Source organism: Actinomadura miaoliensis (assembly GCF_039536785.1).
GTDB classification, from domain to species: Bacteria; Actinomycetota; Actinomycetes; order Streptosporangiales; family Streptosporangiaceae; genus Spirillospora; species Spirillospora miaoliensis.
The window spans coordinates 682,368-738,242 of sequence record NZ_BAAAZG010000001.1 but is presented as its reverse complement, the minus strand read 5'-3'; the positions used below and the strand labels follow the sequence as shown (position 1 = coordinate 738,242).

Genomic DNA, 55,875 nt, shown 5'->3' with positions numbered 1-55,875 from the left:
CGCGCGGCGATCGCCTCGTAGATCCGCAGGTGCGCCCGGTGCACGGCGCGGCGCCGCACCTCCGGGTAGTCGATGCCGATGGCCGAGCCGTCCAGGATGCCGAGCAGCGCGTCCACCACGAGACCGAACAGCTCGTTGCCCGAGCCGTGCGCGATGACGTCGTGGAAGCGCTTGTTCTGCTCCAGGAACACCGCCTGGTCGTGCAGGTGGTCGCCCATGACCTCGACGCTGGAGCGCAGGTCGGCCAGGTGCCCGGCGCTCATCCGCTCGGCGGCCAGCCGCGCCATCATCGGCTCCAGCCCGCCGCGCGCCTCGGCGACCGTGCGGAACGGCGCGTTGCCGAACTGCAGCAGCAGCGTCAGCGTGGTGGCCAGCGTCCCCGCGTCCGGCCGCTGCACGACCGGGCCGCCGCCCGGCCCCGGCTTCAGCGCGATCACGCCCTGCAGCTCCAGGAACCGCAGCGACTCGCGCAGCGTGCCGCGGCCGACGCTGTAGTGCTCCAGCATCTCCCGCTCGGGCGGCAGCCGGTCGCCGACGGTGTTGCCGCGCCGGTTGATGTCGGCGACGATCCGCTGCGCCAGCAGCTCGGCGGTCTTCTTCGGCCGCGGCGTGCCCCGGGCCGCCGGGCCGGGCGCCACCGGTGCCGTCATCGTCAGGACCCTCCCGGGGCGCTGATCACGCCCGCCGCGGCCAGCTCGGCCAGCCGGTCCGCGGGCATCCCCAGCTCCCCGCCCAGCACCTCGCCGGTGTGCTCGCCGACGCCGGGCACGCCCTCGTACGCCGGCCCCGCGTAGTCCTTGACGTGCAGGACCGGGCCGGGCATCACGGCGGCCGGGCCGAGCACGGTGCCCGCCAGCTCCACGAGCGTGCGCTCGGCGAAGTGCGGGTCGCGGGTGATGTCGCGCGCGTCGTTGACCGGCGCCGCCACCACCTCGTGCTCGTCCAGCACGGCCAGCACGTCGGCGCGCGGCCGCGACCGCACCCAGTCCGCCACGATCTTCTGCAGCGCCTCGTTGTTGGCCATGCGCGCCGCGTTGGTGGCGTACCGTTCGTCGGTGCGCAGGTCGGGCCGGTCCATCGCGTCGAACAGCCGCATCGCGATGCTCTGGTTGGACGCCGCGATCGACAGCCACGCCCCGTCGGCGGCCTGGTAGATGCCGCGCGGCGAGGCCGCGCCCGACGCGTTGCCGCAGCGCTGCATGATCTCGCCGGAGGCGGTGTAGCGCAGCACCGCGTCACCGAGGATGAACATCAGCGGCTCGTACAGCGCCACGTCCACCTCGCCGCCGGCGCCGTCGCCCGCCTCCCGCCGGTACAGCGCCATGGTCGTGCCGAACGCCGCCGCGATCCCGGCGATCGAGTCGGCGAACCCGAACGGCGGCGCGGTCGGGGGAGAGTCCGGCCAGCCGTTGAGGAAGGCGTACCCGCTGGCGGTCTCGGCGACGGTGCCGAACCCGGGACGCTCCCGGTACGGGCCGGTCTGCCCGAAGCCGCTCACCCGCGTCAGCACCAGGCCGGGGTTGTCCTGCGACAGCTCCTTGTAGCCCAGGCCCCACGCCTCCATCCGGCCGGGCCGGAAGTTCTCGATGAGCACGTCGGCGTCCCGGGCCAGCCGCCGGACGATGTCGCGCCCTGCGGGCCGCCGCAGGTCGACGCCCACCGACCGCTTGCCCGCGTTCAGCCTCGAGAACCCGATCGCCAGGCCGTTGTGCGCGGGCTGCCACTGGCGGGCGAAGTCTCCGCTCGCCGGGTCCTCGACCTTGACCACGTCCGCGCCGAAGTCGCGCAGCATCCGGCCGGCGGTCGGCGCCGCGTACATCGAGCCGAGCTCGATGACGCGCACGCCCGCGAGCGGGCCGTCGGCGGGGGGCGGACTGTCGTCGCGCATGTCAGCAGGGCTCACGCGCCGGACCTCCAGGTGTGTTCACGTGCGGGACCCTCCCGCTCGCGATCGGTTCGTGGGACGGCTCGGGGGTCAGCTCAGGTCGAAGCCGTCGTAGTCACGTGCGGCCACGTCGGCGCAGATCTGCCGGTAACGTCCGACCCCGCCGACGTAGGGCATGAACACGCGCGGCTTGCCCGGCACGTTCGCGCCCAGGTACCAGGAGTTGCCGCGCGGGTACAGCGTCTGCGCGGCGACGTCGTTGACGTGCTCGACCCAGGCGTCCTCCTTCTCCAGGACGGCCTCGGAGCGGGTCAGCCCGTTCTTGCGCAGGTACTCCAGGTGGTCGGTGACCCACTCGACGTGCTGCTCGATCGACACCAGCACGTTGCTGATGACCGAGGGGCTGCCGGGCCCGGCCATGAAGAACAGGTTGGGGAACCCGTGGGTGGCCAGCCCCAGGTACGTCCGGGGGCCCGCCGACCACTTGTCCCGCAGCGACCGCCCGCCCCGGCCGCGGATGTCGACCTTCAGCACGGCGCCGGTCAGCGCGTCGAACCCGGTGGCGAACACCAGCACGTCCAGCCGGTGCAGCTCCGGCCGCGCGCCGCCGGTGCGCACGCCCTCGGGCTCGACGCGCTCGATGGGGGTCTCGCGCAGGTCGACCAGGCGGACGTCGTCGCGGTTGAACGTCTCGTAGTAGCCGATCTCCAGGACCAGGCGCTTGCTGCCGAACGGGTAGCCGCGCGGGGTGAGCCGCTCGGCCACCTCCGGGTCCCGGACGATCTCACGGATCTTGGACCGGACGAACTCGGCGGCCCTGTCGTTGGCCGCCGGGTCGCGGGTGATGTCCCTGTAGGCGGCCTGGATGTCGGGCCCGCCGCGCCGCCAGTACTCCTCCAGCCGTGCGCGCAGCTCCTCGGGGGCGGCCTCCACCGCCAGGTCCTCGTGCAGCACGCGGTGCGTCCCGCCCGGATGGTTGCGGGCCTGCTCGCGGTACTCCTCGAAGCGCGACTTGAGGTCGGCGACGTACTCGGGGTCGAGCGGGCGGTTGACGGCCGGGACGATGTAGTGCGGGGTGCGCTGGAAGACCGTCAGGTGCGCGGCCTGCCGGGCGATCTGCGGGATGACCTGCACGCCGGACGAGCCGGTGCCGATCACGCCCACGCGCCTGCCGGTGAGGTCGACGCCGTCGTGCGGCCAGTTCCCGGTGTGGTGGCAGTCGCCGGCGAAGTCGCCGACGCCCTCGATCTCGGGCGGCTTGGCGACCGACAGCTGGCCGGTGGCCATGATGACGTGGCGGGCGGTGACGCGGTCGCCGTGCTCGGTGGCGGCCGTCCAGGTGCCCGCGGCCTCGTCGAAGGTCAGCGCCGTCACCCGGGTGCGGAAGGTGATGTCGCGGCGCAGGTCGAACCGGTCGGCGACATGGTCGATGTAGCGGAGGATCTCCGGCTGGGACGGGTAGCGCTCGGTCCAGTTCCAGTCCTGGACCAGCTCGTCGGAGAAGGAGAAGCAGTAGTCGACGCTCTCGATGTCGCAGCGCGCCCCCGGGTACCGGTTCCAGTACCAGACGCCGCCGACGTCGCCCGCCGCCTCCACGGCGTGCACCCGGTGGCCGAGCTCGCGCAGCCGGTACAGGGCGTACAGCCCGGCGAAGCCCGCGCCGACGACCAGGACGTCCAGCTCCCCGGGCGGCGGCCCGGGACGTTCGTTCGATGCGGTGGGCGTGCTCACTGCCAGGCGCTCCTACCCTTAACTCTGATAATGAAATGAAGGTATTTGGTGGATGGTCACTCCGTCAAGCGGCCGCCGGGGCGACGGCCCTCCCGGCGCTGCCGGCCAGGTCGCCCGGCGGGCCGGGCCGCTTGACCCGAGGAGAAATCCAGGCGCATGATGAACCTGGTTTCTTCGCCCTGACGTCCCCTGTCCAGCTGGTCCGTACGATGTCGCCCAGGGTGATCCGGGCGTGTGGAGGTGCCGAGGTGCTGCGGTTCGGGCTCGCCGTCATGAACGACTTTCCCCCGGACGTCGTGCCCGCGCGACGCGTCCCGCTGATCCGCGAGCAGGTGCGGGCGGCCCGCGACGCGGGAATCTCCTCGGTCTGGGTGCTGCAGCACTACCTCGGCGGCATGCCGACCCTGCAGCCGATCCCGCTGCTGGCCGCGCTCGCCGACGACACGGGCGACATGCGCCTCGGCACGAACATGTTCATCCTGCCGCTGCGGCACCCCGTCGAGGTCGCCGAGGAGTTCGCCACCCTGGACCACCTGACCGGGGGACGCGCCGTCGCCGGCTTCGGCATGGGCTACCGGGAGAACGAGTTCGCCTCGTTCGGCATCCCGATGGACCACCGGCTCGGCCGCTACGAGGAGGCCGTCGAGTTGATCCGGCGGCTGTGGACCGGCGAGCGCGTCACGTTCCAGGGCGCGCACTTCCGCGTCGACGACCAGCACATCAGCCTGCCGCCGGTCCAGCCGGGCGGGCCGCCGGTGTGGATCGGCGCGGGCCCGCACCGCACCGGAGCGCTGCGCGCCGCCCGGCTCGGGGACGCCTGGATCGTCCCGCCCCACGTCACGCCGGCGAAACTGCGCACGCTCCTGGGCCACTACCGGGGGGAACGCGAACGGCTCGGCCGCGGGCCGTCCGAGCTGGTCGTCCGCCGGGAGCTGGTGCTCGACCACGACCGCGAGCGCGCGCGGGCCGTCGGCGTCGCGGCCCGCGGCGCCCTCACCCGCAAGTACGCCGAGCACAACGCGCCGCAGCAGGGCGACGCGTACCGGCACCTGCGCGGCGACCGCGCGGCCGAGGAGGTCGCCGACGCCTCCTACCTGTTCACCGACCCGGCCGGGGCGATCGCCGCGCTCAAGGCGCTGGAGGCCGACGGGTTCACCCACGTCATCCTGCGCGCCCAGTGGTACGACCTGCCCCAGGAGCAGGTGCTGCGGACCCTGGAGCTGTTCAGGGACGAGGTGCTGCCGGCCTTCCGCTGACCAGGCGGGGCAGGGCGGCGCGCGACGGCACGACGCGGCCGAGGGGCGCCACGCCGGTGAGCAGCCGCCGCCGCGTCAGGCCGGGCGGTCACGAGCGCGCCCACCCCTGCGCCAGGTCGGTCCCCACATGAAGGTCGATGATCTTGTCGGTGAACAGCGCGGTGTCGCCGTCGACCCGCAGCCGGTCCCGGTAGGTGCCCCAGCCGATCACCGACGCGTCGTCGGCGCGCGCCGTGAACAGGAAGTACGAGGCGATCTCCACCACGCCCGGCTCCACCCATGTGGTCCTCGGGCTGACGATGAAGTGCCGCTTCTCCGCCGGGTCGGCCGCGCCGCGCTCCCGGTAGAAGGCGGCGATGGCCTCGCGTCCGGCCATCGTCCGCCCCGGCCGGCCGCCCAGCCGCGTGTGCAGCGCGCCGTCCTCGGTGAACAGGGCCGCCACCGCCTCCGGGACGGGATCGTCGAGCGCCTCGGCGTACCGGTGCAGATGGTTGCGCGCCGCCTCGGTCTCCTCCAGGCGGCGCACCCGCCGCAGCAGGGCGGCGATCTCGCTCTGGCTCGTCATGGTCGCTCCTTCGCTCGGGCCGCCCGTACCGCGCACGCGAACCGCCGCCCGTCCGGTTGATCATGGTCCGCGCAGGTCCGGGGGGTCGGGTCCTTGACCTCCCGTTGACCGATACCTTATGTTCATTATCACAGATTCGGACGGTCGGGCGGGATCGGAGCGCAGATGTCGGCGTCGCGGAGCCAACCACTGGAACTGTTCGTCGGGGGCCGGTGGGTTCCGGCGCGGGGCGGCGGTGCGGTGGAGGTGCGCAATCCGGCGACGGGCCGGTGTGCGGGGTCGGCGGCCTTGGCGTCGGCGGCCGACATCGATGAGGCGGTGGCGGCGGCCCGGGCGTCGTTCGACGCGGGCGTGTGGGCGGGCGCCGATCCGGCCGAGCGGGCACGGGTGCTGCGCACCGCCGCCGACCTGCTGGAGAAACGCGCCCCCGAGCTGGCGGCGAGCATCACGGCCGAGCTGGGGTGTCCGATCTGGTTCAGTGAGCGGGCGCATGTGCCCAACCCGATCCGGCATCTGCGTTACTACGCCGATCTGGCCGAGTCGTTCCCCTACGACGAGCGGCGGACCGACGGCGTGAACGCCAGTGTGGTGACGCAGGAGCCGGTGGGGGTGGTGGCGGCGATCACGCCGTGGAACGGTCCGCTGAGCACCCCCGCGTTGAAGGTGGCTCCGGCGTTGGCGGCGGGGTGCTCGGTGGTGCTCAAGCCGCCGCCGGAGACGCCGTTGACGGTGCGGGCGCTGGCCGAGGCGCTGGCGGCGGCGGGGTTGCCGGAGGGGGTGCTGAGCGTGGTGCCCGGCGACCGGGACGCCGGGGAGCGTCTGGTGGCGCATCCGCAGGTCGACAAGATCTCTTTCACCGGCAGCAGCGCCGCCGGCAAGAAGATCATGGCGGTGGCGGCCGGGCGGATCGCCCGCGTCACGCTGGAGCTGGGCGGCAAGTCGGCCGCGATCATCTGCGACGACGCCGACCTGGACGCCGTCGTTCCGGCGTTGCTGCCGATGGCGCTGCTGGTCAACGGCCAGGCGTGCATCGCCCAGACCCGCGTGCTGGTGCCGCGCCGCCGCCGGGACGAGATCGTCGCGGCGCTGGCCGAGGCGCTGCGCGCGCAGCGCCTCGGCGACCCCGCCGACCCCTCCACGACCATCGGGCCGCTGATCAGCGAAGGGCAGCGCGACCGCGTCACCGGCTACATCGCGACCGGTCGGGCCGAGGGCGCCCGCGTCGTCGTCGGCGGCGAGCACGCCGACCTGCCCGGCGAGCTGGCACGCGGCTGGTTCGTCCCGCCCACCCTGCTGGACGGCGTCGACAACGGCATGCGCGTCGCGCAGGAGGAGATCTTCGGGCCGGTCCTGGCGGTCATCGAGTACGAAGGCGACGACGAGGCCGTGGCCATCGCCAACGACTCCCGCTACGGCCTGTCCGGCTCGGTCTGGACGCCGGACGAGGAGCGGGCGCTGGCGATCGCCCGGCGGATCCGCACCGGCATGGTCAGCATCAACGGGCGCGCGCAGGCGTTCGGCACCCCGTTCGGCGGCTACAAGGAGTCGGGCGTGGGCCGGGAGATGGGCCCGGAGGGATTCCGGTCCTACCTGGAGACCAAGTCCATCGCCGTCGCCCCCTGACGAGGCCTGGCACGGCCACTTTTCGTACACCCCTGTCTGACGCCCCCGCGCGTGACGCCCCTGCGCGCGTCAGACCGACCGAGGAGGGTCAATGTCCGGACGGCTGGCCGGGAAGGTCGCGGTCATCACCGGCGGCGCGAGCGGGATCGGCGAGGGCACGGCCCGCCTGTTCCACGCCGAGGGCGCCCGCGTCGTCATCGCCGACGTGCAGGAAAGCCCCGGCGAGGCGCTGGCCGCCGAGCTGGGGGAGGGCGCGGCGTTCGTGCGCGCCGACGTCTCCCGCGAGGACGACGTGGCCGCCCTGGTCGACACCGCCGTCGAACGCTTCGGCCACCTGGACGTCATGTTCAACAACGCCGGGGTGATGGGCGCCCTCGGCCCGATCGACCGCACCCGCATGCCGGACGCCGACCTGACCATCGCCGTCAACCTGCGCGGCGCGCTGTGCGGGATGAAGCACGCCGCGCGGGTGATGAAGCCCCGGCGCAGCGGCGTGATCCTGTCGACGTCCAGCCCCGCCGGTGTGCTCGGCGGCGTCGGCCCGCACGTCTACAGCGCGGTCAAGGCCGGGATCATCGGGCTGTCCAACTCGGTCGCCGCCGAGCTGCGCCGGTTCGGCGTGCGGTGCAACGTCATCGTGCCCGGCGCCGTCGTGTCGGCCATGACCGCCGGACTGGTGGCCGGGGGCGCCGACGACCTGGGCGGGGCCGAGCGCGCGCTGGGCGAGACGGCGTACATGGACCGGCCGCTGCGTCCCGCCGACGTCGCCGCCGGGGCGCTCTACCTGGCCAGTGACGAGGCGTCCCACGTCACCGGAATCGTGCTGCCGGTCGACGCGGGCATGACCGGCGCCGGAGGCCCCTCGCCCTTCGCCACCGGCCGCTACGAGGAGCCGACCGGCCTGCTCGAAGCGGGACGCCGCACTGTCGCCCCGGATTGATCCGCCTTCACCGTGAGCGCGGGGCGTGGCGCACGGTCGCCGGCGCGGCGCGCACATTTCCAACCGCAGAACGGAGACCGACATGCTCACGGACAAGCGTGTGCTCGTGACCGGCGCGGGCGCCGGCATGGGACGGGAGATCGCCGTGGAGGCCGCCCGGCAGGGCGCCGCGTTCGTGGCCGTGGCCGACATCGACCTCGCCGCCGCGGAGGAGACCGCCGCCGCCGTCGGCGAGACGGGCGCGCGGGGCCTGCCGATCCACGTCGACCTGGCGGACGCGGCGCAGGTCGCGGGCATGGTCGAGACGGCCGCCGCGGCGGCGGGCGGCCTGGACACCCTGGTCAACAACGCCGGGGTGCTGGACGGCGCGGTCGCCCCCGGCGCCACGTTCGAGACGCTGCCCGACGACGCCTGGGACCGGGTGTACGCGATCAACGTCAAGGCCGTGTGGGCGGCGACCAAGGCGGCGGCCCCGCACCTGCGGGCGTCGGGGCGCGGCCCCTCGGTGGTGAACGCCGCGTCCGTCGCGGGGATGACGGGCTACCCGGCCGCGGCCTACGCCTCCAGCAAGGGCGCGGTCATCCAGCTCACCCGGGCCGCCGCGATCGCGCTGGCGCCCGAGGTGCGCTGCAACGCCTACTGCCCGGGTTCGATCGAGACGCCGATGAGCCGCGCGCACCTGGAGGCCGCGCCGGACCGGGAGGTCAGGCTGCGGGAGATGACGGGCGCGCACCTGATCCCCCGGTTCGGGCGGGCGGCGGAGGTGGCCAAGGTCGTCTGCTTCCTGGCCTCCGACGACGCCTCGTTCGTCACCGGCGGGATCTTCCCAGTGGACGGCGGCACCACCGCCTGGCGCGGCCTGCGCACCTAGCGTGCGGACGCCCCCACCAGGACGTATTTCCTTCGATTCATGCGCATAGAACTCTTGACCTGGGCGTAATACAGGCGAATCATATTCATCATCTTTTCCCGAGCGACGGAGTGGAACATGGTCGCACTCAGCGGTGGCCGGGGCGTGCGCGGGCTCGCCCTCGCCCTGGGCGCGTGCAGCGTCCTCGCACTGTCGGCCTGCGCCGACACCCAAGGCCGCGGGGCCGGTGGCGGGGGAGGTCAGGGCGTCCCCCAGGGGGCGACCATCGAGCAGTACAAGGCGGCCTTCGCCGACGTCCGGCCGATCAAGCTGACCACCCAGTCCCCGTCCCCGAAGGGCTCGGTCACCGGCAAGAACGTCGAGGACTACCTCAAGGCCGTCACCGAGTGGTCCGGCGGCAAGATCACCTTCGAGGTGACCTACTCCAACGGCGTCGCCCCGCCCGCCGAGGTGGACGACGCCCTGGTGGACGGCCGGCTGGACATCGGCCAGGTGCTGCCGATCTACGAGCCCTCCGAGTACCCGGCCAACGCCGCGCTGATCCAGGCGAGCTTCGTGTCCGACCAGACGCCGGTCGCCGGGACGCTGCAGTCCAACGCCTGGCCCAACGAGGTGGCCTTCAAGACGCCCGAGATCACCGAGGAGTTCGAGAAGAAGGGCATCAAGCTGATGGTGCCGTACTACGACTCGGGCGCCAACGTGATGTTCTGCCGCAAGCCCCGCCGCGACCTGGCCTCGCTCAAGGGCGTGCAGACCGCCTCCGGCGGCCAGGCGCAGAACGCCGAGCTGACCGCGCTCGGCGCCGCGCCCGCGTCGGTGCCCTACACCGAGCAGTTCGAGAGCCTGCAGCGCGGCGTGGTCGACTGCACCGTCTCCAGCTTCACCGTCGGCGTGCTCGGCGGATTCGTCAAGGTCGCGCCGAACGTGACCATCGACCCCGCCGCCGGGTTCGCCCTGGCCCCCGGCGGCATGGCGATCAACCAGCGCACCTGGGACGGGCTGCCGCTGGTCGCCCGCCAGCTGCTGTGGGACCGCCTGGACGTCTTCCTGGCCTCCAACATCGAGGGCAAGATCTGGCCGAACATCGCGCAGGCCGTCTCCCAGGCCAAGGCGGCGGGCGGCTCGGTCGGCCCGTTCTCCGACGACGCCCGCAAGGCCATGACCGGCGCCAACTCCCGCATGCTGGACACGATGCGGCGCGAGGCCAAGGTCAAGGACCCCGGCGCGTTCGTGACGAACATCCAGGCGGCCGCCGACAGGTGGCTCAAGGAGGCGCGGGCCGCGGGGCCCGGGGAGGACGTCGCCCACGCCGACTTCGACCAGTGGTACAAGCCCGGCAAGGTGGACGCGAACCGCTACGTCGGCAAGGTCTACGAGCAGGTCTTCCTGCCGCACCGCCCCTCCTGACCGCCCGCCGCGCCCCGCCGCGGCGACCCATCCCACCCTCGCCATGGAGCCGCCATGAGCGCACCATCCCACCCCGCCACCGACGGCCCGCCCGCCGGCGACCGCGCGCCGGACGACAGCTCCCGCACGTTCCGGCTGGACGTGGCCGTGATCGAGGTGGCGGCCGTGGCCGTGACCTTCGTGATGATGCTGCACATCACGGCCAACGCCCTGCTGCGGTCGTTCGCCGACCGGCCGATGCCGAACACGCTGGAGATCGTCCAGTACTGGTACCTGCCGATCGTCGCGTTCCTCGGCTTCGTCGCCGCCCAGCACCGGGGCCAGCACATCGCGGCCGACCTGCTGTTCGAGCGGCTGCCCGAGGCGGCGCGGCGGCCGGTGCTGGCGGTGGTGCTGGCCGCCTGCTGCGCCCTGGCCGCGGGCTTCGCCTGGTTCGGCTGGCAGGAGGCCCTGCACGCCTACGAGATCAGGAAGACCGCGGGGGTGAGCGACCTTCCCGCGTGGCCGACGTACTTCCTGGTCCCGCTCGCCTTCGCCGGGCTGACCGCGCAGTTCGCCGCGGCCGCCGTGCGGGCCGCGGTGCGCCCGGTCGCCGAGCACGCCGCCGCCGACCCCGACGAGGCGGCCGTCCTGCGTGAACTGTCGGCCGCCGAGAACAAGGAGGCCCGGTCATGACCGAACCGGCCACGCGCACCGCCGACGCCCCGGCCGGCGCCGAGGACCCGGGCGGGCGGGCCCGGGGCGGCACCTCGGACGTCCGGTCCTGGATCGTCCTCGGCCTGATCGTGGCGACCGTGGCGGGCACCACCTGCGCGCTGTTCCTGCCGCTGGTGCCCGAGGCGATCGGCGCGCTGGCCTGCGCGCTGATGCTCGTGCTGATCTTCCTGCGGATGCCGGTGGCGATCGCGATGACGATCCCGGCGCTGCTCGGCGTGTACGCGCTGCGCGGACGGCCGCTGGTGGAGAGCACCCTGACGACGCTGCCCTACCAGCAGGTGGCGAACTGGACGCTGAGCGTCGTGCCCATGTTCATCCTCATGGGGCTGCTGCTGTGGCGGGCCGGGCTCACCGAGAGCCTGTACTCGGTCGGCCGGATGTGGCTGGGCTGGCTGCCGGGCGGCCTGGCCGTCGGCACCAACCTGGCGGGCGCGGGCCTGGCGTCGGTGAGCGGCTCCTCGGTCGGGACGACCTACGCCCTGGCCCGCATCGGCATCCCCGAGATGCTCAAGGCCGGGTACGACAAGCGGCTGGCGCTCGGGTCGGTCGTGGTCGCGGGACTGCCGGGCCAGCTCATCCCGCCGAGCATCATGCTCGTCATCTACGCCGGGATCGCCGAGGTGCCCATCGGGCCGCAACTGCTGGCGGGGATCGGCCCCGGGCTGCTGGTCGCGGCCCTGTTCACCGTGATGATCGTGCTGTTCGCGCGGCGCTGGGCGGTGGCCGAAGCGGCCTCCGGCGCGGCCTCCGAGCCGGAGGCCGGTCCCGCGGTGACCTGGCGGGACAGGTTCGCCGGGCTGGTGCGGATCTGGCCCGTCCCGCTGCTGATCGTGCTGATCGTGGCGGGCATGTTCTCCGGCGTGTTCACCGCCACCGAGGCGGGGGCGGTCGCCGCGCTGGTGTCGCTGCTGGTCACGCTGGTGTGGCGGCGCGGCTCGGGCGCGTGGCGGGCGGTGGCCGAGGCCGCGACCGCCACCGTGGCCAGCGTCGGCGCGATCTTCTTCATGCTGATCGGCGTCGAGGCGCTGTCGCGGATGCTCACGCTGACCGGGATCAGCAACGGGTTCGCCGAGCTGGTGGAGGGCCTGAACCTCGACCGGGTGGGCTTCCTGCTGCTCATGACGGTGATCTACATCGTGCTCGGCACCTTCATGGAGCCGCTGCCGATGATGGTGCTGACCATCCCCATCCTGATGCCGACGCTCAAGGCGCTGGACATCTCCCTGCTCTGGTACGGGGTGTTCGCGGTCTTCATGGGGGAACTGGCCGTGGTGACGCCGCCGGTCGGCATCCTGGCGTTCATCATCTACAGCATCACCAAGGACCCGCAGGTCAACCAGGGCCGGAACATCAGCATGAACGACGTGTTCCGGGCGGTGTGGTGGTTCATGCCGATGGCGATCATCGTCACGCTGGTCCTGATCTTCTTCCCGCAGATCGCGACCTTCATCCCCGACCTGGCGTCGGGAGAGTGACGACCGGCCGCCCCGCGCGACCCCCCGAGCGACATCCGAACGACGAAGGATTCCCCCGATGAGCGAGACCAGGCAGCGGACCGGGCCGGACGGCGAGCCCGGGGCCCGGACGATGCGCGGCTGCCCCGTCAGCCACACCGAGTACGGCGAGGACTCGGAGCTGTACGGGCACTACGCCCTGCTGGACGCCGAACGCGAGGCCGCCCGGTTCCACTTCAACGACACCCGGCCGCGCGGCTTCTGGATGCTGCAGCGCTACGACGACGTGCTGGAGGGCTTCCAGAACCACGCGGTGTGGACGACGCACGCGCGCAGCGCGCTCAACCCCGAGCCGGGCATCGCGCTGCTGCCGCAGGACCTCAACGGCAAGGAGCACGCCAAGCTGCGGCGCGTCCTCAACCCGTTCTTCTCCCCGGCGGCGGTGCGGCGGATGGAGTCGCTGGCGCACCGCCGCTGCGTGGAACTGGTGGAGGAGGTCCGGCCGAAGGGCGGCTGCGACTTCGTCGCCGAGTTCGCCATCCGCTACCCCACCGACCTGTTCCTGGCCCTGCTGGGCCTTCCGGTCAGCGACGGCGAGTTCTTCCTGCCCTGGTCGGAGACGCTGTTCGCCGGGTTCTTCGGCGGCGACCCCGAGGCGGCCGCCGAGGCCAAGGGCAGGATCCTGGAGTACTTCGACGAGGCGGTGAACGAGCGCCGCGCCGACCCCCGCGACCCGTCCGAGGACATGGTGACGCGGCTGGTCCAGGCCCGGATCGACGGCAAGCCGATCTCCCAGGAGGACATCCTCACCATCTGCATGACGCTGATGCTGGCGGGGCTGGACACCACCCGCAGCGCGCTCGGCTTCATCTTCACCCACCTGGCCACGCACGAGGAGGACCGGCGGCGGATCATCGCCGAGCCGGACCTGGCGCCCGCCGCGGTCGAGGAGTTCCTGCGCATGTACCCGCTGGTGATCCAGGCGGGCCGCGAGGTGCGCGAGCCGCAGGACTTCCACGGCCTGCCGCTGGAGAAGGGCGACATCGTCTGGCTGGGCATCGGCTCGGCCAACCGCGATCCCCGCAAGTTCCCGGATCCCGACCGGTTCATCCTGGGCCGCGAGGGCGTCAACCAGAACCTGGCGTTCGGCGCCGGCCCGCACCGCTGCCTGGGCATGCACCTGGCCAGGCTGGAGCTCGCCGTGGTGCTGCGCGAGTGGCACAGCCGCATCCCCGACTACCGGATCCGGCCGGGCGTGACGCTGACCGAGCGGGGCGGCCAGCTCACCATGCCGACGCTGCCCCTGGAATGGGAGGTCTGAGAGATGTTCCTGTCGATCGACGAGGGCCGGTGCATGGGGCACGGCCGCTGCTACTCGGTGGCCGAGCGGCTGCTGTCCGACGACGAGGAGGGCTTCGTCGCCCAGCGCGGCCAGACCATCGAGGTCCCGGACGGGCTGCTGGCCGATGCGCGCGAGGCCGTCAGCGCCTGCCCCGAGCGGGCCATCTCCCTGCGCGCGGCCTCCCCTTCGCTGAGCGGCGACGCCGGTGCCGATGCTTGAGCACCTGCGCGTCCTGGACCTGACCGACGAGCGCGGCCTGATGTGCGGGCGGCTGCTCGCCGACCTGGGCGCGGACGTGGTGCAGGTCGAACCGCCGGGCGGGTCGCGCGCCCGGTCGGTCCCGCCGGTCGCCGGCGGGCCGGGCCGCCCGTCGCTCTTCTGGGAGACCTACGCGGCGGGCCGGCGCGGCGTCGTCGCCGACCTGGACACCGAGGAGGGACGCTCGCTGGTGCGCCGCCTGGCGGACGCGGCGGACGTCGTCGTCACCTCGGCCCCGGCGGCGTGGCTGCGGGAACGGGGCCTGGACCCGGCGACGCTGCGCGCCGGGCGTCCCCGGCTGGTCGTCACGGCGATCACGGCGTTCGGGCCGGCCGGCCCCAAGGCGGACTACGCCGACAGCGACCTGGTCGTCTGGGCGGCGGGCGGCCCCCTCGACCCGCACCGCGACGGCGACCGGCCGCCGCTGCGCATCAGCGCGCCGCAGGCGTTCCTGCAGGCCGGGGCGGACGCGGCGGCGGGCACGCTGCTGGCGGTCCTGGCACGGACGGTCACCGGCGAGGGCCAGGTCGTGGACGTCTCGGCGCAGGCGTGCCTGGGCGTGGCGACGCTCGCGCGCGTCCTGGCGCACGCGGTGGGCGACGACAAGCCCGAGTGGCACCGCGAGCCCGCGCCGCGCTCCGACCAGAGCGGCAGCGGCGCCGCCACGCCCAACGCCATGAAGAAGTGGCACGTCAGGGACGGCATGGTCGAGCTGCACCTGTCGATGGGCCCGGCCGCCGGAGCGTTCACCAACAACCTGTTCGCCTGGCTGCGGGACGAGGGCGCGGTGGACGAGCGCATCGCGTCCTGGGACTGGCGCACCCTGCCCGGCCTGCTCGCGGACGGCACCCTCACGCCCGCCGACCTGGACGACGCCCGCGCCGCCGTCCGCGCCTTCCTCAAGGACAGGACCAAGGCGGAGGTGCTGGACGCGGCGCTGCGCCGCCGCCTGCTCTGCGTGCCGATCTTCGACATGGCCGACGTGGCGAACGCGCCGCACCTGGCGGCGCGCGGCTTCTGGTCCGAGGTCGAGATCGAGGGCCGCCGGGTCCGCATCCCCGGACGCTTCGCGCGGGTCACGGGCGACGACGGGCCGCGCGTGCGGCGCCGCGCGCCGCGCGTCGGCGAGCACACCGACGAGGTGATCCGCGAATGGCTTCCCCGGGAACGCGCCGGCCGCGACGCCCCGCCGGCCCGTCCGCGCGGCGCGCGGGCTCTGGACGGGCTGAAGGTGCTGGACCTGTCGTGGGTGGTCGCCGGACCGCTCATCGGCCGGACGCTCGCCGACTTCGGCGCCCGCGTCGTGCGGGCCGAGTCCAGCACGCGCGTCGAGACGGCGCGGCTCATGCAGCCGTTCTACGGCGGCGTGCCCGGCCCGGAGAACTCGGCGCTGTTCGGCAACTGCAACGCGGGCAAGCTCGGCCTGACCGTCGACCTCAAGAGCGAGGACGGGCGCGCGGTCGTCCGCGACCTGGCGCGCTGGGCCGACGTGGTGGTCGAGTCGTTCTCGCCCGGCCAGATGGCCAGGTGGGGGCTCGACTACGCCGCGCTCGCGGCGGCCAACCCGTCCCTGATCATGCTGAGCACCAGCATCGCCGGGCAGAGCGGCCCGCTGGCGCGGCTGGCGGGGTACGGCAACGTCGGCTCGTCGCTGAGCGGGCTGCAGGGCCTGGTCGGCTGGGAGGACCGGCTGCCGCTCGGGCCGTTCGGCCCGTACACCGACTACATCGGCCCGCGGCTGGCGCTGGCGGCGCTGCTGGCGGCGGTGGAGGACCGCCGCCGCACCGGACGCGGCCGCCACATCGACGTGGCGCAGATCGAGGCCGGGGTGTTCTTCCTGTCGCCGCAGGTGGCGCGGTTCGGCTTCGACGGGACGATCGCGCGGCGCAGGGGCAACCGCGACGAGGCGTTCGTCCCGCACGGCGTCTACCCGTGCCGGCCCGAGGACGGCCGCGACCGGTTCGTGGCGATCGCCGTGCGCACCGACGGCGAGTGGCGCCGCCTGGCCGCCGCCATGGGCCGTCCCGACCTGGCCGGACGCGACGACCTGGCCACGGCGCGGGGCCGCCGCGAGCACGAGGAGCTGCTCGACGAGGCGATCGCGGAGTGGACGTCGCGGCACCGCGCCCAGGACGTGGAAGGGCTGCTGCAGGCCGAGGGCGTCCCGGCCCACATGTCCCAGGCGAGCGCGGACTTCGTCGCCGATCCGCAGCTGGCCGCGCGGGGGCACGTCGTGGCGCTCCCGCATCGCCTGCACGGCACGGCGTACGTGGAAGGGCCGCGCTGTCTGCTGTCGGCGACGCCGGGCGTCGTGGAACGTCCCGCCCCGACGCTGGGGCAGGACAACGAGACCGTCCTGCGGGAGATCCTCGGCTACCCCGAGGCGCGGGTGCGTGAACTGCTGGAGGGAGGGGCGCTCCGTTGAGCGCACAGGCGAGCACGAACAGGGTGGCCGCCGGGCCGGACGACTGGAAGGCCGAGTGGCGGCCGGTCGTCGACGCGGTCGGCCGCGACTTCTCCGACGGCGAGACCGTCTGGGGCGCCGACGCCGTCGAACGCGGCGCGATCCGCCGCTACCTGGAGCCGCTGGAGTTCGGCTGCGCGCTGCACACCGATCCGGTGGTGGCGCGCCGCGCCGGGTTCGAGGACGTCACGATGCCCTACACCGGCCTGATGTCGTGGACGCTGCCGCCGATGTGGCGGCCCGGCGAGACGCTGTTCGACAGCGACGACCGCGACGCCCAGCCGGTGCACAGCCCCATCAACAACCAGGACATGCCGATCGGCCCGAAGACCACCGGCTTCTTCGGCACCGACATCGAGGTCGACTTCCTGCGCCCGGTGGTGGCGGGGGAGCGCATCGGACGGCGCGGGCGGCGGCTGGTGTCGTGCGCGCCGAAGGAGACCTCGGTGGGCCGGGGCGCCTTCATGACCTGGGAGAGCGAGATCGTCACCACGTCCGGCGAGGTGGTGGCGCGCATCCGCATCGGCACCTACGCCTACGTCCCCCGGAACGAAGGCAGGGAGGGGTGAGCCAGGTGGACACGGCGGCCCTGGAAGGGCGCAGGTTCGAGGACGTGACGGTCGGTGAGGAGCTGCCCGGCGCCGACTACCCCCTGACCGTCTACCGGCTGGTGATGGCGGCGGGCGCCAACCGCGACTTCAACTCGATCCATCACAACACCGAGTACGCCCGCGGCACGGGCGCGCCCGAGATGTACGCCAACACCCAGTTCCTGCTGGGCGCGTGGGAACGCTGCGTCCGCGACTGGATGGGCCTGGCCGGGCAGATCCGCGCGATCCGCGGCTTCCGGATGCGGTCGTTCAACGTCGTCGGCGACACCATGCGGGTGCGGGCCGAGGTCAAGGACGCTCGCGTCGACGAGGACGGCCGGGGCGTCGTGGAGATCGCGATCCGCTGCGAGAACTCCGGCGGCGTGACGGTCGGGCCGGGCGTCGTCGAGGTCGTCCTGCCGCGCCGGAGCGGGGAGGACGCGTGAGCGGGGCGGGACGCACCGCGGTCATCGCGGGCCTCGGACTGACCGAGTTCGGCCGGATCTACGGGCGCACGTCCGCCGACTTCGCCGTCGAGGCGATCGCGCGGGCCGCCGAGGACGCGGGCCTGACGCTGGGCGACATCGACGGCCTGCTCGTCAACCCCGGTGTCGGCGGCGACATCGACCTGCGCCTGCAGTCGACGCTGCAGATGCGCGACACCCGCCTGCTGGCGACCGTCCAGGGGTTCGGCTCGTCGGCCGGGCAGATGGTGCAGTACGCCTCGATGGCGATCGCCTCCGGCATGGCCGACGTGGTGGCCTGCGTCTACGCGGACGCGCCGCTGAAGGAGGGCAAGGGCGCGGGCGCCTCGTACGCGGGGCAGAAGCGGCCGATGCGCGGCGTCGGCGCGCTGCCGGCCGCCGCCGGGCTCAGGGCGGCGCCCGAACGGTACGCGGTCGCGGCCCGCCGCCACATGGAGACCTACGGGACGACCAGCGAGCAGTTCGGCGCCGTCGCGGTCGCCGCCCGGCAGTGGGCGGCGATGAACCCCCGCGCGCAGATGCGCGAGCCGATCACGCTGGCCGACCACCAGGCCTCCCGCATGATCGCCGACCCGCTGCGGCTGCTGGACTGCTGCCTGGTCAGCAACGGCGGCGTCGCGGTGATCCTCACGACCGCCGAGCGGGCCGCGGGGCTGCGCAGGCCCCCGGTGCACGTGTGGGGCTGGGGGCAGGCGCACCCCGGTTACGTCAACCGGCGCGGCAGCGAGTTCGGCCTGGTCACGGGCGCGGCGCGGTCGGGCGCCGAGGCGCTGAAGATGGCCGGGGTCGGCGTCGGCGACATCGACCTCTGCCAGATCTACGACTGCTTCACCTACACCACGCTGGTCACGCTGGAGGACTACGGGTTCTGCGCCAAGGGCGAGGGCGGCGCGTTCGTGGCGAGCGGCGCGATCGCGCCCGGCGGGAGCCTGCCGGTCAACACCGGCGGCGGCGAGCTGTCGTCCTTCTACATGTGGGGGATGACGCCGCTGTCGGAGGCGATCATCCAGGCGCGGGGCGAGGGCGGCGACCGCCAGGTGCCCGAGCACGACCTGATCATGGTGAGCGGCAACGGGGGAGTGCTGGACTTCCACTCCACCCTCATCCTCAGCCCGCACGCCAGGACGTGACGCGATGCCCGAGAAGGAAGGCGCACACATGAGCCAGCCGGACGCAAGTGGGGCGGCAGGGCTGAGCCTTACCCCCGTCGTGCGGGACGAGCATTCGGCCCCGTTCTTCGACGCCGCCGCCGAGGGCACGCTGCTGCTGCGCTACTCGCCCAGCAGCGGCGAGTGGTCCGAGCCGTCCGCGGTGGTGTGCTCGGTGACGCAGACGCGGGACCTGGAGTGGCGGCCCGCCGCGGGCACCGGCGAGCTGGTGTCCTGGACGGTCAAGCCGGGCCGGCGCGGCGCGGACGGCGTCCCCGCGCCCGACCGGGTCATCGGGCTGGTGGAGCTGACCGAGGGGCCGTGGCTGACGCTGCGGCTGGTGGACGCCGAGGGCCCGGAGCTGCGCGCGGGCCTCCCGGTGCGCGTCGAGTTCGTCCGTCCCGAGGGCAGTGAGCCCCTGCCGGTCGGCCGCGTCCACGGCTAGGATTCATGATTATGAATCGTACGAATGGAGCGGCGGGCGGTGTGCACGTGGAGCGTCGCGGCCCGGTCGCCTGGATCCGGATCGACCGGCCGGAGCGGCGCAACGCCTACGACCTCGCCATGGCCCGCACCATGATCGGGGCGTTCGAGGACGCCGCCGACGCCGACGCGGTGGTGCTCACCGGCTCGGGCGGGGCGTTCTGCGCGGGCGGCGCGCTCGACCAGCTCGGCGACCCCGACCCCGGGCGGCTGCGGGCGCTGTTCGCCGCCTCGCTGCGGCTGGTCAACGCCATCCGCGCCTGCCCGCGCCCGGTGATCGCGGCGGTGGACGGACCCGCCGCCGGAGGGGGCAACGAGCTCGTCGTCGCCTGCGACTTCGCCATCGCCACCCGCCGCTCCACGTTCGGGCAGACCGGCCCCAAGGTGGGCTCGGCGGGGGTGTTGGGCGCGACGAACATGCTCACCGTCCAGATCGGCGAGAAGCGCGCCAAGGAGATGGCGATGCTGTGCCGCCGCTACACCGCCGAGCAGGCCCTGGCGCTGGGCCTGGTCAACGAGGTCGTGGACGACGACGGGCTGGAGGAGGCGGTCGGCCGCTGGATCGCCGAGATCCGCGCGCTCAGCCCCCGCTACCTGGAGATCGCCAAGATCAGCTCCAACCAGTGGTGGCACCAGTCCGCCGACAACATGAACGCGGGCCTGGGCATGCTCGTCCAGGCCATCGGCAGCGAGGACATGCGCGAGGGCGCCCGGGCCTTCCTGGACAAGCGCGCCCCCGACTTCCGTGGCGCCCGCGCCCGGGAGGACGCCGCCCGCGCCGCGACCGACGCCGCACGTGAAGGGGGCCGCTCGTGACCTTCCGCTACTACCGCGACATCCACCCCACCTTCCCGGACCGCCGGGACTGGGCGCTGCCCACCGTCCTGCGGCACCACGCCGAACGGCGCCCCGACGCCGTCTGGCTGGACGCCCCCGAGGAGAACGCGAGCTGGACCTACGCGCGGGCGCTGGCCGAGGCGGAGGCGATCGGCGCGTCGATGCTGGCGGCCGGGGCGCGGCCCGGCGACCGGGTCGTGATCTTCGCGGCGAACTCCTCCCGGTTCGTGCGCACCTGGCTCGGCACGGCCGTCGCCGGGCTGGCCGAGGTGCCGATCAACACCGCCTACGAGCACGACTTCCTCGCCCACCAGGTGCGCACCGTGCAGGCGCGGCTGGCCGTCATCGACGACGTGCACGCCGAACGGTTCGCCGCCGTCGCCGAGGCCGCCGCGGACATCCGCAGATTCTGGGTGATCGACACCGGGCGGCAGGCGGAGGCGATCGAGGTGCTGCGCGCCGCGGGCTGGCAGGCCGATCCCTGGGACGAGCTGCTCGAAGGCGGCCCCGCCGAACTGCCCGCCGTCCGCCCCCAGGATCTCGCCGCCGTCTTCTTCACCTCCGGAACGACGGGCCCGTCCAAGGGCGTGGCCATGCCGCACGCGCAGATGTACTTCTTCGCCCAGGAGTGCGTGGCGCTCACCCGCCTGACCGCGGACGACGCGTGGATGGCGGTCACCCCGCTGTTCCACGGCAACGCCCAGTTCATGGCCGCCTACCCGGCGATGGTCGCGGGCGCCCGCTTCGTGCTGCGCGGCCGGTTCAGCGCCAGCCGGTGGATCGACCAGATCCGCGACGGCCGCGTCACGGTCACCAACTTCATCGGCGTGATGATGGACTTCGTCTGGAAGCAGCCGCGCCGCCCCGACGACGCCGACAACCCGCTGCGCTGCGTGTTCGCCGCGCCCACGGCCGCCTCGATCCTGGCGCCGATGAGGGAGCGCTTCGGCATCGAGGCGTTCGTCGAGGTGTTCGGCCTGACCGAGACGTCCGCGCCGATCCTGTCGCCGTACGGGGAGGACCGCCCGGCGGGCGCGGCGGGGCTGGCGGCCGACGAGTGGTTCGACGTGACGCTGGTCGACCCGGAGACCGACGAGGAGGTCCCGGTCGGGCAGGTCGGCGAGCTGGTCGTCCGGCCGAAGGTGCCGTTCATCTCCAGCAACGGCTACTTCAACATGCCCGACCGCACCGTCGAGGCGTGGCGCAACCTGTGGTTCCACACCGGCGACGCGCTGCGCCGCGACGAGGACGGCTGGTTCTACTTCGTCGACCGGTTCAAGGACGCCCTGCGCCGGCGCGGCGAGAACATCAGCTCCTACGAGGTCGAGACCGCCGTCCTCAGCCACCCGGCCGTGGCCGAGTGCGCGGTCATCGCGGTGCCCGCCGCGTCGGAGGCGGGCGAGGACGAGGTCATGGCCTACCTGGTCACCCGCGACGAGGTCACGCCCGAGGAGGTCTGGCGGTGGTGCGAGGGCCGCGTCCCGGCCTTCGCCGTCCCCCGCTACCTGCGGTTCGTCGACGCGCTGCCCAAGACGCCGTCCCAGCGCGTCCAGAAGGCCAAGCTCCGCGCCGCCGGGATCACCCCCGACACCCACGACCGCACACCCGACGCCGCCGGCCGCGCGCCGAGCCGCTGAAAGGCACGCGATGCATCCCTACCGATCGGTCCTGTTCGTCCCCGGACACAAACCCGCGTGGGCGCGCAAGGCGCTGGCGTCCGGGGCCGACGCCATCGTGCTCGACCTGGAGGACTCGGTCCCGGACGACCTCAAGGCCGAAAGCCGCGACACCGTCCGCGCCACGCTCGCCGAACTGCGCGCCGAGGCCCCGGGCGCCGGGCTGTTCGTCCGGCCCAACGCGCTGGACACCCGGCTGGCCGGGGCCGACCTGGAACGCGTCGTCGGCCCGGAGCTGACCGGCCTGTTCACCCCCAAGATCCGTGACGCCGCCGACGTGCTGCGCTGGGAGACCCTCATCGACTGGTTCGAGGCGCGCAACGGCGCGTCCGGCCTGGAGATGATCGTCCCGGTGGAGACGGTGGAGGCCATCGACAACTGCGGTGAGATCGCGGGCGCCTCGCCCCGGGTCGGCGCGATGATCGGCCCGACCTCGCGGCACGCCGACATCGCCCGCGCGGTGGGCTTTCGCTGGTCGTCGGAGGGCAGCGAGTCGCTCTACCTGCGCAGCCGCGTCCTGCTGGCCTGCCGCCGGCACGGCCTGCACGCGCTGACCGGCCTGTGGGAGGACCTGGGCGACCTGGAGGGGCTGCGCGCGTTCGCCGACTACGGCCTGCAGCTGGGCTTCCGCGGGCAGATCGTCATCCACCCCTCGCACGTGCCCGTCGTCAACGAGGTGTTCACGCCCACCGACGACGAGGTCGCCTATCACGAGGAGCTGGTGGCGGCGGTGGAGCGGGCGGCGGCGGACGGTCACGGCGCGGTCCGCTTCCGCGGCCAGCACATCGACCTCGCCCACGCCGACAAGGCCCGCCACTGGCTGGCCCACGCCCGCATGGTCCGGGGTGCCGGCGCCTAGCCCGAGGGGGTGGCGGACGGCGGAGGGTGGCGCATAATCGTCTCCATGGGGACGACGCAAGTGGCCACTTACTGCCGGATCTGCGAGCCGCTGTGCGGGCTGACCGCCACCGTCCGCGACGGCGAGCTGCTCCGGCTCCGCCCGGATCCCGACCATCCGCTCTCCCGCGGCTTCGCCTGCCCCAAGGGCATCGCGATGGCCGAGGTGCAGAACGACCCCGACCGCGTCACCCGGCCGCTGCGGCGGCGCGCCGACGGCGGGTTCGACGAGGTGAGCTGGGACGAGGCGCTGTCGGACATCGCCGCCCGGCTCACCCGGATCCGCCGCGAGCACGGCGGCGACGCGATCGGCTGCTACTTCGGCAACCCCGCGACGTTCTCCTACAGCCATCCGCTGTGGCTCACCGGGTTCATGGGCGCGCTCGGGTCGCCGCACCTGTACTCGGCCGGGTCGCAGGACGTCAACAACCGCTTCGCCGCCAGCGCGCTGCTGTACGGGGCGCCGACGCTGGTCCCGATCCCCGACCTCAAGCGCACCGACCTGCTGCTGATGATCGGGGCGAACCCGCTGGTGTCGCACGGCAGCGTGCTCAGCGCGCCGCGCATCCGCGACGACCTGGCCGCGATCGTCCGGCGCGGCGGCCGCGTGATCGTCGCCGACCCGCGCCGCACCGAGACCGCCCGCGCCCACGAGCACCTGCCCGTCCGTCCCGACGGCGACGCCTGGCTGCTGCTGTCCCTGCTGCACGTCATCTTCGCCGAACGCCTCGAAGACGCCGCCGCCTGCGCGCACCAGGCCACCGGCCTGGCCGAACTGCGCGCCCTGGCCGCCCGCTTCGCCCCCGAGCGCACCGCCGCCCACAGCGGCGTCCCCGCCGACCGGGCGCGGTCCCTGGCGCGCGACCTGGCCGCGGCCGAACGCGCCGTCGTCTACGGCCGTACCGGCTCCTGCCTGGGCCGGTACGGCACCCTCACCGCGTTCCTCATCGACGCGGTCACCGCCGTGACGGGCAACCTGGACCGTCCCGGCGGGGCCGTCTTCGGCGAGTCGCCCATCCGCGTGGACGAGATCCTGCGGCTGTCCGGCCGCGCCACCTACGGCAGGGCCCGCTCGCGCGTCGGCGGCTACCCCGACATCCTCGGCACCTTCCCCGCCGGGGTGATGGCCGAGGAGATCACCACGCCCGGCCGGGGGCGACTGCGGGCGCTGCTGGTGGCCGCCGGGAACCCCGTGCTGACCGTGCCGGGCAGCGCCGCGCTCGACGCCGCCCTCGACCGGCTCGACCTGCTGGTCTGCGTCGACATGTACGTCTCCGACACCGCCCGCAAGGCCGACTACGTGCTGCCGGCCACCTCGTTCCTGGAACGTGAGGACCTTCCGCTGCCGTTCCTGCAGCTCCACCTCACCCCGTACGTGACCTGGACCGAGCCGGTCGTGCCGCCGCGCGGCGAGGCCCGCCAGGAATGGCAGATCTTCGACGAGCTGGCCCGCCGCATGGGGCTCGGCGTGGGCGCCCTGCGGGCGCAGCGCCTCGCGCACCGCCTCGGCGTGCGGCCCACGCCCCGCTTCCTGGCCGACGCGCTGCTGCGCACCGGCCCGTACGGCGACTGGTACGGGCTGCGGCGCGGCGGCCTCAGCCTGAAACGGCTGCGCGCCCACCCGCACGGCATCGTCCTGGCCGACCACCAGCGCACCGGCCGTCTGCGCCGCCGCGTCTGGCACAAGGACCGGCGGGTCCACCTGGCGCCGCCGCAGATCGCCGCCGAGATCGATCGGCTCGCCGCCGCCCCCGAGCCGCCGCCCGGGTACCCGCTGCGCCTGATCGGCATCCGCGAGCAGCGGTCCCACAACTCCTGGATGCACAACGCGCCCGCGCTCATGCGCGCCAAGGGCGGCACGCGCGAGCAGGTCGCGCGCGTGCACCCCGAGGACGCGGCCGGGCACGGGCTCCAGGACGGCGACCGCTGCCGCATCTCGTCGCCGCACGGCTCGGTGGAGCTGCCGGTGAAGGTCACCGACGAGATGACGCCGGGCACCGTCGCCGTCCCGCACGGCTGGGGTCATCGCGGGGGCTGGCGGGTCGCCAACGCCGCCGGGGGTGTCAACGTCAACCTGCTCGCCTCACCCGACCCCGGCGACCTGGAGCCCCTGGCGGGCATGGCGCACCTCAACGGCGTGCCCGTGCGGATCGCCCCGATCCGCTGACCCGCGCGCCGCGGTCAGCCCTTCAGGGCGGCCGCGACCGCGTCGGCGAGGGTGGTGGTGGGACGGCCGATGAGGGCGCGCAGGTGACCGGAGCCGGTGGTCAGGTCGCCGCGCGCGATGCCGGTGTCGCTGTCGGCCAGGATCCTGGCGAACGGCTCGGGCACGCCCGCCGAGACCAGCGCCTCGGCGTACTCCTCCTCCGACAGGTTCCGGTATTCGATCCGCCTCCCGGTCTGCCGGGACAGCTCGGCGGCGAGCTCGGTCATGGTGAACGGGGTGTCGCCGCCCAGCTCGTACACCTTGCCCGCGTGCCCGTCCCCGGCCAGGACGGCGGCAGCGGCGGCGGCGTAGTCGGCCCGGGTGGCGGCGGCGATCCGGCCGTCCCCGGCGGCGCCGATGAGCGCGCCGCTCTCCAGGGCGGGCGCCAGGTCGCCGGTGTAGTTCTCGACGTACCAGCCGTTGCGCAGGAACACGTACGGCAGCCCGGACTCGCGGATGAGCGCCTCGGTGGCCTTGTGCTCCTCGGCGAGGGTCATCTTCGTGGTGTCGGAGTTGAGGATGCCGGTGTAGGCGACGAGCCCCACCTTCGCGGCGACGGCTGCCTCCACCACGTTGCGGTGCTGGGGGAGGCGCCGGCCGACCTCGCTGCCGGAGACGAGCAGCAGCGCGTCGGTTCCGGCGAGGGCGGTGGCGAGGGTCGCCGGCTCGTCGTAGTCGGCCCGGCGTACCTGGACGCCGCGTTCGGCCAGGTCGGCGGCCTTGGCGGGACTCCGCACGGCGGCGACGATCCGTCCGGCGGGCACGCCGCGCTCCAGCAGCGCCGCGACGGTCAGCCGGCCGAGTCTGCCGGTGGCTCCGGTGACGGTGATCACAAGGGCTCCTCTCAACGGTGAGTGCGTACTGGCCATCATGCACTAACTAATCGACAGCACTAACCAACAGTGAGAGGTGTCACGGTGCAGGGGCCGCCCGGGCGGTTACCGTTGAGACATGACCAGCACGAGCCCGGACGTGACCGGTCCCGCCTCCGGCACCGAGGCCGACATCACCGACGAACTGGTCGCGGACGTGTTCGCCCGCGCCTGCCCGTCCCGCCGCACCCTCGAGAACGTCACCGGCAAATGGGGCACGCTCGCCCTGGCCGCGCTCGCCGACGGCAGCCACCGCTTCAACGCGCTGCGCCGCCGCGTCGACGGGGTGAGCGAGAAGATGCTGTCGCAGACCCTGCACGTGCTCGAACGCGACGGCCTTGTGGTGCGCGACGTGCGCGCCACCATCCCCCCGCACGTCGAGTACAGCCTGACGCCGCTCGGCGAACGCGTCGCCGCCAAGCTCCGCGAGCTGATCCACCTGGTGGAGGACGAGATGCCGGCGGTGCTGGCGGCCCGCGCCCGCTACGACCGGGCCCGCGCCGCGGACTGAGGCACGGCCGGAGACGCGGGCCGAGGCGCGGACTGAGGCGCGGACTGAGGCGCGGACTGAGGCGCCGGCTCAGGCGCGGTGCCCGGCCGGGAGGCTTCCAGCTGACATTCAGTTTCGCCCGGTAAGGTGAACGGCCGGGTGAGCCGGGAAGTCTGGTCGGCACGGAATCGGCGCATGTCAGAAGGGTGTGGTCCCGTGCCGGCGATCGTTCGCACCGGCTGCCGTCATGGCCCCCCACCATGCCGTTCCCGGGGCCGCCCGCGCGCCCCCGGGCGGCCCGCCGCGCGGCGGGCCGGCCGTGTTCCGCGCTCACCCGACGAACCGGTTCGGACAGGTCAGGAGTGATGCATGCGGATTCTCGTCCTCGGCGGTGACGGGTACCTCGGGTGGCCGACGGCGCTGCACCTTTCGCGGTGCGGCCACGACGTCGCGGTCGCCGACAACTTCGCGCGGCGCCAGTACGACTTCGAGCTCGGCGTCGAGAGCCTGGTGCCGATCGAGACGCTGCAGACGCGCGTCGCGGCGTGGCGGGAGGTGACCGGTGCGTCCATCGAGGTGTTCGTCGGCGACCTCACCGACGCCGACTTCACCTACGACATGCTGCGCACGTTCCGGCCGCAGGCCGTGGTGCACTTCGCCGAGCAGCGCGCCGCGCCCTACTCGATGATCGACCGCAAGCACGCGGTCTACACCCAGGTCAACAATGTCGTGGGGACGCTCAACCTGCTCTACGCCATCGCCGAGGTGGACCGTGACATCCACCTGGTCAAGCTCGGCACGATGGGCGAGTACGGCACCCCCAACATCGACATCGAGGAGGGCTGGCTCGACCTGGAGTACAAGGGGCGCAAGGACCGGGTGCTGTTCCCCAAGCGGCCCGGGTCCTTCTACCACCTGTCCAAGGTGCACGACAGCCACAACATCGAGTTCACCTGCCGGATCTGGGGCCTGCGCGCCACCGACCTGAACCAGGGCGTGGTGTACGGGCAGCAGACCCCCGAGACGGCGCTCGACGACCGGCTGGCGACCCGCTTCGACTACGACGCGGTGTTCGGCACCGTGCTCAACCGGTTCGTCATCCAGGCCGTGCTCGGGCACCCGCTGACCGTCTACGGCGGCGGCGGGCAGCGCCGCGGCATCATCGACATCCGCGACACCGTCCGCTGCGTCCAACTGGCCTGCGAGAACCCGGCCGAGCGCGGCGAGTTCCGGGTGTTCAACCAGATGACCGAGGCGATGAGCGTCCAGGAGATCGCCGACACCGTGGTCCGCTGCTTCCCCGGCGACGCGCGCGTCGAGCACCTGGACAACCCGCGGGTCGAGCACGAGGACCACTACTACAACGTCACCCACACCCGCCTGCTGGAGCTGGGCCTGACCCCGCACCTGCTCTCCGATACGCTGATCACCTCGCTGTTCGACGTGACCAAGCGGCACGCGCACCGGGTGCGGCCCGAGGCCCTGACGCCCAAGGTCGACTGGCGCCGCCACGCCAGCCCCGTGCAGGAGACATGACCGACCGGGAGCCGCCCATGACCTCATCCGAGGGCGCGTTCGCCCGCGCCACCGGCCGCACCGTGCCGGCCGAGGACGGCGGCGCCGACAAGCCCCGCTACCGGCGCTACCAGTACGACCTCATCGCCCCGCACTGCGGCCGCAGCGTGCTGGAGGTCGGCGCCGGGCTCGGCGAGTTCGCCGCGCAGTTCACCGGGCTGGACCGGCTGGTCGTCACCGACGTCGACCCGGACGCGGTCACGCTGCTGAAGAACCGCTTCGCCGACCGGACCGAGGTGGAGGCCCACCAGTTCGACCTGGCGGGGCCGCAGCGCCTGGACCGGCCGGTCGACACGGCCGTGGCGATCAACGTGCTGGAGCACTTCGAGGACGACGCGCACGTGCTCGCCGTGCTGGCGCGTTCGGTCGTCCCCGGCGGCACGATCGTGCTCTGGGTGCCCGGCTACCAGAGCCTGTTCAGCGAGTTCGACCGCCGCGTCGGGCACTTCCGCCGGTACACGCCCGCGACGCTGCGGGACGCGATCCGGCGGGCCGGGCTGGCGTGCGAGCTGTCGCGACCGGTGAACCTGCTCGGCGGCGTCGCCTGGTGGGCGGCGATGCGGCTCGGCAAGGTGCAGGGGCCCAGGACGGGGGCCGTGGGCGTGTACGACCGCGTGCTCGTCCCGGCCACCCGGGTGCTCGACCGGCTGCTGCCGATCCCGTTCGGGCAATCAGTGCTGGCCGTCGCCCGGGTGCCGGACGACGTCCCGCAGGCGGGGAAGGCGCGGTGAGGCGATGACCGCCACCGCGCCGACCCGGCCGGCCGACCCCGCGGCGCGGGGCGGCGGCCGCTCGTTCCGGCGCGTGTTCACCCGGTACACGATCGGTTCGGTGCTGGCGGCCGTGGCCAGCGAGGCGGTGCTGCTGCTCACCTACGGGCCGGGGCTGCTCGGCCCGCAGGCCGCGTCCGTCGCGGCGTGGGCGGCGGGCGCGGCGCTCAACTACGGGCTCAACCGGTGGTGGGCGTGGGGCCGCCGCGGCCGCGCCGACCTGCGCCGCGAGCTGCTGCCGTACTGGGTGATCGCGCTGACCACCATGGCCCTCAGCGCGTGGGCCACCGGCGTGGCCGACCGGCAGGTCGACCGGCTGGTGGAGTCCGACGCGCTGCGGGCCGCCCTGGTGGGCGGGGTGTTCCTCGCCGTCTACGGGGTGATGTTCGTGGTGAAGTTCGTCCTGTTCCACTACCTGGTGTTCGCGGACGGCGGGCGTTCCGGGCGCCGCCCGCGCCCGGCGCGCCGTTCGCGCCACCAGGTGCCGAACACGACGCGGGAGTAGCGGTACCCGTACACCAGGTTGCCGCCCTTCTTGGTGGTCCCGGCCGTGCGCAGCCGCATCGTCGCCGGGACCTCCTTCACCCGGTACCCCCGGGAGATCACGCCGATCAGCAGCTCGGACGCCTGGTACTGCGGCTGGCGCAGGGTGACGGCCGCGGTGACCTCGGCGCGCATGGCGCGCAGGCCGAAGGAGGTGTCGGTGACGCGCTGCCCGGTCAGCAGGCTCACCAGCCAGGCGAACACGTGCACGCCCGCGCGCCGCACCCGGTCGTAGGTCTCCTGGCGGCCCAGCCGCCGCGACCCGGTGACGAAGTCGGCCTCGCCGCGCAGCACCGGTGTCAGCACCCGCTCGATGTGCGCCGGGTCGTACTGGCCGTCGGCGTCGGTGGTGACGATGTACTCGGCGCCGCCCTCGCGCGCGATCCGGTATCCCAGGCGCAGCGCCGCGCCCTGCCCCCGGTTGACCGGGACGTCGCAGACCATCGCGCCGTTCTTGCGGGCGACCTCGGCGGTGGCGTCGGACGAGCCGTCCACCACCACGATCGTCGCGGTCTCGTGCCCGCCGACCGTCGCGGGGACGGCCCCGACGACCTCGCCGATGCCGTCCTCCTCGTTGTAGGCGGCGATGACGATCGCCACCGGCGGCAGCCGCGTCCCGTACTCGGCGCGGAACGCCGCCAGCGCCGCCTCGTCGACGTCCTCGACCCTCTCGTTCACCGCCGTCACGACGCCGCCCCCGCGGGGGCGAAGTCGGGCCACACGGTCGCCAGGCCGGAGCGCAGGTCGTGACGCGGCTCGTAGCCCAGGGCGCGGGCGGCGGAGATGTCCAGCACGACGGCGGGCATCTCCCCGGCCTTGGCCGGCACGTGCTCGACGGGGATCGGCGCGCCGGTGACCTCCCGGGCCGCCTCGATCAGGTCGTTGACGCTCGTCGACCGGCCCGACCCGACGACCAGCGGCCCGGTCAGGCCGGTGCGCCAGGCCAGCAGCACCGCCTGGACGATGTCGTCGACGTGGACGTAGTCGCGCATCTGGCGGCCGTCGCCGTACACCTGGACGCCCTTCCCGGCCGCGGCGGCGCGCATCAGGCGGGGCACGAAGCTGTCCTTGTGCAGCATCCCCGGGCCGTACACGTTGGCGAACCGCAGCGCGCACGCCCGCATGCCGTACACGCCCGAGTAGGCGCTGAGCAGCATCTCCGCGGCCGCCTTGGTCGCGCCGTAGGGGGTGAGCGGCCGCAGCGGCATCCGCTCGCTGATCGGCGCGTCGCCCACGTCGCCGGTGACGGCGTTGGTCGAGGCGAACACCACCCGGCGCACCCCGTGCTCGCGCGCCAGCTCCAGCAGCCCGGCGGTGGCGTCGACGTTCAGCCGGTACACCCCGGCCGGGTCCTCGATCGACCGCAGCACCGAGGTCGCGGCCGCCAGGTGGACGATGCCGTCCGGTCCGGTGCCCACCGCCCGCTTGCGCACGTCGGGGTCGCAGAGGTCGCCCACCACCGAGCGGACCGCGGGATCCGGATGGGGACGCTGGTCGGCGACGACCACCTCCGCCCCGGCATCGAGCAGGGCCGCCACCACGCGGCCGCCGATGAACCCCGCGCCGCCGGTGACCAGCACCCGCGCGCCCTCAAGCTTCGCCTCGTCCGGCGACTCCAACCCCTCCACCGGCGACTTCTCCCTCACCTGCGTTCACCCGTGACGCTCGCGTGCACCTCTACGAAGGTCGACCCTAATGGACCTTGGCCGCAGCTCCGGCCGCGCAGGCGCGTCGCCGCGCGCCCGGTTCGTCGGCCGGCGCCCTCGTTCGGCATGATGACCGGCGGAGGGGAGGACACCCGGTGACCCATGTGCTGGCGGCGGGCCTGCCGCTGACGATCGGACTGGTCCTGGCCGTGACCGCCGCGCGCGCGGGGTGGCGGCCGTCGCTGACCGCGGCGCTGGCGGTCGGCGCGCTGCTGCGGCTGGTGCTGCTGGTGATCGCCGCGCGGGACGGCTGGCAGCCCTACGACCTGGCCGAGGACTTCCGCTCCACCGCCGACACCGTGCTCGACGGCCGCGACCCGCTGGTGCACCTGCGGGAGGGCGGCTGGCACTTCCTGCCCTTCCTGGCCTACGTCCTGGCCGGGCAGCGGGAGCTCGGCGAGCTGCTGGGCGTGCCGTGGAGCGTCGTCGGCCGGACGGTGCCGATCCTGTGCGACCTCGCGCTGATCCCGCTCGTGGGCAGGCTGGCCGCCGACCCGGACAGGAGCGGGTTGCGCGCCTTCCAGTACGCCTGCGCCCCGGTGGGGGTGATGGTCAGCGCGATCCACGGCCAGTTCGCCCCGATCACCCTGCTGTTCGGGGTGGGGGCCCTGGTGGTGGCGCGGGGCGGCGGCCGGTGGGCGGGCCGCCCGCACGCCGCCGGGATCCTCGTCGGGTTCGCGGTGACCTCGGCGAGCTGGTCGGGGCTGATGCTGCCCGGCGTGCTGCTCGCCCTGTCCGGGGTCCGGCACCGGCTCGTCGCGCTCGTCTGGACGGGCGTCGTGCCGCTGGTGTTCCTGCTGAGCGGCTGCGTGTTCCTGGGCACGCCGGTGGGCGACCTGCCCGCGACGCTCGCCGAGTCGCTGTCGACGCGTCCCGTGGTCGGCGACTGGGGCTGGACGGCGGTGGCGACGGGCGGGCAGCAGGTCGTCGATCCGGCCTACGCCCGTCCCGGGCTGCTGATCCTCGCGGGCGGGGTGCTCGCCGCGGCGTGGTGGTGGCGCAGGGCCGACCCCGCCGTGCTCACGCTCGCGCTGCTGCTGGCCTTCCTGATCGCCACGCACCGGTTCGGCACGCAGTACCTGGCCTGGCCGATGCCGTACCTGATCGCCCTGGCCGGGCGCGCCACCTGGCCCGTCATCACCGTGTCCGGGCTCTGGGCGGGGTTCGGCTACCTCTACACCACCCGCCTGGACGAGTTCGCCTGGCGCGACGCCCACGTGTGGTGGGCGCTGTCCTCGCTGGTCGTCATCGCCTTGCTCGTCCGCGCGCTGCCGCCCCGCGACCTCGGCGTCCCCTGGACGTCGGGAAGCAGTGAACGGGGCGAGCGGGCCCGGAGGGCGGCCGCCCAGACGCCCGCGCCGTAGGCGAGATCGTCCAGACGGCGGGCCAGCACGAAGCGCACCGGATCGAGGTCGGGGGAGACGCGGAGGTACTCGGCGACGCCGTCGGCGACGGCGGCCACCGCCACGGCGCGCCGGGCGCGCCGCGAGAACAGGCAGGCGGTGAGGCTGAGCGGCCACCAGTGCCGCAGCAGCAGGGCGCTGGTCTGCCCGGCGGTGCCGACCAGCCCGAGCCGGGTCAGGTCGGCCGCCAGACGGCGCGGGTGGTCGCTGCCGGAGACGGTGCGGGACAGCCGCGTGAACACGACCGCGACCACACCCGCCGCCACCGGCACCGACCAGCGCCGTTGGGCGAGGACCGCCGCCGCGACGGCGGCGCTCCACGGAGACAGGACGGCGGGGGCCACCAACGCGCCGTGCCGCTGGGCCAGCGGGTGCGCCCCGGTGCCGTAGTACGCCTTGCGGCGCATCCACGCCGTCAGCCGGGTGCGGTGGTCGTGCCAGGCGGTGGCGGCGGGCTCGTACCGGACCTGCAGCCCCCGGGCGGCCAGGCGCCACACCAGGTCGACGTCCTCGGCGACGCGCATGCCGTCGGTGAAGCCCTCGCCGAGGGCGTCGACCCGGGCCACCAGGCACGCGCTGGGCACCCAGCTCACCGCGGAACGCGGGTGGACGAGCGCGGGCGCCGGGCCGAGGTCGAGGGACGACCGGGCGTCCTCGTAGCGGGAGATCCAGTTCGGCTTGCCCCGCTTGCGCAACCCCAGGATCTGGGGCGCGGCGGCGGCGACGCGAGGATGGTGGAAGTGACGCAGCAGCGTGGCGATCGCCTCGGGAGCGACGACCACGTCGGAGTCGACGAACGCCACGAACGGGGTGTCGACCTTCTCCAGTCCGGCGTTGCGCGCCCCGGCGGGGCCGAGGTTGCGGGGCAGGCGGACCAGTTCGGCCTCGTGCCGGGCCGCCACCCGGGCGACGGCCTGCGGGTCGTCGGAGAGGTCGTCCACGACGACGACCCGGACGCGGCCCGCCAGGCCCGTCAGCAGCCGGTCCAGCGCGACGGCACGGTCGCGGACGGGGACGACGACCGTCACCTGCGACAGGTCCACCGGGGGCAGCTCGGCGACCACCGGGTCCGCCACGCCGACGGCGAGCAGCCGCTCGGCGAGCCGTTCCGACAGCCGGTCGGTGACCTCGACGCGGCGGCCGCGCAGCAGCGAGGCCGCCCGCCGGTTCAGGTGGAGCAGCCGCATGGGCGCGCCGCCCACCAGGGTCCGGCCGCCGTCGTACACGCGGACGCGCCGGCCCAGCTCCACGACGAAGCCGCGCGGCAGGCCGGACGGGGCTGGAGTGCGGCTCATCCCCGGAACCCGCCCTCCGCGCCGATCACGGTGCCGGTCGCGACGCCGCCGGCCCGCGAGCAGCAGAACGCGATGACCTCGGCGATCTCGGCGGGCTCGATCAGCCGCTCGGTGAGCTGGGACGGGGCGAACGACTCCACGTCGTCCAGCCCGTACAGGCCCGCCGTGGCCGACAGCATCGACGTGCGGGTCGAGCCGGGCGAGACGGCCACGGCGGTCGCGCCGGTGCCCACCAGGTCGGCGGCCAGGCCCCGGACGAGCCCGACCACCGCGTGCTTGGCCATGCCGTAGCCGGACAGGTGGAACAGCCCGCGCGTCCCGGCGGCCGAGGCGACCGCCACGAAGCGGCAGCCGCCGGGGTCGGGGCCGGCCAGCATGCGCGGCACCGTGACGGCGGCGGTGTTCCACACCCCCATGACGTCCACGTCCCACAGCGCCCGCACGTGGGCTTCGGGCGTCTCCCACAGCGGCCGGCCCCCGGAGATCACGGCCGCGGCGGCCACGGCGGCGTCGATCCGGCCGAACCGTTCCACGGCCGTCGCCGCCGCGCGGTCCAGGGCGGCGCGGTCACGGACGTCCGCGACCAGCGCGACGATCTGGTCGGGGTGCTCGTCGCGCAGGGCGTCCAGCTCGTCCTTGCTCGCGAGCGCGTAGGTCACCCCGGGCAGGTCGTCGGGCACCTCCCCGGTGCAGGAGTCCACGGCGACGACCCGGTAACCGCGTCCGCACAGGGCCCGGACGGTGGCGGCGCCGATGCCCCGGGCGGCGCCCGTGACCAGCGCGACCCGCCCGGCCTCGGACCCGGGGCTCATCGCCGGGCCTCCCGGACGCGGCGCAGGCGGCCGTCGGCGCCGGGCTCACCGGCGTCGATCAGCGCGCACACGTCCTCGACCATCCGCCGCAGCACCCGTTCGCCCTCGGCGGCGGTGGCGGCGGTCGGGTCGCCGAGCACGCCCGACGGCGACACGGCGGCGACGCCCGAGGCGGCCATCGCGGGGAGCAGCTCGGCGACGGGCGCGGTGTTGCCGGGCGCGGCGCGGGTCATGTCCACCCGGTCGGGGGCCAGGTGCAGCATGAGCGAGGTCTCGGTGAACCCGGCGTGCGCGTCGGCGGCCTCCGCCTGGCACGGCGCCCACGCCACCCGGTGCCGCTCCTGCCGCATCCGCGCGACGGCGTCCGACAGGCTCGGCAGGTTGCCGCCGTGCGCGTTGACGAACACGATCCGCCCGCACCAGGTGGACAGCGAGCGCACCAGCTCGACCAGCATCGACCGCAGCGCCTCGTGGCCGATGGAGATCGTCCCGGCGAACGACTGGTGCTCGCCGCTGGCCGCGTACGTGACGGGCGGCGCGACCAGCACCGGCTCGTCCGGATGGCGGCGCGCCAGCTCGGCCGCCGCGCCCTCGGCCACCGCCACCGCGATCGCGGTGTCGGTGTCCAGCGGCAGATGCGGCCCGTGCTGCTCGAACGACCCCACCGGGACCAGGACGAGCGTCCCCTCGGGGACCTGCGGCCAGGACCGCCGCGACAGCAGCGCCCGGTCGCTCATCGCGGGTCCGGTCCGGGCGCGGCGCCGAGCGTGCGGGTGAAGCCCTCGGGCACCAGCACGTCGTCGGGCGTCAGATCGTGGATCGACGAGCGGCCCAGCCCGAGCAGGGCCGAGTCGATGCCGCCGCGCAGGATGTCCAGGACGTTCTCCACCCCGGCCTGCCCGCCGGCGGCCAGCCCCCACAGGTACGCGCGGCCGATCATGACGGCGCGGGCGCCCAGCGCCAGCGCCTTCACCACGTCGCCGCCCCGCCGCACGCCGCCGTCCATCAGCACCTCCACCTGGTCGCCGACGGCGGCCACGACGGAGGGCAGCACCCGGATCGGCGCGGGCGTGCCGTCCAGGTTGTTGCCGCCGTGGTTGGACACCGAGATGGCGGTGACCCCGGCGTCGACGGCGCGCCGGGCGTCGTCCACCCGGCAGATGCCCTTGAGCATGAACGGCCCGTCCCACCGCCGCCGCATCCAGGCGATGTCGTCCCAGGTCGGCGGGGGAGTCTGCATCCACTCACCGTACGCGCCGAAGAACGTGGGCGCGGGCTCGCCCGGCTCGGCCAGGTTCGGCACCGTCAGGTCGGGCAGGCGGCGCGAACGCGCGTACTCCGCCAGCCAGGCGGGACGCGACAGCGCCTGCGGGGCCAGGCGCGCCATGGCCCTGAGGTCGAGCCGCTCGGGGATCCAGGGGCTGCCCCAGTCCCGGCCGTGGGAGAACGACCAGTCCAGCGTGACGATCAGGCCGGCCGCGCCGGCCTCCCGGGCGCGCTCCATCCGGCGGACCATCCAGTCCTTGGACCCCATCCAATACATCTGGAAGAAGGTCCGCGAGTTGGCCGCGACGACCTCCTCGACCGGCTTGCTGGCGAACGAGCTGAGCCCCATGGCCGTACCGCGCGCGGCGGCGGCCCGCGCCACCGCGACCTCCCCGTCGGGGTGCACCGCCTGCACGCCGGTCGGGGAGATGATCACGGGCAGCGAGACGGACTGCCCCATGACGGTGGTCTCCTGGTCGCGCTTGGCCGACAGGTCCGCGACGTGCGGCGCGAAGCCCAGCTCGGCGAACGCGGCCATGTTGTCCCGGTACGACGCGCCCCGCTCGGACCCGGCCAGCAGCGCCGAGTACACCGACCGGGGAAGCCTGCGGCGGGCCCGCCGCTGCGCCTCGACGACCGTCTCGAACCACGCGTTGCCCATGCCCTACCTCTCAGTCGATGTCGTGAATCCGGCGAGCGGGCTCTCCACGCAGGGGGACGCCGGGGGCGCCGCCGGGTCGGGGCGCCTGCCGATCCGCACCGGCACGGGGCCGGGGGCGCGCCGCGACCGGGGCTCGGTGCGGTGGGAGTGGTCCTGTCCGGGCGCGGGCACGGCGCGCCGCGGGTCGGCCAGCGCCGCCTCGCCGTGGCCCTGGACGCACTCGGGGTCGGGCCCGTCCAGCGGCAGGCCCGTGAAGAACTTGGCCGCCATGCACCCGCCCCGGCACACGTCGTAGAACCGGCAGGACGAGCAGGCGCCGCCGTCCTGCGGCGCGCGGAGCCGCGCGAACAGCTCCGAGGTCCGCCACACCCGGCCGAAGCCCCCGTCGGTCAGGACGTTGCCCGCGCGGAAGGTGTCGTGGATGGCGAACGGGCAGGCGTACACGTCGCCGACCGGGTCGATCAGGCACACCACGCGCCCGGCCCCGCACATGTTCAGGCCCGGCAGCTTCTCGCCGAACCCGGCCAGGTGGAAGAACGAGTCGCCGGTGAGGACGTTCTCGCCCGCCCGCACCAGCCACTCGTACAGCTCGCGCTGCTGGGCGGCCGTGGGGTGCAGCTCGTCCCACACGTCGGCGCCCCGGCCGGACGGGCGCAGCCGCGTCAGCCGCAGCGTGGCGCCGTGCTCGTCGGCGATCCGCTTGAACTCGTCGAGCTGGGGCACGTTGTGCCGGGTGACGACGACCGACAGCTTGGCGTCCCGGAACCCGGCCGCGGCCAGGTTGTCCAGCGCCCGCATCGCGGTGTCGAACGATCCCGGCCCGCGCACCCGGTCGTTGACCTCGGCGGTGGCGCCGTCCAGCGACACCTGCACGTCCACGTAGTCGGTGGACGCCAGGTAGCGGGCGCGCGCGGGGTCGATGCGCACGCCGTTGGTGGAGAACTTCACGCCCACCTGGTGGTCGACGGCGTACTCCAGCAGGTGCCAGAAGTCCGGGCGGACGGTCGGCTCGCCGCCGCCGACGTTGACGTAGAACACCTGCATCGCCTGCAGCTCGTCGATGACCGCCTCGCACTGCTCGGTGGTCAGCTCGCGCGGGTCGCGCCTGCCGGACGACGACAGGCAGTGCACGCACGACAGGTTGCAGGCGTACGTCAGCTCCCAGGTCAGGCAGATCGGCGCGTCCAGCCCGCGTTCGAACATCTCGATGAGCGAGCCGGAGGCGGAGCCGACCGCGCCGTTCCCCGCGGCCGTCGTGTCGGTCATGGTGCCTCTCCCGTGGTGTCGCGATGGCGGATCATGTCGGCGTCGGCGAGGCCGCGCAGCGCCCTGGCGTAGGCGCCCCACTGGGCGGTGGGCACGCCCGCCCGCTCCAGCGCGGTCCGGGCGTCGGGCGCGCCGCCCAGGCCCCGGACGACCTCCACGAGCTCGCGGCGCTTGAGGAAGGTCAGCCGCCGGTTACCGAAGTGGTAGGCCAGCGCCCCGAACGGTTCGGGGCGCAGCGCCACCGACGGTGACAGCTCCCATGCCTGGTCGAGGATCTCGGTCACGATCGGCTCCCCGGCCCGGGTGTCAGTAGACGCCGCACATGCCGTCGATCGAGACCTCCTCGATCAGCGACTCCTCCTCGAACACCTGGTCCGTCGCCTCGTCGACCTGCGGGACGGTCTCCTCGACCGACATCATGGGCTCCGGCATGACGCCTCCTCGGCTCGGCTGGACGTGTCATGGACTTTAATGGCACTGAGGGTCAAAAAGAAGGGGGCGATGTGCGGTCAGTATCCGGGCGCCCGAAGGGCCGTCCGCCCGCCACCGATCACGCCGCGATCGAACGGGCGGCGTTCGCGCTGTTCACCGAGCGGGGCTTCGAGGGCACCACCCTGGACGCGATCGCCGAGGCCGCGGGCATCGGACGGCGCACGCTGCTGCGCTACTACCCGTCCAAGAACGACATTCCGTGGGGGCGGTTCGACGAGAGCCTGGCCGACCTGCGCGGGTCGCTGGCGGCCATGCCGGACGACATCCCCGTCCACGAGGCCGTGCACCGCGCCGTGCTCGCCTTCAACCACGTGGACGAGGGGGCCGTGGCCCAGCACCGGCAGCGCATGACGCTGCTGCTGCGGACGCCCGCCCTGCAGGCCCACTCGGCCCTGAAGTACCGGCAGTGGTGCGAGGTCATCACCTCCTACGTCGCCGGCCGCCTGGGCCTGCCCTGCGACGCCCTGCTGCCGCGCGCCGTCGGCAACGTCAGCCTCGCCCTGACGCTGTCCGCCTACGAGGAGTGGCTGGAGCGCGAGGGCCGCACGATCGAGGAGTGCCTCGACGAGGCGCTGTCCGGCCTGCGCGCCTACTTCGCCGGCACGGTCGGTTAGCCCCCGGAAGCCGGGCGGGCGGGGCCGGCGGCCCGGCCCCGCCTCCAGGGGAGCTACCGGGTCAGCCGGTGCGCGAGGTGGCCGGCGGGAAGCGGACGATGCGGTCGTCGGCCGAGGCGGGCGTGCCGCGGCCGTCGCGGTTGCTCGTCATCACCCACAGCCAGCCGTCGGGCCCCAGCGCCACCGTGCGCAGCCGCCCGTAGGCGCCCGTCAGCACCGCCGTGGGGCTGCCCGCCGTTCCGCCGCTGCCGTTCAGCGGGACCAGCCAGAGCCGCTGGCCGCGCAGCCCGGCCGCGTAGAGCGTGTCGCCCACCACGGCGGCGCCGCTCGGCGAGGCCTCCGACGTCGCCCAGGTGACGATGGGGGCGCGGTACGCCGGCGTGCCGCCGGGGCCCTCGACCTGCGGCCAGCCGTAGTTCCCGCCGGGCGTGATGTGGTTGATCTCGTCCCAGGTGTTCTGCCCGAACTCGCTGGCGTACATCCGGCCGCCGCCCCAGGCGAGCCCCTGCACGTTGCGGTGCCCGAGGGTGTAGATGACCGAATTCGGCGTCGGATTGCCCGGTGCCGGGGATCCGTCGGGACGCATCCGCAGGATCTTCCCGGCCGGGGTGTTCGGATTCTGCGCGTTGGCGGTCTGGGCGGCGTCGCCGGTGCCGACGTACAGCATTCCGTCGGGGCCGAAGTGAATGCGGCCGCCATTGTGAATGGTCGACTTGGGAATTCCCGAGAAGACGACCTGCTCCTGCGGCGAGGCGGCCAGCCGGAAGCGGACGACGCGGTTGTCGGACGCGGCGGTGTAATAGGCGTAGACGTAGCCGTCCTGCGCGTAGGACGGCGAGACCGCCAAGCCCAGCAGCCCGCCTTCGCCCGCGGGCCGCACGCCGGACAGCCGGGCCACCTCGGTGGGTGCCGACCCCGGGCGAAGCCGCAGGATGCGGGCGGTCGCCCGTTCCGACACCAGCGCGCTGCCGTCGGGCAGGAAGGTCAGGCCCCACGGCACCTGAAGGCCGGTCGCCAGGACCTGGGGGGCGGAGAAGTCGAAGGACGGGACGGCCGCCGTCGTCCGGTTCGCCGCCGCGCGCGGCGCCGGGGCGGGGGGAACGGCGACCAGGGAGAAGGTGACGGCGAACGCCGCCGTGGGAGCCAGTATGCGTTTGTTCAGGGGCACGGCATTCCTTTCGCCATTGGACGGGCAGGTCGGTTTCGGCCCCTAGCCGCGGGCGGGAGCATGCCCGCGTCGCCTTGACGGTACCCGCCTCCTCCGGCGCTGGGAACCCTCGGTTTCCAGGCGTTTCCCCAAACGTCCAGGTGAGCGGCGCCCGGCCGTTTTCAGTGGCCCGCCGGAAAACGCCGCGTGATTCCGCGGCGGCCATTGGGCGGCGGGGCGTCGTCAATTCGGCCGGGACGCTTCGGCCGGGAGGCTTCGGCCGGGACGCTTCGGGTGGGAGCGGCCCGGTCTGTCGGCTGTGGCGGGGGGAGATCTTCTGCTACAAGTGTAGTTGCGCGGCGGCCGGAGGGCCGCGGCGGAGCGCGAACCGGGAGGGGAACGACCGTGACGGTGTCGTTGGTGAAGGGGCAGCGGATCTCGCTGGAGAAGCCGGGCGGGACGCTGAGCGTCGTGCGGATGGGCCTGGGCTGGGACGCGGTGAAGAAGAAGGGACTGTTCGGCAAGCGCGAACAGGAGATCGACCTGGACGCCTCCTGCGTCCTGTTCGCCCAGGGCGGCATCGCCGACGTGGTCTACTTCGGCAAGCTCGCCAGCGAGGACGGTTCGGTCCGGCACACCGGCGACAACCTGACCGGCGCGGGCGACGGCGACGACGAGTCGGTCATCGTCGAGCTGACCCGGGTGCCGCCGCAGGTGACGGCGCTGGTGTTCACGGTCAGCTCGTTCAGCGGCCAGACCTTCGACGAGGTCGACAACGCCTTCTGCCGGCTCGTCGACGAGACCACCGGGCAGGAGCTGGCCCACTACCGGCTCGGCGGCGGTGGCGGCCACACCGCGCTGGTGATGGCGCGGCTGTACCGGCACGGCGACGGCTGGAAGATGAACGCGATCGGCGAGCCCTGCCACGGCCGCACGCTGCAGGACATGCTGCCGGCGATCAGCGCCCACGCGTGACCGGCGGCGGTCCGGGCGCCGGTCACAGCCAGCGGCCGAACAGGCGCTGGTAGAGCGCCCGGACGCCGATCGTGGCGGCGAGGTAGCCGGTCACCACCACCGCGAGCGGGGGCAGCGCGGCGAGCGGCAGCGGACGCAGGTCCAGCGTCGCGGCCAGCGGCGAGAACGGCAGCAGCAGCCCGCACAGCGCGGGCGCGGCGGCCGCCGCGAGCACCGGCCACGCCGCGCGCGGCGCGCCGCGCCCCCGGCTGCGCAGCAGCAGCATCGCCAGGCCCTGCGCGGTCAGGTTCGCGACGAACCAGCCGGTGTGCACGAGCTGCTGCCCGCCGGGGCCGTGCGCGGCCGGCACCCGCCACAACAGCCCGAACACGGCCAGGTCGAACAGCGCGCCGACCGGTCCCACGCAGGCGACGAACCGGGCCAGGTCGAGATGGTCGAACGTGCGCGGACGCAGGATCTGCGACTCGTCCACCCGGTCGTGCACCAGCGCCAGCTGGGACAGGTCGAAGCACACGTTCCGCACCAGCACCTGCAGCGGCGGCATGGCCGGGAAGGGCAGCGTCGCGGCCGCCGCCAGGATCGACGCCACGTTCCCCACGTTCGACGTCAGCGCGATCTTGATGTACTTGACCGTGTTGGCGAACGTGCGCCGTCCGGCGACGACGGCCTGCTCCAGCGCGCCCAGCCCCCCGCGGGCGAGGATGACGTCGGCCGCGGCGCGCGCCGGGCCGGCGGCCCCCGCGACGGTGACGCCCACGTCGGCGGCGCGCAGGGCGGGCGCGTCGTTGACGCCGTCGCCGAGGTAGCCGACGGTGCGTCCGGCCCGTCGCAGCGCCCGGACGACGCGCGCCTTCTGGGCCGGCGCGACGCGGGCGAACACCGTGGCGGGACCGGCCAGCCGCGCCAGCTCGGCATCGTCCAGCCCGGCCAGGTCGCGGCCCAGCACCACCCGGGACACCGGCAGCCCGGCGTCGCGGCAGACCCGCCGGGCGACCTCCGGATGGTCGCCGGTGATCATGATCAGGTCGACGCCGCGCCGTGCCAGGGCCCGCACGGCGGCGGCCGCCGCCGGGTCCGGCCGGTCGCGGAACCCGACGAAGCCGACCAGCGTCAGGTCCCGCTCGTCGGCGGGGGAGAGGGAACGGGCGGGCGCCGCGCGCCGGGCGGTGGCGACCGCCAGCAGCCGCACCCCGTCGGCGGCCCACCGGTCGCCCATCGCCAGCAGCCGGGCGCGTTCGGCGGCGTCCAGCGCGACCTCGCCGTCGCGGGTGCGCACGCGCACGCAGACGTCCAGGACGTCCTCGACCGCGCCCTTGGTGACCAGGACGTGCGCGGCCCGGCTGCGCGGACGGGGATCGTCGGGCCGCAGCAGCACCGTCGCCCGGCGGCGCGTGAAGTCGAACGGGATCACGTCGGCGCCCTCGAAGCCCGCCAGGTCGCCGGCGTCGCGCAGCAGGGCCTCGTCGACGGCGTCACCGTCCGGGCTTCCCGACAGCTCCACCGACCACAGGGCGTTGAGCCGCGCCCAGCGCAGCACGCCCGGATCGGCCCCGCCGTCCGGATCGAGATGGCATGCGGGCCGCAGGTGCCGCTCGGTCAGCGTGCCGGTCTTGTCGACGCACAACGTGTCCATCGCGCCGAGGTTGTGCACCGCCGGCAGCCGTTTGACGATCACCTGCCGCCGGGACAGGCCCGCCGCGCCCCGCACCAGCAGCGCCGTCGCCACCAGCGGGAGCATCTCCGGGGTGACGGCCACCGCCACCGCGACGGCCGTCGGCAGCGCCCGCGACCAGTCGCCGCGCAGCGCCCCGCCGGCGGCCAGCACGAGCGGCAGCGCGGTCAGCATCGCCGCGACCAGCCCCCACGACACCGCGCGCACGCCGCGGTCGAACGCCGTCTCGGGCGGACGCGCGGGCAGGTCGCCGGTGGCGCCGACGTAGGTGGCGGTGCCGGTCGCGACCGCCACGGCCGTGCCAGTGCCGGCCACCACCGTCGTGCCGGTCAGGCACAGCCGGGGATGGCCGAACACGTCCGGCTCCGGGCCGCCCGCGGGCGGGGCCGGAAGCGGACCCTCCGCCCAGGTCGCGTGCTTGCCGGCCGGAAGCGACTCGCCGGTGAGCGCCGACTGGTCGACCGTCAGCCCGGACGAGCTGAGCAGCCGCAGGTCGGCGGGCACCACGTCGCCGGGGCCCAGCAGGACGATGTCGCCCGGCACCACCTGCTCGGCGGGGACCTCGCGCGGGACCGGGTCCGCGCCCGGCGCGGCGCGGCGCAGCACCGTGGCGGTGGTGGTCGCCATCGTCCGCAGCGCGGCCGCGGCCCGGTCCGACCGCGCCTCCTGCCGGAACCGCAGCGCCCCGCTGAGCACCGCCAGGCAGCAGATCAGGACGGTGCCGCGCGCGTCGCCGACCAGCGCCGAGACCAGGCCGAGGCAGATCAGCACCACCACGAACGGCGCCGCCGCCGCGCGCACCGGGCGCCGCGTCCCACCGTCGCGCGCGGACCCGTCCGCGCCCTCCCCGAACCGGAGCAGGCGATCCTGGGCCTCGTTCTCGTCCAGCCCGCGCGGAGAGGTGTCCCAGCGGCGCAGCACCGCCAGCGCCGGCTCGCCGGCGTACCCGGCCAGCGCCGCCCGCACGGACGCGAGGGAGCCGCCGTCCGGCCGTCCCCGTGCCGCCGCCCCCGGCGCGGGTGCGGCCGGGGATCGCTTGTCCAGAGGCGGGTCAGGCGCCCACACCGCGGGCGCGCCCGGTGCCGGTGGCCCTGCCGCCGCCGTCGGCCGCCTCGCCGCGCAGGTGGGCGACCATCTGCCGGACGATCGACGCCACGTGCTGGTCGTCGACCACGTAGTACTGGTGACGACCCTCGCGCCGCGCCCGCACCAGCCCGGCCAGCTTCAGCTTGGCCAGGTGCTGGCTGACCGCCGCCACCGTGCCGCCCACCTCCTCGGCCAGCGAGCTGACGTCCCGCTCGCCGTGGGTCAGCAACCACACGATGTGCAGCCTGGTCGTGGCCGCGAGCATCCCGAACAGGCCCGCCGCCTGCTGCAACAGCGCCGGGGGCAGCGCCGCCGGCGCCGTCCGGTCGTCCCCGCGTCCCGCCATGGCCTCCGCTCCGCTCACGCCCCCGGTTCCCGGAGCGCCGGAGGGGGCGATCACCTCAGTGTCGCACCCCGGGGGCGCCTCACGAACGGTCAGCGGGCCACGGGAGGCGCCGCCCGCACCATCACGGCGACGAGCAGGTTCGGCGCGTCACTCCTCGTCCTCGAAGGTCTCCATAGCCTCCTCGTAGGCGTCCTCGTACGCCTGCTCGTACGCCGCCTCGTAGGCGGCCTGCTGGTAGGCGTCCTGGACTGCCTGCTGCTGCGCCTCGACCATGGACTCGGCGAACGCGTCGTCGCCGCCGTCCTCGTCATCGTCGTCGTCATCGAGCAGCTCGTTGACGACCGCGCCGGCCACGAATCCGGCGGCCAGGCCGCCCGCCGCGCCGGCCGCGACCCCGCCCCAGCCCGGGCCGCCGTGACCGTGCGACTCGTGGTGGCCGTGGTGCGCGTCATGGTGGGCGACGGGCGCGTACCCGCCGTGGCCGTACCCGCCGTGGCCGTATCCACCGTGTCCGAATCCGCCGTGGCCTCCGTGCAGGTGCCCGGCGACGGCGCGCAGCCAGTTCTCCAGCTCCTGCTCCCAGGCCATGTGCAGCGCCTCGTCGTGCGAGACGTGGAAGCGGCCGAACACGTCGTCGCCCTCGGCGAAGATGTTCCCCCGGCGGTCGGCCTCCAGCACCACCGCCAGGCCGTGCGGGCTCGCCACGAACGTCAGCTCGACCTCGTTGATCTGCCCGCCGTACTGCGGCGGCGCATAGAACTCGATCTCCTGGTAGAAGGGCAGCTCCTGGTGCACCCCGGCGATGTGGCCCTGCTCGACATCGGCGCTCTTGAACTGGAAGCCCAGCGCGGCGAACGCGTCGAGCACGCGCTGCTGCGACGGGAGCGGGCCGATCGAGACCGGGTCCAGGTCGCCGGAGTCCATCGCCCCGGAGATCTCCAGCTCCGTGCGCACGCCCATGGCCATGCCGTGCAGATGCTGGCCGTACACCTCGGTGAGCGGCAGCTCCCACGGCAGCGGCATCTGGAAGGGGATCGTGTGGTACTGCCCGGCCCCCAGGTGGAAGCCGCCGGCGATCGCGCCCCGGTAGAATTCCACGCCTGCGGTGCCCTCGTGGTCGCCGTGCTCGTACTCGACGTGCGTGACCAGGCTCAGCACCACCTGCTGGACGTGCACGTCGTGGTCCCCTCCCTGGATGGTGACCTCTCCGGGGAGGTGCCCGCCCGGACGGCCGTGCCCGCCGTGCAGCACCGTCTCCACCGAAGGCCCGCCCACCCCGAAGGCTCCGAGCAGCCGCTTGAACACCATGGTTCCCCTCTTCTGTTGTCCGTTGACGGTCGCGGGCCCGCCGACAATTATCTACGACACTTGTAGCACAAGGGCCGGGAACCAACCACCGATTCCGCTGTGGGCGCCGTCACCCGGCGCCGCGCGGGGATGCCGCCGCCGCGCGATCCGGCGTCGGACGGCGCGGCGAGGCTGCTACGTTCACTATTACAAAAGTAATTTGAGGGGCCGGTCGTGCCGCTCCGCCTGCTCCGGGGCGGGTTCGCCGTCCGGGACGGGGGAGCCGATCAGGTGGACAGCCAGCACGGGGCCGGGGTGGACGACGCACCCCGGGCGGTGGCCGCGGACGCCTCCCGGCCACCGCGCTCCAGGCCGATGGCCGACCTGCGCGCCGGGCGCGGCACCGAACCCCGCCGCGTGCGCCTGGCGTTCGCGGCCGGTGACGTGGTCGTCGTGTCGGGCCTGCCCGGCAGCGGGAAGAGCACGCTGATCAGACGGGTCGTGCCGGCCCTCGACGGGCGGGGCGGCCCGGTGCGCACGATCGACGCGCAGGACGTCCGCGAGGCGTGGGAGCGACGGCTGCCGTCCTGGCTGCCATACGCGGTGTACCGTCCGGGCGTCCGCGTCGCGCACTACGCGCGGCTGGGACGCGCGCTGCGTTCCGGGGACAGCGTCGTGGTGCACGACTGCGGCGGCAACGGATGGGTGCGCCGCTGGGCGGCACGGCGCGCGCGCCGCCGCCGGAGTCTGGTGCACCTCGTCCTGGTGGACGTGCCGCCGCGGCAGGCCGTGCAAGGGCAGGTGCTGCGCGGACGCACCGTGTCGCGGCGCGCGTTCGCGCGGCACCGCCGCGCGGTCGGACGGCTCGTCGCCGGGGCGGAGGCCGGACGGCTCCCCGGCGGCTGCGCCTCGGTCGTGCTGCTGGACCGCGCGGCCGCCACCGCGCTGCGCGCGATCGCCTTCGACCGGCCTCCCGCCGGCGGATGCGACGGCACGAAGTGAACGGGCGGCGCATGGGCGGTTACCCTTCCCCGTACGCATTCGACCTTGGAGGTGGACCCGTGGCGAGACGACCGCTGGGGCAGTTGGAGGCCGAGGTGCTGGCCGCCCTCGCCGCCGCCGGTGGTCCGGTCAGCACCGCCGACCTGCGGGCCCGCATCCCCGGGGAACCGGCCTACACGACCATCAACACCATCCTGTTCCGCCTGCACGCAAAGCACCTGGTCACCCGGGTGCGGCAGGGCCGGCACTACCTGTACCGGCTGGCGGTGGACGAGTCGCGCCTGGTGGCCGACCGGATGCGCGACCACCTGCGGCACGCCAGCGACCCGTCCAGCGTGCTGAGCCGTTTCGTGCAGAGCCTGAGCGCCGAGGAGGAGGACGCGCTGCGCGCGGTCCTGCGGCGGTCCGGCGGCGAGCCCGAGGCCCCGGCGTGATCTGGCTGCTGACGTTCCTGCCCGCGGCGCTGGCGCTGGTGCTCGGCGTCGTCATGGGCGTGGCGCCGCTGCCGCTGCATCCGGCCTGGTCGGCGCGGGTGCTGGCGGTGATCGCCGTCACCACCGCGGTGGCCGTCACCGGCACGCTGGTGTTCGTCGGCGTCAACTACGCCGCCACCCTGGCCCCGGGCGTGGCCGACCGGTACCTGCCCGAGTGGGCGCTGTTCGGCGACGACCAGCCGGTGCACGCCGCCTTCGGCGTGCCGGCGCTGGCGCTGACGGCCCTGAGCGTCGCCGTCACGGCGCGGCTGGCGGTCCGCTGGACCGCCGAGGTGCGCCACGCCCAGCGCACCGCCCGCCAGGTGGTGGAGTCGGGTGTCCCGATGGCGCTGGCGGTCCCCGGCCGGGACGGCGGCGTGCTCGTCTCGCGCGGGCTGCTGCGCACCCTCGACAGCGTCGAGCTGCGGGTGGTGTTCGAGCACGAGGCCGCGCACCTGCGGCACCGTCACCACCGCTACCTGGCGGCGGGGGCGCTGGCCGCCGGTACGGTGCCGGTGCTGCGCCGGCTGAACGCCCGCCTGCGCTTCGCGCTGGAACGCTGGGCCGACGAGGACGCCGCCGAGGCCGTCGGCGACCGCACGCTCGTCGCGCACACCATCGCCCGCGTCGCCCTGGCCCGGGCGGAGGCCGAGTCGCCCCCCTCGTCGCTGCCCGCGTTCACCGACTCGGGCGTCGTCCAGCGCGTGCAGGCGTTACTGTCCGCGCCGCCCAGCAAGAACACCGTCACCGGCCCGGTCCTGCTGGCGGGCGTCGGCACCGCCACCGGCCTGCTGGCCTCCGCCGCCTGGCAGCTCGACCACGCCTTCGGCCTGAACATCCTGTGACGCCCTGTGACGCGCCGGGCGCGTCAGGGACGGTGCTCGTCCACCAGAAGGGTCTGCAGGACGTGGCCGAACTCGCCGGAGGGGTCGGCCAGGGACGCCTGGGCCAGGGCGCTGCCGTGCGGGCTGGCATGGACGCGGGCGTCCATGCAGATCCATTCGCCGACCGGATCGCGGTGCAGCGCCACGGTGACGTCGGTGTTGATGACCAGCAGTTTGGCGAAGTCGAGCTGGGCGCCCACGCCCGAGGCGCTGTCGGCCAGCACGAGCGCGCGCACGAGCGGCGTGTCGGCCTGGCCGGTGACCAGGGGGACGCGCGGCCGCGCCCACGTACGGCCCGGGCCGCGTCCGGTGAACGAGCCCTCGGTGTAGCGCCACTCCATCGCGGACAGGTAGCCGTCCACGTACGCCTCGGGCCAGGCGGTCACGGCCTGGCTGGTAGCGGGCAGCGGGGGAGGGGCCGGCGCGTGGTCGGTCGGCTCGACGTGGTCGGGGGCGGCGGCGATCCGCCAGCCGGTGGCGCGGGCGACCGGGCGTCCTTCGTGGAACAGTTCGCCTTCCAGCAGGCTGACCCGCCGCCCCGGGCGTACCGTGCGGACGCTCACCCGCAGGGGCGCCACGGGCACCGGGACGAGGATCTCCACCGTGACCCGCGCGATCCGCGTCCCGGGGACGGGGTCGTGGCGTTCGAAGGCCCGTCCGAGCAGCGCCGAGACCGGGCCGCCGTGCTGGAAGCCGGGCGACCACGGCCCGGCCGTGGCGGGGGTGCTGGCGAAGCGGTCCTCGTCGAGCGGTTCGTAGAACGTCTCGGCCGGCGGCGTGTCCACCTGGTCTCCTCCCACTTGGCAGAACGCCATTCTAGCGACCCTTCGCCAATTGGGTGCCGGCCCGCCGCCGGGCCGACGAGGTGGCTCATCCGACGATGAGGACGATGAAGATCAGGTAGGCGATGATGTTGACCAGCCAGCTGTTGGCGTTCATCCAGTCGCGGACCTTCGGCATGGCGTTCACCGCGCGCCGGTGGAACAGCAGGTAGGCCAGCAGCGGAAGGGCGGCGATCAGTACGGTCGCCGCGACGAACGGCGCCGCGGCGGGCAGGCGCATGCCGGTTCGCTGCAGGTGCACGCCGACGGTCAGCATCACGATGATGTCCGAGGGCATCAGCAGGATCACCAGCAGCCCCGTGCGCAGCGCCTGCCGGGGAGCCGCGCCCATCAGCTCCGCCAGCCAGCGCGGCGGCTCGGCGGTGCGGCGGCCCAGGAAGCTCCTGATCGCCAGGACCACCAGCAGGGCGACCAGCACCGCCTCGACGATCCGCGCGACGGGGCCCCCGCCGGGCGCGGTGCCCTGCGGCGCGCCGCCGAGCAGCCCGGCCAGGCCGCGCGCCACGGCCACACCCGCGACGGTGGCGGCCAGCACCCCGCACAGGAAGGCCAGGGACACCCGGACCGCGCGGTCGGCGGTCACCAGGATGATCGCGGAGATGATCTGCGGCCCGGCCATCATGGTGACGGCGAGCGGCAGCACGTTGAGGTTCACGACGCCCCGGCCTCCCCGAACGCGCGGCCGTCACGGGCCCGAGCGCATGCCCATGCGGATGGCCTCGCGCTGGCCGTACACGCACAGCGCCCAGATCACGAAGACGTCGAGGGCGATCATCAGCATCGACCACGCCGGGTAGTACGGGAGGAACAGGAAGTTCGCCACCGCGCTGATGACCGCCATGCCGACGCCGACGATACGGGCCAGCAGCCGGCCGGCCATGATCCCCCAGCCGGTCAGGATCAGCAGGATGCCGATCACGATGTGGATCCACCCCCAGGCGGTCACGTTGACCGAGAAGGCGTAGTTGGCGGTGACCACGAAGAACTCGCGCCGGACGAGCGCGGCGATCCCGGCGACCAGTTGGAAGATCCCCACCGTGATCAGCAGGATGCCCGCGAACAGCACGACCCCCAGGGCCCACTCGGTCCGTCTCTCCTCGGTCGTCGTGGTCGTGTGCGTCTTCTCCGCCATGGCTGGTCTCCTTCCGCGAGGATCTCCCTGTAGCTGCTCTCGGTCTCCCTGCAGGTGCTGACGATGTGGGCGCGTCACCGGCGTCCCGCGTCACCGGCGTCCCGCGCCGGTCCGCCGGCCGTCGGCGGCCGGCGTGGGGACGGGGCCGGTCCGCATCCCCGTGTGCCGGGTGGCGATCCGGTCGACGTGCACGGCCTGGACGGGACGGGCCGCGGCCGTCCGCAGGACGTGCTCGCGCCGCGCGTCGTGCGGGCCGGGTTCGTACAGCACGGCTCTCTCCCCCCGTCGAGCAGCCGTTCTGTCTCATCTACCCCCAGTTCGGGGAGTTAGCCGGACGGACGGGTCCGTCGCGGAACACGCCTGGGGCGGGGACGGCTACCGCGGCCTCGGCCCGCGGTCGCGGGTCCACCGTTCCAGGACGATCAGAGTCTTGGTGCTGGTGACGCGCTGGCTGCGGCGGATCTCGTCGATCGTGCGCTGCAGGTGCGCCATGTCGCGGACGCGCAGCCACACCAGCGCGTCGGGGTCGCCGGCGATGGTGAACACCGCCTGCGTCTCGGGCATCCGGGTCGCGGTCTGCACGATGTCGTGGACGTTGGTGGTGCCGAGGAAGCGCAGCTCGGTGAACGCCTCGATGCCCCAGCCCAGCCTGGCGTGGTCGACCTGGACGGTGAACCCGGTGATGACGCCCTCGTCCCGCATCCGGTCGATGCGGCGCTTGACCGCCGCGGTGGACAGGGTGACGCGTTCGGCGATGTCGGCCAGGGTGCGCCGCGCGTCCTCCCGCAGCAGCGACAGGATCTCGTGATCGGTGGAATCCAGACGCGCGGCGGCCATGGTGCGGCATGCTAACGCAACGGATCCCTGTGCGGAACGCGGGTATGGTCCCGATTTTTGCGTCTTTGACTGTGAAGTCCGGTGTGGTGTTGCGTGCGGCGATCGTCGTTTGCTGTTCTCTCACCGACGAGAGGAGTCCGGTCGTGGGCGCGTTCACACTGGAAGACCGTTACCTGCGCGAGGACGGCGAGGTCTACCTCACCGGCGTCCAGGCCCTGGTGCGGGTCCTGTTCGACCGGGTGCGGCACGACCGGCGCTCCGGGGGGAAGACGACGTCGGTGTTCGTCTCCGGCTACGAGGGCTCCCCGCTGGGCGGGTACGACCTGGAGCTGGCCAGGCGCGGCCGCCTGCTCGACGAGTACCGCGTGGTGCACCGGCCCGGACTGAACGAGGAACTGGCCGCCACGTCGGTGATGGGCAGCCAGCTCGCCGCCGGGCTCGGCCTGCGCACCGACGGCGTCACCGGGTTCTGGTACGGCAAGGCGCCGGGGCTGGACCGCGCGACCGACGCCCTGCGGCACGCCAACATGGCCGGGACCGATCCGAACGGCGGCGCGGTGGCACTGGTCGGCGACGACCCGAACGCCAAGTCCTCGACCATCCCCTCGGCCTCGGAACTCGCCCTGGCGGATCTGTCCATCCCGGTGCTGTTCCCCGCGGACCCGCAGGACATCGTGGACTTCGGCCTGCACGCGGTGGAGCTGTCGCGGGCGAGCGGGCTGTGGTCGGCGCTGAAGGTGGTCGCCAACGTCGCCGACGCCGCCGCGACGGTCACGGTCGACGGCGCGTGGACGCCCCCGGCGATGCCCGGCGACGCCTACCGGCACAGGCCCAGCGGCCGGCTGCTCGGCCAGGACCTCGCGCGCATGGAACGCGGCCTGTACACGGTGCGGCTGCCGCTGGCGCTGGAGTACATCCGGGCGAGCGGGCTCAACCGGATCGTCCACCGCGGCGACCGCGACCGGATCGGCATCGTCACGGCCGGGAAGGCCTACCTGGACGTCCGCCAGGCGCTGCGCATCCTCGGACTGGACGACGCCGACCTGGCCCGCCACGGCATCCGCCTGCTCAAGCTCGGCGCGATCCACCCGCTGGAACCGCGGATCGTGCGCGAGTTCGCCGCCGGGCTCGAGGAGATCGTGGTCGTCGAGGAGAAGCGCGCGTTCCTCGAACCCGCGGTGAAGGAGGTGCTCTACGGCCACCGCGACGCCCCCGACGTCCACGGCAAGGACCTCTTCAGCGCGCTCGGGGAGCTGGACCCCGACCTGATCGCCAAGGGGCTGCGCGGGCGGCTGGCCCGTCACGCCGACCTCGCCCCGGCACCGCCGGACAAGCGCGAGCGCATCGCCCTCCCGCTGCTCGCCCGCACCCCGTACTTCTGCTCCGGCTGCCCGCACAACTCCTCCACCAGGACCCCGGAGGGGACCATCGTCGGAGCCGGAATCGGGTGCCACACCATGGCGCTGTTCATGGACCCCGAAACCGTCGGCGACGTCGTGGGGCTGACCCAGATGGGCGGCGAGGGCACGCAGTGGATCGGCATGGCGCCGTTCGTCGACGCCTCGCACTTCGTCCAGAACATCGGCGACGGCACCTTCACCCACTCCGGCAGCCTCGCCGTCCGCGCGGCCGTCGCCGCGGGCGTGAACATCACCTACAAGCTGCTCTACAACTCGGCCGTCGCGATGACCGGCGGGCAGGACGCGGTCGGCGCGCTGCCCGTGCACAAGGTCGCCGAGCTGCTGCTGCTCGAAGGCGCCGCCAAGGTCGTGATCACCAGCGACGCGCCGCGCCGGCTGCGGCGGGCCGGGCGCGTCAAGGGCGTGGAGGTGCGCCACCGCAGCGAGCTCCGGCGCACCCAGGAGGAGCTCGCCGCGATCCCGGGGGTGACCGTCCTCATCCACGAGCAGGAGTGCGCGGCGGAGAAGCGCCGCAAGAGGCGCCGCGGCAAGGCGCCCGCACCCGCGGAGAAGGTGTTCATCAACGAACGCGTCTGCGAAGGCTGCGGCGACTGCGGCGGCAAGTCCAACTGCCTTTCGGTGCAGCCGGTCGCGACCGAGTTCGGCCGCAAGACGGCGATCCACCAGTCGTCGTGCAACCTGGACTACTCATGCCTCGACGGGGACTGCCCGTCCTTCCTGACGGTGGTGCCGGGCGGACGGCGGCCGCGCCGGACCTTCGCGGAGCTCTCCGCGGACGCCGTTCCCGAACCCGGGCGTGCGGGCGGCGACTTCACCGTCCGCATCACCGGCATCGGCGGCACCGGAGTCGTCACCGTCGCGCAGATCCTGGCCACCGCCGCGTTCCTGGACGGGCGGCACGTGCGCACGCTCGACCAGACCGGGCTCGCCCAGAAGGGCGGCGCCGTCGTGTCCGACGTCAAGGTCACCGCGGCCCCGGTGGAACAGGCGGCCAAGCTCGCCGCGAGCGAATGCGACCTGTACCTGGCGTGCGACGCGCTGGTCGGCGCCGACCCCGCCTACCTCGGCGCCGCCGACCCGTCGCGGACCACCGCCGTGGTGTCCACCACCGAGGTCCCGACCGGACGCATGATCGTCGACCCGTCCGTGTCGTTCCCGGACGCCTCGCGCATCCGCTCGTCCCTGGACGCCGCGACCGCCCGGGCGTACTACCTGGACGCGCGCGGCCTGGCCGAGGCGCTGTTCGACGACGACCAGTTCGCCAACATCCTCCAGCTCGGCGCCGCGTACCAGACCGGCGCGCTCGGCGTCACGGCCGCGAGCATCGAGCGGGCCATCGAGCTCAACGGCACCGCCGTCGCCGCCAACGTCCAGGCGTTCCGCCGCGGCCGCCAGGCCGTGGCCGACCCCGACGGCCTGCGCCGGGAACTGGAACCGGAGGCGCCGCGGGAGGAACCGGCGAGCGCGCCGGAGGTCCGGTCCCTGGTCGCCGCCGAACCCGGCACCGAACTGGCCCGGATTCTCGACGTCCGCGTCCCCGACCTCGTCGAGTACCAGAACGCGGCCTACGCCGCCGAGTACGCCCGGTTCGTCGAGCACGTGCGCGCCAGGGCCCCGCACGCCGCCGAGGCGGTGGCGCGCAACCTGTACAAGCTCATGGCGTACAAGGACGAGTACGAGGTCGCCCGGCTGAGCCTGGATCCGCGGCTGCGGGCCGAGATCGCCGAGCGCTTCGGCGACGGCTCGCGGGTGGCCTACCGCCTGCACCCGCCGATCCTGCGCGCCCTGGGGTACAAGCGCAAGATCGCGTTCGGCCCGTGGTTCGGCGGGGTGTTCCGGACGCTGCGGGCGATGCGCGGGCTGCGCGGCACCCCCCTCGACCCCTTCGGCCACACCCGGGTGCGGCGCACCGAGCGTGCGCTCGTCGCCGAGTACCGCCGGGCGATCGAACGGGCCCTCGACATCGCGCCCGACCATCCGCTGCTGGCCGAGCTCGCCGAACTGCCGGACCTGGTCCGCGGCTACGAGGAGATCAAGCTCGGCAACGTCGCCCGGTACCGCGCCCGGCAGGCCGAGCTGCTGGCCGCCATCGAGTCCGGCGACAGGCGGCCGGCGAGCGCTTCGTCGTCCTGACCCGCCGTTCCGGGGCGGCGTTGAAGATGGGGCACGTGCGCCGTCATCGCCTTCCGGTTTCCCGGACCCGGGGCGCGCTCCTTGCGGCGCCGATCGCGGAATGGGTGCACCGTCCTTTCCACCGACGGTGAACCGGGACGTGAATCGGCGTCGTACGCCTCTCGGAACGCTCCCATAACAGGCCCTGGTGAAGTCGCCGGTATTGTGCGACGACCGATGCCGATGCATGGTCCAAGGACTCGCGGGCACAGATGAGTTCCGGTGTGGACAATGGTCGAGCGTTAAGGAGCGAAGCGATGACCACGACGTCACCGCATCGTGGGATGGGGCCCGCTTCACGGCGCCCGTTCGACGCCGGAAGCGCGGTCGCGCCCCTGACGATCGCGGAGCGGCGTCATGGTCGCTGGTCGGTGCTCACGGTGCGCGGCGAACTGGAGATGACCACCGCGGACCGGCTTCTCGACGCCGTGAAGGACCGGCTCGCCGCCACGGAGAACGCCGGGGAAACCCCGAGAATGGTGCTCGACGTGTCGGGCCTGTCGTTCTGCGACTCGTCCGGGCTGAACGCGCTCGTCCGCGGCTGGCATCTGTCGCGGCAGGCCGACGGCGAACTGGTGCTGCTCAACCCGTCCGCGCAACTGACGCGCATGCTGACCATCACCGGCCTGGACCGGCGCCTGCCCATTCACGACCGGTTCCCGGACTGATCCGCGCCCATCCGCGTCGATCACTCCTTCGTGCCTCGGGGACGGCCGGAACGGCCGCTGACCCGGCCGGCCTGACGCCGGGCGGCGGTCGATACCGCCCTCTCGCACCTGACCACGGACGAGCCCGGTGTGCCGACACGACGACACATGTGGTACGTGTTCACCTGACCAGTGGCGGTCACTGGTCCATCCTTGTCACAGCGTGTCCGACCGGACGGGCACCGGCCACGCCGTGATCTTGCGTGGGAACATTGGACCGAGTGCACAGTGGAAGTGCACAGTCGAAGGGATCCGAACACATGGCAACGCGACCGCAGATGGCGAAGCTGGACGATGTCACCAAGTTCGCCGAGGGACTGACCAACGACTACCTGATGTGCCGCACCTGGGCGCACGCGTGGGACCCGCGCACCTCCGCGGTGCAGCGCGCCAACGGCCGCATCCACTGGACGGTGGAGTGCTCCACCTGCGGCACCATCCGCACCCGTGTCATGACACCCAGCGGCGGCATCGTCGGGAACCGCTACAGCTACCCCGAGGGCTACCAGTCCGGTGGCATCGGCCGGATCGGGCAGCGCGGGCTCGCCGCCATCCGGATGGAGTCGCTGAAGCGAATCGGTGGCGCCTGATGCAGGAAGTGTTGATCGTCACTTACTGCGACCGCTGCTACCAGGACGATCAGACCAAGAACGACGCCGAGGTCACCGTCGAGGTGAGCGTCGGCACCGACCAGGCCCGGCTCGACCTGTGCCCGCGCTGCGACGAGGAACTGCTCGCGCCGCTGCGGGAACTGCTGCGCACCCGCGGTCCCGCGCAGCGGGCCCTGGAGAAGGCCGCGGGCACGGGCAACGGGGCCGAGCAGCGCCCCGCCCGGGTCCGACCGGACGTCTCCGTGCGCTGCGGGCAGTGCGACACGCAGATCGCGCTGCGCAACCGCGGCAGCCACAGCCGCGCGAGCCACGGCTGCGATCCGCAGGAGATCGCCTGGTACTTCGGTGACGACGTCACCGAGGTGTGGAGCTGTTCCTGCGGCCTGGCGTTCCCCAACGAGCACGGCCGGACGACCCACGCGCACCGCGTCGGTCACCCGCTGCCCGAGGTCACCGGTCCCCAGGCACCGCCCCGCGCCGCCTGACAGAGGCGGTACCGCCGGGCCCCACGCCGATGACGCCGCGTGTCATCGACACCGCCGCGCGTGGCCGCTCACACGCGCGGCGGAGCGAACGAACACCGCGGCTCAGCGCCGCGTGCCGGAGCAGAAGGCGGTCTCCAGGGACGACAGGAGCGCCGGCGACGGGGCGGCGGCCCGATGCCGGTCGGCCGGCACCGCC

General features: G+C 73.9%; 54 protein-coding genes (1 of these 54 cut by a window edge). 31 read left to right on the top strand and 23 right to left on the bottom strand.

The genetic code is table 11. From position 1 onward, the window contains the following. From ABD811_RS03385 to ABD811_RS03375, 3 genes are all read right to left on the bottom strand, one after another. Window positions 1–650, bottom strand: partial view of a FadR/GntR family transcriptional regulator gene (locus ABD811_RS03385; RefSeq protein ID WP_344940470.1) — the 5' portion only. It extends 118 nt beyond the left edge of the window; the window shows 650 of its 768 coding nt (coding positions 1–650); the start codon lies at window positions 648–650; the stop codon falls past the left edge of the window. Between the two features lie 2 nt (window positions 651–652). Further along, on the bottom strand, window positions 653–1,903 hold the full coding sequence (locus tag ABD811_RS03380) for a CaiB/BaiF CoA transferase family protein (protein ID WP_344940467.1): 1,251 nt from the start codon (window positions 1,901–1,903) through the stop codon (window positions 653–655). A 72-nt stretch (window positions 1,904–1,975) separates the two neighbouring features. Next, window positions 1,976–3,616 (bottom strand): flavin-containing monooxygenase, encoded by a 1,641-nt coding sequence (locus tag ABD811_RS03375; protein ID WP_344940464.1) that lies wholly within the window; start codon window positions 3,614–3,616, stop codon window positions 1,976–1,978. A gap of 221 nt (window positions 3,617–3,837) precedes the next feature. Between ABD811_RS03375 and ABD811_RS03370 the strand changes: the two genes are divergently transcribed. Continuing rightward, on the top strand, window positions 3,838–4,872 hold the full coding sequence (locus tag ABD811_RS03370; RefSeq protein WP_344940461.1) for an LLM class flavin-dependent oxidoreductase: 1,035 nt from the start codon (window positions 3,838–3,840) through the stop codon (window positions 4,870–4,872). Window positions 4,873–4,960: 88 nt separating this feature from the next. Here ABD811_RS03370 and ABD811_RS03365 read toward each other — a convergent pair whose 3' ends face one another. Further along, a complete protein-coding gene (locus tag ABD811_RS03365) occupies window positions 4,961–5,437 on the bottom strand; it encodes a nuclear transport factor 2 family protein (RefSeq protein ID WP_344940458.1) in 477 nt (158 codons plus the stop codon). Between the two features lie 165 nt (window positions 5,438–5,602). Between ABD811_RS03365 and ABD811_RS03360 the strand changes: the two genes are divergently transcribed. From ABD811_RS03360 to ABD811_RS03280, 17 genes are all read left to right on the top strand, one after another. Further along, window positions 5,603–7,060: an aldehyde dehydrogenase gene (locus ABD811_RS03360; RefSeq protein ID WP_344940456.1), complete on the top strand. Its 1,458-nt coding sequence runs from the start codon at window positions 5,603–5,605 to the stop codon at window positions 7,058–7,060. A gap of 91 nt (window positions 7,061–7,151) precedes the next feature. After that, window positions 7,152–8,000 (top strand): SDR family oxidoreductase, encoded by an 849-nt coding sequence (locus ABD811_RS03355; protein ID WP_344940453.1) that lies wholly within the window; start codon window positions 7,152–7,154, stop codon window positions 7,998–8,000. A gap of 82 nt (window positions 8,001–8,082) precedes the next feature. Beyond that, the gene (locus tag ABD811_RS03350) at window positions 8,083–8,871 is read left to right on the top strand and encodes an SDR family NAD(P)-dependent oxidoreductase (RefSeq protein WP_344940450.1); all 789 of its coding nucleotides are present in this window, start codon (window positions 8,083–8,085) and stop codon (window positions 8,869–8,871) included. A gap of 117 nt (window positions 8,872–8,988) precedes the next feature. Beyond that, on the top strand, window positions 8,989–10,278 hold the full coding sequence (dctP, locus tag ABD811_RS03345) for a TRAP transporter substrate-binding protein DctP (protein ID WP_344940447.1): 1,290 nt from the start codon (window positions 8,989–8,991) through the stop codon (window positions 10,276–10,278). A 54-nt stretch (window positions 10,279–10,332) separates the two neighbouring features. After that, on the top strand, window positions 10,333–10,953 hold the full coding sequence (locus tag ABD811_RS03340; RefSeq protein WP_344940444.1) for a TRAP transporter small permease: 621 nt from the start codon (window positions 10,333–10,335) through the stop codon (window positions 10,951–10,953). Further along, a complete protein-coding gene (locus tag ABD811_RS03335) occupies window positions 10,950–12,470 on the top strand; it encodes a TRAP transporter large permease (protein ID WP_344940441.1) in 1,521 nt (506 codons plus the stop codon). Before ABD811_RS03340 ends, ABD811_RS03335 begins: the two co-directional genes overlap by 4 nt. A 58-nt stretch (window positions 12,471–12,528) precedes the next feature. Beyond that, window positions 12,529–13,770 (top strand): cytochrome P450, encoded by a 1,242-nt coding sequence (locus tag ABD811_RS03330; RefSeq protein WP_344940438.1) that lies wholly within the window; start codon window positions 12,529–12,531, stop codon window positions 13,768–13,770. 3 nt (window positions 13,771–13,773) lie between these two features. Next, window positions 13,774–14,010, top strand: a complete 237-nt coding sequence (locus ABD811_RS03325) for a ferredoxin (protein ID WP_344940436.1) — start codon at window positions 13,774–13,776, stop codon at window positions 14,008–14,010. Further along, window positions 14,003–16,474, top strand: coding sequence for a CaiB/BaiF CoA-transferase family protein (locus tag ABD811_RS03320; RefSeq protein WP_344940433.1), 2,472 nt, complete (start codon window positions 14,003–14,005; stop codon window positions 16,472–16,474). The genes ABD811_RS03325 and ABD811_RS03320 overlap by 8 nt, the downstream gene beginning before the upstream one ends. Beyond that, window positions 16,471–17,082 (top strand): FAS1-like dehydratase domain-containing protein, encoded by a 612-nt coding sequence (locus tag ABD811_RS03315; protein ID WP_344940430.1) that lies wholly within the window; start codon window positions 16,471–16,473, stop codon window positions 17,080–17,082. The genes ABD811_RS03320 and ABD811_RS03315 overlap by 4 nt, the downstream gene beginning before the upstream one ends. After that, on the top strand, window positions 17,079–17,549 hold the full coding sequence (locus ABD811_RS03310) for a hotdog family protein (protein WP_344940427.1): 471 nt from the start codon (window positions 17,079–17,081) through the stop codon (window positions 17,547–17,549). The genes ABD811_RS03315 and ABD811_RS03310 overlap by 4 nt, the downstream gene beginning before the upstream one ends. Then, the gene (locus ABD811_RS03305) at window positions 17,546–18,718 is read left to right on the top strand and encodes a thiolase family protein (protein ID WP_344940424.1); all 1,173 of its coding nucleotides are present in this window, start codon (window positions 17,546–17,548) and stop codon (window positions 18,716–18,718) included. Before ABD811_RS03310 ends, ABD811_RS03305 begins: the two co-directional genes overlap by 4 nt. A 28-nt stretch (window positions 18,719–18,746) precedes the next feature. Next, window positions 18,747–19,181, top strand: a complete 435-nt coding sequence (locus tag ABD811_RS03300; protein ID WP_344940420.1) for a Zn-ribbon domain-containing OB-fold protein — start codon at window positions 18,747–18,749, stop codon at window positions 19,179–19,181. 11 nt (window positions 19,182–19,192) lie between these two features. Beyond that, window positions 19,193–20,035, top strand: a complete 843-nt coding sequence (locus ABD811_RS03295) for an enoyl-CoA hydratase/isomerase family protein (RefSeq protein WP_344940417.1) — start codon at window positions 19,193–19,195, stop codon at window positions 20,033–20,035. Beyond that, the gene (locus ABD811_RS03290; protein WP_344940414.1) at window positions 20,032–21,693 is read left to right on the top strand and encodes an AMP-binding protein; all 1,662 of its coding nucleotides are present in this window, start codon (window positions 20,032–20,034) and stop codon (window positions 21,691–21,693) included. The genes ABD811_RS03295 and ABD811_RS03290 overlap by 4 nt, the downstream gene beginning before the upstream one ends. Before the next feature lie 10 nt (window positions 21,694–21,703). Beyond that, on the top strand, window positions 21,704–22,591 hold the full coding sequence (locus tag ABD811_RS03285) for an HpcH/HpaI aldolase/citrate lyase family protein (RefSeq protein ID WP_344940411.1): 888 nt from the start codon (window positions 21,704–21,706) through the stop codon (window positions 22,589–22,591). 45 nt (window positions 22,592–22,636) lie between these two features. Further along, a complete protein-coding gene (locus ABD811_RS03280; protein ID WP_344940408.1) occupies window positions 22,637–24,796 on the top strand; it encodes a molybdopterin-containing oxidoreductase family protein in 2,160 nt (719 codons plus the stop codon). Between the two features lie 14 nt (window positions 24,797–24,810). Here ABD811_RS03280 and ABD811_RS03275 read toward each other — a convergent pair whose 3' ends face one another. Next, a complete protein-coding gene (locus ABD811_RS03275; protein ID WP_344940405.1) occupies window positions 24,811–25,668 on the bottom strand; it encodes an SDR family oxidoreductase in 858 nt (285 codons plus the stop codon). Between the two features lie 118 nt (window positions 25,669–25,786). Between ABD811_RS03275 and ABD811_RS03270 the strand changes: the two genes are divergently transcribed. The 4 genes from ABD811_RS03270 to ABD811_RS03255 all read left to right on the top strand — a co-directional run bounded on the left by ABD811_RS03270 (window position 25,787) and on the right by ABD811_RS03255 (window position 29,047). After that, complete coding sequence (locus ABD811_RS03270) at window positions 25,787–26,218, top strand: winged helix-turn-helix transcriptional regulator (protein ID WP_344940402.1); 432 nt, start codon at window positions 25,787–25,789, stop codon at window positions 26,216–26,218. A 348-nt stretch (window positions 26,219–26,566) separates the two neighbouring features. Beyond that, window positions 26,567–27,733, top strand: a complete 1,167-nt coding sequence (locus ABD811_RS03265; protein WP_344940399.1) for an NAD-dependent epimerase/dehydratase family protein — start codon at window positions 26,567–26,569, stop codon at window positions 27,731–27,733. Between the two features lie 17 nt (window positions 27,734–27,750). Beyond that, window positions 27,751–28,503, top strand: coding sequence for a class I SAM-dependent methyltransferase (locus ABD811_RS03260; RefSeq protein WP_344940396.1), 753 nt, complete (start codon window positions 27,751–27,753; stop codon window positions 28,501–28,503). A 4-nt stretch (window positions 28,504–28,507) separates the two neighbouring features. After that, entirely contained in the window at window positions 28,508–29,047 is a 540-nt protein-coding gene (locus tag ABD811_RS03255; RefSeq protein WP_344940394.1) for a GtrA family protein, read from the top strand. Here ABD811_RS03255 and ABD811_RS03250 read toward each other — a convergent pair. The 9 genes from ABD811_RS03250 to mftA all read right to left on the bottom strand — a co-directional run bounded on the left by ABD811_RS03250 (window position 28,954) and on the right by mftA (window position 37,926). Next, complete coding sequence (locus ABD811_RS03250; protein WP_344940391.1) at window positions 28,954–29,763, bottom strand: glycosyltransferase family 2 protein; 810 nt, start codon at window positions 29,761–29,763, stop codon at window positions 28,954–28,956. The genes ABD811_RS03255 and ABD811_RS03250 overlap by 94 nt on opposite strands. A gap of 5 nt (window positions 29,764–29,768) precedes the next feature. Continuing rightward, window positions 29,769–30,731 carry an NAD-dependent epimerase/dehydratase family protein gene (locus ABD811_RS03245; RefSeq protein WP_344940387.1) on the bottom strand — a complete coding sequence of 321 codons (963 nt, stop codon included), beginning with the start codon at window positions 30,729–30,731 and terminating at the stop codon, window positions 29,769–29,771. A 1,234-nt stretch (window positions 30,732–31,965) separates the two neighbouring features. Next, entirely contained in the window at window positions 31,966–33,489 is a 1,524-nt protein-coding gene (mftF, locus tag ABD811_RS03240) for a mycofactocin biosynthesis glycosyltransferase MftF (protein ID WP_344940384.1), read from the bottom strand. Beyond that, window positions 33,486–34,301, bottom strand: coding sequence for a mycofactocin-coupled SDR family oxidoreductase (locus ABD811_RS03235; protein WP_344940381.1), 816 nt, complete (start codon window positions 34,299–34,301; stop codon window positions 33,486–33,488). Before ABD811_RS03235 ends, mftF begins: the two co-directional genes overlap by 4 nt. Next, window positions 34,298–35,038, bottom strand: a complete 741-nt coding sequence (mftE, locus tag ABD811_RS03230; RefSeq protein ID WP_344940378.1) for a mycofactocin biosynthesis peptidyl-dipeptidase MftE — start codon at window positions 35,036–35,038, stop codon at window positions 34,298–34,300. The genes ABD811_RS03235 and mftE overlap by 4 nt, the downstream gene beginning before the upstream one ends. Beyond that, a complete protein-coding gene (gene mftD / locus ABD811_RS03225) occupies window positions 35,035–36,228 on the bottom strand; it encodes a pre-mycofactocin synthase MftD (RefSeq protein WP_344940375.1) in 1,194 nt (397 codons plus the stop codon). The genes mftE and mftD overlap by 4 nt, the downstream gene beginning before the upstream one ends. Before the next feature lie 3 nt (window positions 36,229–36,231). Continuing rightward, on the bottom strand, window positions 36,232–37,494 hold the full coding sequence (mftC, locus tag ABD811_RS03220) for a mycofactocin radical SAM maturase (protein ID WP_344940371.1): 1,263 nt from the start codon (window positions 37,492–37,494) through the stop codon (window positions 36,232–36,234). Further along, window positions 37,491–37,778, bottom strand: a complete 288-nt coding sequence (mftB, locus tag ABD811_RS03215) for a mycofactocin biosynthesis chaperone MftB (protein WP_344940368.1) — start codon at window positions 37,776–37,778, stop codon at window positions 37,491–37,493. The genes mftC and mftB overlap by 4 nt, the downstream gene beginning before the upstream one ends. Before the next feature lie 22 nt (window positions 37,779–37,800). Further along, window positions 37,801–37,926: a mycofactocin precursor MftA gene (mftA, locus tag ABD811_RS03210; protein WP_344940364.1), complete on the bottom strand. Its 126-nt coding sequence runs from the start codon at window positions 37,924–37,926 to the stop codon at window positions 37,801–37,803. A 71-nt stretch (window positions 37,927–37,997) separates the two neighbouring features. On the opposite strand from mftA, the gene mftR reads away from it, so the two are divergent. Continuing rightward, a complete protein-coding gene (gene mftR, locus ABD811_RS03205; RefSeq protein WP_344940361.1) occupies window positions 37,998–38,600 on the top strand; it encodes a mycofactocin system transcriptional regulator in 603 nt (200 codons plus the stop codon). A gap of 61 nt (window positions 38,601–38,661) precedes the next feature. Here the strand turns inward: mftR and ABD811_RS03200 are convergent, their stop codons facing one another. Continuing rightward, a complete protein-coding gene (locus tag ABD811_RS03200) occupies window positions 38,662–39,768 on the bottom strand; it encodes a PQQ-dependent sugar dehydrogenase (protein WP_344940356.1) in 1,107 nt (368 codons plus the stop codon). Window positions 39,769–40,152: 384 nt separating this feature from the next. On the opposite strand from ABD811_RS03200, the gene ABD811_RS03195 reads away from it, so the two are divergent. Continuing rightward, a complete protein-coding gene (locus ABD811_RS03195) occupies window positions 40,153–40,722 on the top strand; it encodes a TerD family protein (protein ID WP_344940353.1) in 570 nt (189 codons plus the stop codon). A gap of 22 nt (window positions 40,723–40,744) precedes the next feature. On the opposite strand, the gene mgtA is transcribed toward ABD811_RS03195, so the two are convergent. From mgtA to ABD811_RS03180, 3 genes are all read right to left on the bottom strand, one after another. Then, complete coding sequence (gene mgtA, locus ABD811_RS03190; protein WP_344940350.1) at window positions 40,745–43,360, bottom strand: magnesium-translocating P-type ATPase; 2,616 nt, start codon at window positions 43,358–43,360, stop codon at window positions 40,745–40,747. A gap of 85 nt (window positions 43,361–43,445) precedes the next feature. Continuing rightward, window positions 43,446–43,844, bottom strand: a complete 399-nt coding sequence (locus ABD811_RS03185) for an ArsR/SmtB family transcription factor (protein ID WP_344940347.1) — start codon at window positions 43,842–43,844, stop codon at window positions 43,446–43,448. A gap of 129 nt (window positions 43,845–43,973) precedes the next feature. Then, window positions 43,974–45,134, bottom strand: coding sequence for a sporulation protein (locus ABD811_RS03180; protein ID WP_344940343.1), 1,161 nt, complete (start codon window positions 45,132–45,134; stop codon window positions 43,974–43,976). Between the two features lie 213 nt (window positions 45,135–45,347). On the opposite strand from ABD811_RS03180, the gene ABD811_RS03175 reads away from it, so the two are divergent. The 3 genes from ABD811_RS03175 to ABD811_RS03165 are packed head-to-tail and all read left to right on the top strand — an operon-like array spanning window position 45,348 to window position 47,433. Continuing rightward, the gene (locus tag ABD811_RS03175) at window positions 45,348–46,115 is read left to right on the top strand and encodes an AAA family ATPase (protein ID WP_344940341.1); all 768 of its coding nucleotides are present in this window, start codon (window positions 45,348–45,350) and stop codon (window positions 46,113–46,115) included. 59 nt (window positions 46,116–46,174) lie between these two features. Continuing rightward, a complete protein-coding gene (locus ABD811_RS03170; protein WP_344940338.1) occupies window positions 46,175–46,549 on the top strand; it encodes a BlaI/MecI/CopY family transcriptional regulator in 375 nt (124 codons plus the stop codon). Next, on the top strand, window positions 46,546–47,433 hold the full coding sequence (locus ABD811_RS03165) for a M56 family metallopeptidase (protein WP_344940335.1): 888 nt from the start codon (window positions 46,546–46,548) through the stop codon (window positions 47,431–47,433). Before ABD811_RS03170 ends, ABD811_RS03165 begins: the two co-directional genes overlap by 4 nt. 23 nt (window positions 47,434–47,456) lie before the next feature. On the opposite strand, the gene ABD811_RS03160 is transcribed toward ABD811_RS03165, so the two are convergent. From ABD811_RS03160 to ABD811_RS03140, 5 genes are all read right to left on the bottom strand, one after another. Beyond that, complete coding sequence (locus ABD811_RS03160) at window positions 47,457–48,257, bottom strand: thioesterase family protein (protein WP_344940332.1); 801 nt, start codon at window positions 48,255–48,257, stop codon at window positions 47,457–47,459. An 85-nt stretch (window positions 48,258–48,342) separates the two neighbouring features. After that, entirely contained in the window at window positions 48,343–48,969 is a 627-nt protein-coding gene (locus ABD811_RS03155; protein WP_344940330.1) for a GAP family protein, read from the bottom strand. A 30-nt stretch (window positions 48,970–48,999) separates the two neighbouring features. Continuing rightward, window positions 49,000–49,446 carry a DUF7144 family membrane protein gene (locus ABD811_RS03150; RefSeq protein WP_344940328.1) on the bottom strand — a complete coding sequence of 149 codons (447 nt, stop codon included), beginning with the start codon at window positions 49,444–49,446 and terminating at the stop codon, window positions 49,000–49,002. Between the two features lie 90 nt (window positions 49,447–49,536). After that, the gene (locus ABD811_RS03145) at window positions 49,537–49,716 is read right to left on the bottom strand and encodes a hypothetical protein (RefSeq protein WP_344940325.1); all 180 of its coding nucleotides are present in this window, start codon (window positions 49,714–49,716) and stop codon (window positions 49,537–49,539) included. Between the two features lie 105 nt (window positions 49,717–49,821). Continuing rightward, complete coding sequence (locus tag ABD811_RS03140) at window positions 49,822–50,283, bottom strand: Lrp/AsnC family transcriptional regulator (protein WP_344940323.1); 462 nt, start codon at window positions 50,281–50,283, stop codon at window positions 49,822–49,824. Between the two features lie 8 nt (window positions 50,284–50,291). On the opposite strand from ABD811_RS03140, the gene ABD811_RS03135 reads away from it, so the two are divergent. From ABD811_RS03135 to ABD811_RS03120, 4 genes are all read left to right on the top strand, one after another. Further along, a complete protein-coding gene (locus ABD811_RS03135) occupies window positions 50,292–53,837 on the top strand; it encodes an indolepyruvate ferredoxin oxidoreductase family protein (protein WP_344940321.1) in 3,546 nt (1,181 codons plus the stop codon). A 296-nt stretch (window positions 53,838–54,133) separates the two neighbouring features. After that, window positions 54,134–54,544 carry an STAS domain-containing protein gene (locus ABD811_RS03130; RefSeq protein WP_344940318.1) on the top strand — a complete coding sequence of 137 codons (411 nt, stop codon included), beginning with the start codon at window positions 54,134–54,136 and terminating at the stop codon, window positions 54,542–54,544. Window positions 54,545–54,843: 299 nt separating this feature from the next. Beyond that, the gene (locus ABD811_RS03125; protein ID WP_344940315.1) at window positions 54,844–55,173 is read left to right on the top strand and encodes a hypothetical protein; all 330 of its coding nucleotides are present in this window, start codon (window positions 54,844–54,846) and stop codon (window positions 55,171–55,173) included. Then, window positions 55,173–55,679 carry a hypothetical protein gene (locus tag ABD811_RS03120; RefSeq protein WP_344940312.1) on the top strand — a complete coding sequence of 169 codons (507 nt, stop codon included), beginning with the start codon at window positions 55,173–55,175 and terminating at the stop codon, window positions 55,677–55,679. The genes ABD811_RS03125 and ABD811_RS03120 overlap by 1 nt, the downstream gene beginning before the upstream one ends. The last annotated feature ends 196 nt before the right edge of the window (window positions 55,680–55,875 follow it).

Excerpts from the sequence above, each read along its gene's own strand:
- ABD811_RS03255 (WP_344940394.1), top strand. The coding sequence starts at position 28,508 with ATGACCGCCACCGCGCCGACCCGGCCGGCCGACCCCGCGGCGCGGGGC.
- mftA (WP_344940364.1), bottom strand. The coding sequence starts at position 37,926 with ATGCCGGAGCCCATGATGTCGGTCGAGGAGACCGTCCCGCAGGTCGAC.
- ABD811_RS03350 (WP_344940450.1), top strand. The coding sequence starts at position 8,083 with ATGCTCACGGACAAGCGTGTGCTCGTGACCGGCGCGGGCGCCGGCATG.
- ABD811_RS03265 (WP_344940399.1), top strand. The coding sequence starts at position 26,567 with ATGCGGATTCTCGTCCTCGGCGGTGACGGGTACCTCGGGTGGCCGACG.
- mftC (WP_344940371.1), bottom strand. The coding sequence starts at position 37,494 with ATGACCGACACGACGGCCGCGGGGAACGGCGCGGTCGGCTCCGCCTCC.
- ABD811_RS03280 (WP_344940408.1), top strand. The coding sequence starts at position 22,637 with ATGGGGACGACGCAAGTGGCCACTTACTGCCGGATCTGCGAGCCGCTG.
- ABD811_RS03365 (WP_344940458.1), bottom strand. The coding sequence starts at position 5,437 with ATGACGAGCCAGAGCGAGATCGCCGCCCTGCTGCGGCGGGTGCGCCGC.
- ABD811_RS03270 (WP_344940402.1), top strand. The coding sequence starts at position 25,787 with ATGACCAGCACGAGCCCGGACGTGACCGGTCCCGCCTCCGGCACCGAG.
- ABD811_RS03235 (WP_344940381.1), bottom strand. The coding sequence starts at position 34,301 with ATGAGCCCCGGGTCCGAGGCCGGGCGGGTCGCGCTGGTCACGGGCGCC.
- ABD811_RS03335 (WP_344940441.1), top strand. The coding sequence starts at position 10,950 with ATGACCGAACCGGCCACGCGCACCGCCGACGCCCCGGCCGGCGCCGAG.
- mftE (WP_344940378.1), bottom strand. The coding sequence starts at position 35,038 with ATGAGCGACCGGGCGCTGCTGTCGCGGCGGTCCTGGCCGCAGGTCCCC.
- ABD811_RS03140 (WP_344940323.1), bottom strand. The coding sequence starts at position 50,283 with ATGGCCGCCGCGCGTCTGGATTCCACCGATCACGAGATCCTGTCGCTG.
- ABD811_RS03260 (WP_344940396.1), top strand. The coding sequence starts at position 27,751 with ATGACCTCATCCGAGGGCGCGTTCGCCCGCGCCACCGGCCGCACCGTG.
- mftF (WP_344940384.1), bottom strand. The coding sequence starts at position 33,489 with ATGAGCCGCACTCCAGCCCCGTCCGGCCTGCCGCGCGGCTTCGTCGTG.
- ABD811_RS03135 (WP_344940321.1), top strand. The coding sequence starts at position 50,292 with ATGCTAACGCAACGGATCCCTGTGCGGAACGCGGGTATGGTCCCGATT.
- ABD811_RS03320 (WP_344940433.1), top strand. The coding sequence starts at position 14,003 with ATGCTTGAGCACCTGCGCGTCCTGGACCTGACCGACGAGCGCGGCCTG.
- ABD811_RS03295 (WP_344940417.1), top strand. The coding sequence starts at position 19,193 with ATGAATCGTACGAATGGAGCGGCGGGCGGTGTGCACGTGGAGCGTCGC.
- ABD811_RS03125 (WP_344940315.1), top strand. The coding sequence starts at position 54,844 with ATGGCAACGCGACCGCAGATGGCGAAGCTGGACGATGTCACCAAGTTC.
- ABD811_RS03355 (WP_344940453.1), top strand. The coding sequence starts at position 7,152 with ATGTCCGGACGGCTGGCCGGGAAGGTCGCGGTCATCACCGGCGGCGCG.
- ABD811_RS03120 (WP_344940312.1), top strand. The coding sequence starts at position 55,173 with ATGCAGGAAGTGTTGATCGTCACTTACTGCGACCGCTGCTACCAGGAC.
- ABD811_RS03340 (WP_344940444.1), top strand. The coding sequence starts at position 10,333 with ATGAGCGCACCATCCCACCCCGCCACCGACGGCCCGCCCGCCGGCGAC.
- ABD811_RS03285 (WP_344940411.1), top strand. The coding sequence starts at position 21,704 with ATGCATCCCTACCGATCGGTCCTGTTCGTCCCCGGACACAAACCCGCG.
- ABD811_RS03360 (WP_344940456.1), top strand. The coding sequence starts at position 5,603 with ATGTCGGCGTCGCGGAGCCAACCACTGGAACTGTTCGTCGGGGGCCGG.
- ABD811_RS03300 (WP_344940420.1), top strand. The coding sequence starts at position 18,747 with ATGAGCCAGCCGGACGCAAGTGGGGCGGCAGGGCTGAGCCTTACCCCC.
- dctP (WP_344940447.1), top strand. The coding sequence starts at position 8,989 with ATGGTCGCACTCAGCGGTGGCCGGGGCGTGCGCGGGCTCGCCCTCGCC.
- ABD811_RS03330 (WP_344940438.1), top strand. The coding sequence starts at position 12,529 with ATGAGCGAGACCAGGCAGCGGACCGGGCCGGACGGCGAGCCCGGGGCC.
- ABD811_RS03130 (WP_344940318.1), top strand. The coding sequence starts at position 54,134 with ATGACCACGACGTCACCGCATCGTGGGATGGGGCCCGCTTCACGGCGC.
- ABD811_RS03150 (WP_344940328.1), bottom strand. The coding sequence starts at position 49,446 with ATGGCGGAGAAGACGCACACGACCACGACGACCGAGGAGAGACGGACC.
- ABD811_RS03325 (WP_344940436.1), top strand. The coding sequence starts at position 13,774 with ATGTTCCTGTCGATCGACGAGGGCCGGTGCATGGGGCACGGCCGCTGC.
- ABD811_RS03180 (WP_344940343.1), bottom strand. The coding sequence starts at position 45,134 with ATGGTGTTCAAGCGGCTGCTCGGAGCCTTCGGGGTGGGCGGGCCTTCG.
- mftD (WP_344940375.1), bottom strand. The coding sequence starts at position 36,228 with ATGGGCAACGCGTGGTTCGAGACGGTCGTCGAGGCGCAGCGGCGGGCC.